Annotated in this window: 51 protein-coding genes, 1 pseudogene and 1 other annotated feature (1 of these 53 running past the window's edge); of the genes and pseudogenes, 40 read left to right on the top strand and 12 right to left on the bottom strand. The window is 43.6% G+C overall.

The window, feature by feature from the left end; all coding sequences use genetic code 11:
• Positions 1-28 carry the final stretch of a 5' nucleotidase, NT5C type gene (locus tag MH215_RS00260; RefSeq protein ID WP_239287003.1) on the top strand. It extends 539 nt beyond the left edge of the window, so 28 of the gene's 567 nt are visible here — the last part of the coding sequence; its start codon lies off the left edge, out of view; it ends in the stop codon at positions 26-28.
• Positions 29-163: 135 nt separating this feature from the next.
• Here the strand turns inward: MH215_RS00260 and MH215_RS00255 are convergent, their stop codons facing one another.
• Positions 164-1,036, bottom strand: coding sequence for an AraC family transcriptional regulator (locus MH215_RS00255; protein WP_239287002.1), 873 nt, complete (start codon positions 1,034-1,036; stop codon positions 164-166).
• 134 nt (positions 1,037-1,170) lie between these two features.
• Here MH215_RS00255 and MH215_RS00250 point away from each other — a divergent pair, with 134 nt between their 5' ends.
• The 7 genes from MH215_RS00250 to MH215_RS00220 all read left to right on the top strand — a co-directional run bounded on the left by MH215_RS00250 (position 1,171) and on the right by MH215_RS00220 (position 12,993).
• Positions 1,171-3,861 (top strand): glycoside hydrolase family 78 protein, encoded by a 2,691-nt coding sequence (locus tag MH215_RS00250; protein WP_239287001.1) that lies wholly within the window; start codon positions 1,171-1,173, stop codon positions 3,859-3,861.
• 177 nt (positions 3,862-4,038) lie between these two features.
• Positions 4,039-5,133: an acyltransferase gene (locus MH215_RS00245; protein ID WP_239287000.1), complete on the top strand. Its 1,095-nt coding sequence runs from the start codon at positions 4,039-4,041 to the stop codon at positions 5,131-5,133.
• Positions 5,134-5,320: 187 nt separating this feature from the next.
• On the top strand, positions 5,321-5,818 hold the full coding sequence (locus MH215_RS00240; RefSeq protein WP_239286999.1) for a hypothetical protein: 498 nt from the start codon (positions 5,321-5,323) through the stop codon (positions 5,816-5,818).
• A gap of 377 nt (positions 5,819-6,195) precedes the next feature.
• The gene (licT, locus tag MH215_RS00235) at positions 6,196-7,035 is read left to right on the top strand and encodes a BglG family transcription antiterminator LicT (protein WP_239288634.1); all 840 of its coding nucleotides are present in this window, start codon (positions 6,196-6,198) and stop codon (positions 7,033-7,035) included.
• A 170-nt stretch (positions 7,036-7,205) separates the two neighbouring features.
• Positions 7,206-9,146 carry a beta-glucoside-specific PTS transporter subunit IIABC gene (locus tag MH215_RS00230; RefSeq protein ID WP_239286998.1) on the top strand — a complete coding sequence of 647 codons (1,941 nt, stop codon included), beginning with the start codon at positions 7,206-7,208 and terminating at the stop codon, positions 9,144-9,146.
• A gap of 443 nt (positions 9,147-9,589) precedes the next feature.
• Complete coding sequence (locus MH215_RS00225) at positions 9,590-11,503, top strand: beta-glucoside-specific PTS transporter subunit IIABC (RefSeq protein ID WP_239286997.1); 1,914 nt, start codon at positions 9,590-9,592, stop codon at positions 11,501-11,503.
• A 47-nt stretch (positions 11,504-11,550) separates the two neighbouring features.
• The gene (locus MH215_RS00220) at positions 11,551-12,993 is read left to right on the top strand and encodes a 6-phospho-beta-glucosidase (protein ID WP_239286996.1); all 1,443 of its coding nucleotides are present in this window, start codon (positions 11,551-11,553) and stop codon (positions 12,991-12,993) included.
• Positions 12,994-13,104: 111 nt separating this feature from the next.
• Here the strand turns inward: MH215_RS00220 and MH215_RS00215 are convergent, their stop codons facing one another.
• Complete coding sequence (locus MH215_RS00215; protein WP_239286995.1) at positions 13,105-14,265, bottom strand: S8 family peptidase; 1,161 nt, start codon at positions 14,263-14,265, stop codon at positions 13,105-13,107.
• Positions 14,266-14,482: 217 nt separating this feature from the next.
• Between MH215_RS00215 and MH215_RS00210 the strand changes: the two genes are divergently transcribed.
• From MH215_RS00210 to MH215_RS00190, 5 genes are all read left to right on the top strand, one after another.
• Complete coding sequence (locus MH215_RS00210; protein ID WP_239286994.1) at positions 14,483-15,007, top strand: GNAT family N-acetyltransferase; 525 nt, start codon at positions 14,483-14,485, stop codon at positions 15,005-15,007.
• Positions 15,008-15,068: 61 nt separating this feature from the next.
• Entirely contained in the window at positions 15,069-15,521 is a 453-nt protein-coding gene (locus MH215_RS00205; protein WP_239286993.1) for an SMI1/KNR4 family protein, read from the top strand.
• 50 nt (positions 15,522-15,571) lie between these two features.
• A complete protein-coding gene (locus tag MH215_RS00200; protein WP_239286992.1) occupies positions 15,572-16,447 on the top strand; it encodes a Cof-type HAD-IIB family hydrolase in 876 nt (291 codons plus the stop codon).
• An 80-nt stretch (positions 16,448-16,527) separates the two neighbouring features.
• Positions 16,528-16,791 (top strand): hypothetical protein, encoded by a 264-nt coding sequence (locus MH215_RS00195; RefSeq protein WP_239286991.1) that lies wholly within the window; start codon positions 16,528-16,530, stop codon positions 16,789-16,791.
• A gap of 317 nt (positions 16,792-17,108) precedes the next feature.
• Complete coding sequence (locus MH215_RS00190) at positions 17,109-17,288, top strand: YjfB family protein (protein WP_239286990.1); 180 nt, start codon at positions 17,109-17,111, stop codon at positions 17,286-17,288.
• Positions 17,289-17,451: 163 nt separating this feature from the next.
• On the opposite strand, the gene MH215_RS00185 is transcribed toward MH215_RS00190, so the two are convergent.
• Both MH215_RS00185 and MH215_RS00180 read right to left on the bottom strand, forming a co-directional pair.
• A complete protein-coding gene (locus MH215_RS00185) occupies positions 17,452-18,087 on the bottom strand; it encodes a YwqG family protein (protein ID WP_239286989.1) in 636 nt (211 codons plus the stop codon).
• A gap of 71 nt (positions 18,088-18,158) precedes the next feature.
• A complete protein-coding gene (locus tag MH215_RS00180; protein WP_239286988.1) occupies positions 18,159-19,043 on the bottom strand; it encodes a hypothetical protein in 885 nt (294 codons plus the stop codon).
• A gap of 161 nt (positions 19,044-19,204) precedes the next feature.
• Between MH215_RS00180 and MH215_RS00175 the strand changes: the two genes are divergently transcribed.
• A complete protein-coding gene (locus MH215_RS00175) occupies positions 19,205-19,897 on the top strand; it encodes a pseudouridine synthase (protein ID WP_239286987.1) in 693 nt (230 codons plus the stop codon).
• Here the strand turns inward: MH215_RS00175 and MH215_RS00170 are convergent.
• Complete coding sequence (locus tag MH215_RS00170) at positions 19,889-20,830, bottom strand: DMT family transporter (RefSeq protein ID WP_239288625.1); 942 nt, start codon at positions 20,828-20,830, stop codon at positions 19,889-19,891. The two genes, MH215_RS00175 and MH215_RS00170, sit on opposite strands and share 9 nt — an antisense overlap.
• Entirely contained in the window at positions 20,830-21,678 is an 849-nt protein-coding gene (locus tag MH215_RS00165; protein ID WP_239286986.1) for an AraC family ligand binding domain-containing protein, read from the bottom strand. The genes MH215_RS00170 and MH215_RS00165 overlap by 1 nt, the downstream gene beginning before the upstream one ends.
• Positions 21,679-21,839: 161 nt before the next feature.
• Between MH215_RS00165 and MH215_RS00160 the strand changes: the two genes are divergently transcribed.
• From MH215_RS00160 to tyrS, 4 genes are all read left to right on the top strand, one after another.
• The gene (locus MH215_RS00160) at positions 21,840-22,148 is read left to right on the top strand and encodes a Dabb family protein (protein ID WP_239286985.1); all 309 of its coding nucleotides are present in this window, start codon (positions 21,840-21,842) and stop codon (positions 22,146-22,148) included.
• A 368-nt stretch (positions 22,149-22,516) separates the two neighbouring features.
• Entirely contained in the window at positions 22,517-23,986 is a 1,470-nt protein-coding gene (locus MH215_RS00155) for a protein adenylyltransferase SelO (RefSeq protein WP_239286984.1), read from the top strand.
• 214 nt (positions 23,987-24,200) lie between these two features.
• A complete protein-coding gene (locus MH215_RS00150) occupies positions 24,201-24,641 on the top strand; it encodes an Imm63 family immunity protein (protein WP_239286983.1) in 441 nt (146 codons plus the stop codon).
• 186 nt (positions 24,642-24,827) lie between these two features.
• Positions 24,828-25,048 (top strand) — a binding site (T-box leader).
• A 120-nt stretch (positions 25,049-25,168) separates the two neighbouring features.
• Positions 25,169-26,428: a tyrosine--tRNA ligase gene (gene tyrS / locus MH215_RS00145; RefSeq protein WP_056689891.1), complete on the top strand. Its 1,260-nt coding sequence runs from the start codon at positions 25,169-25,171 to the stop codon at positions 26,426-26,428.
• Positions 26,429-26,504: 76 nt separating this feature from the next.
• Here the strand turns inward: tyrS and MH215_RS00140 are convergent, their stop codons facing one another.
• From MH215_RS00140 to MH215_RS00125, 4 genes are all read right to left on the bottom strand, one after another.
• Positions 26,505-26,786, bottom strand: a complete 282-nt coding sequence (locus MH215_RS00140; RefSeq protein WP_056689894.1) for a YxcD family protein — start codon at positions 26,784-26,786, stop codon at positions 26,505-26,507.
• Between the two features lie 5 nt (positions 26,787-26,791).
• Positions 26,792-27,292: a hypothetical protein gene (locus MH215_RS00135; protein WP_239288623.1), complete on the bottom strand. Its 501-nt coding sequence runs from the start codon at positions 27,290-27,292 to the stop codon at positions 26,792-26,794.
• 102 nt (positions 27,293-27,394) lie between these two features.
• Entirely contained in the window at positions 27,395-27,961 is a 567-nt protein-coding gene (locus tag MH215_RS00130) for a PadR family transcriptional regulator (protein ID WP_056689898.1), read from the bottom strand.
• Between the two features lie 187 nt (positions 27,962-28,148).
• A complete protein-coding gene (locus MH215_RS00125) occupies positions 28,149-28,712 on the bottom strand; it encodes a beta-class carbonic anhydrase (protein ID WP_239286982.1) in 564 nt (187 codons plus the stop codon).
• A gap of 235 nt (positions 28,713-28,947) precedes the next feature.
• On the opposite strand from MH215_RS00125, the gene MH215_RS00120 reads away from it, so the two are divergent.
• From MH215_RS00120 to MH215_RS00025, 20 genes are all read left to right on the top strand, one after another.
• Positions 28,948-30,462 (top strand): carboxypeptidase M32, encoded by a 1,515-nt coding sequence (locus MH215_RS00120; RefSeq protein ID WP_239286981.1) that lies wholly within the window; start codon positions 28,948-28,950, stop codon positions 30,460-30,462.
• A gap of 145 nt (positions 30,463-30,607) precedes the next feature.
• Entirely contained in the window at positions 30,608-31,612 is a 1,005-nt protein-coding gene (locus MH215_RS00115) for an ABC transporter substrate-binding protein (RefSeq protein ID WP_239288621.1), read from the top strand.
• A gap of 30 nt (positions 31,613-31,642) precedes the next feature.
• Positions 31,643-32,437 carry an ABC transporter ATP-binding protein gene (locus tag MH215_RS00110; protein ID WP_056689908.1) on the top strand — a complete coding sequence of 265 codons (795 nt, stop codon included), beginning with the start codon at positions 31,643-31,645 and terminating at the stop codon, positions 32,435-32,437.
• Positions 32,438-32,475: 38 nt separating this feature from the next.
• A complete protein-coding gene (locus tag MH215_RS00105) occupies positions 32,476-33,273 on the top strand; it encodes an ABC transporter permease (RefSeq protein WP_056692418.1) in 798 nt (265 codons plus the stop codon).
• A 479-nt stretch (positions 33,274-33,752) separates the two neighbouring features.
• A complete protein-coding gene (locus MH215_RS00100; protein WP_239286980.1) occupies positions 33,753-34,730 on the top strand; it encodes an aromatic acid exporter family protein in 978 nt (325 codons plus the stop codon).
• Positions 34,731-34,805: 75 nt separating this feature from the next.
• Positions 34,806-35,366, top strand: a complete 561-nt coding sequence (locus MH215_RS00095; protein WP_056689913.1) for an outer spore coat protein CotE — start codon at positions 34,806-34,808, stop codon at positions 35,364-35,366.
• A gap of 377 nt (positions 35,367-35,743) precedes the next feature.
• Positions 35,744-37,000: a putative amidoligase domain-containing protein gene (locus MH215_RS00090; RefSeq protein ID WP_239286979.1), complete on the top strand. Its 1,257-nt coding sequence runs from the start codon at positions 35,744-35,746 to the stop codon at positions 36,998-37,000.
• Positions 37,001-37,230: 230 nt separating this feature from the next.
• On the top strand, positions 37,231-40,023 hold the full coding sequence (gene mutS / locus MH215_RS00085) for a DNA mismatch repair protein MutS (RefSeq protein ID WP_239286978.1): 2,793 nt from the start codon (positions 37,231-37,233) through the stop codon (positions 40,021-40,023).
• Positions 40,024-40,045: 22 nt separating this feature from the next.
• Positions 40,046-42,220 carry a DNA mismatch repair endonuclease MutL gene (gene mutL, locus MH215_RS00080; protein ID WP_239286977.1) on the top strand — a complete coding sequence of 725 codons (2,175 nt, stop codon included), beginning with the start codon at positions 40,046-40,048 and terminating at the stop codon, positions 42,218-42,220.
• A gap of 17 nt (positions 42,221-42,237) precedes the next feature.
• Positions 42,238-43,023, top strand: a complete 786-nt coding sequence (locus MH215_RS00075) for a class I SAM-dependent methyltransferase (protein WP_239286976.1) — start codon at positions 42,238-42,240, stop codon at positions 43,021-43,023.
• The gene (miaA, locus tag MH215_RS00070) at positions 43,004-43,954 is read left to right on the top strand and encodes a tRNA (adenosine(37)-N6)-dimethylallyltransferase MiaA (RefSeq protein ID WP_481857416.1); all 951 of its coding nucleotides are present in this window, start codon (positions 43,004-43,006) and stop codon (positions 43,952-43,954) included. Before MH215_RS00075 ends, miaA begins: the two co-directional genes overlap by 20 nt.
• Before the next feature lie 434 nt (positions 43,955-44,388).
• Positions 44,389-44,631, top strand: a complete 243-nt coding sequence (gene hfq / locus MH215_RS00065) for an RNA chaperone Hfq (protein WP_056689929.1) — start codon at positions 44,389-44,391, stop codon at positions 44,629-44,631.
• Positions 44,632-44,798: 167 nt separating this feature from the next.
• On the top strand, positions 44,799-47,507 hold the full coding sequence (locus MH215_RS00060) for a transglycosylase domain-containing protein (RefSeq protein WP_239286975.1): 2,709 nt from the start codon (positions 44,799-44,801) through the stop codon (positions 47,505-47,507).
• 284 nt (positions 47,508-47,791) lie between these two features.
• A complete protein-coding gene (locus MH215_RS00055) occupies positions 47,792-48,355 on the top strand; it encodes a ribonuclease FAU-1 family protein (protein ID WP_056689934.1) in 564 nt (187 codons plus the stop codon).
• Between the two features lie 179 nt (positions 48,356-48,534).
• Entirely contained in the window at positions 48,535-49,509 is a 975-nt protein-coding gene (locus tag MH215_RS00050; protein WP_056689936.1) for an AAA family ATPase, read from the top strand.
• Between the two features lie 155 nt (positions 49,510-49,664).
• The gene (gene hflX, locus MH215_RS00045; protein ID WP_239286974.1) at positions 49,665-50,951 is read left to right on the top strand and encodes a GTPase HflX; all 1,287 of its coding nucleotides are present in this window, start codon (positions 49,665-49,667) and stop codon (positions 50,949-50,951) included.
• A gap of 84 nt (positions 50,952-51,035) precedes the next feature.
• The gene (locus MH215_RS00040) at positions 51,036-52,289 is read left to right on the top strand and encodes a methionine gamma-lyase family protein (protein ID WP_239286973.1); all 1,254 of its coding nucleotides are present in this window, start codon (positions 51,036-51,038) and stop codon (positions 52,287-52,289) included.
• 82 nt (positions 52,290-52,371) lie between these two features.
• Positions 52,372-52,785: a MerR family transcriptional regulator gene (locus tag MH215_RS00035; protein ID WP_056689944.1), complete on the top strand. Its 414-nt coding sequence runs from the start codon at positions 52,372-52,374 to the stop codon at positions 52,783-52,785.
• A 128-nt stretch (positions 52,786-52,913) separates the two neighbouring features.
• Positions 52,914-54,242, top strand: coding sequence for a type I glutamate--ammonia ligase (glnA, locus tag MH215_RS00030; RefSeq protein WP_090916813.1), 1,329 nt, complete (start codon positions 52,914-52,916; stop codon positions 54,240-54,242).
• A gap of 339 nt (positions 54,243-54,581) precedes the next feature.
• Positions 54,582-54,866, top strand: a complete 285-nt coding sequence (locus MH215_RS00025; protein WP_239286972.1) for a hypothetical protein — start codon at positions 54,582-54,584, stop codon at positions 54,864-54,866.
• A 122-nt stretch (positions 54,867-54,988) separates the two neighbouring features.
• On the opposite strand, the gene MH215_RS00020 is transcribed toward MH215_RS00025, so the two are convergent.
• Positions 54,989-55,594 (bottom strand): TetR/AcrR family transcriptional regulator, encoded by a 606-nt coding sequence (locus MH215_RS00020; protein WP_239286971.1) that lies wholly within the window; start codon positions 55,592-55,594, stop codon positions 54,989-54,991.
• A 168-nt stretch (positions 55,595-55,762) separates the two neighbouring features.
• Between MH215_RS00020 and MH215_RS00015 the strand changes: the two genes are divergently transcribed.
• Positions 55,763-57,244, top strand: coding sequence for an MDR family MFS transporter (locus MH215_RS00015; RefSeq protein ID WP_239286970.1), 1,482 nt, complete (start codon positions 55,763-55,765; stop codon positions 57,242-57,244).
• A 101-nt stretch (positions 57,245-57,345) separates the two neighbouring features.
• Positions 57,346-57,600 carry a hypothetical protein gene (locus MH215_RS00010; RefSeq protein WP_239288704.1) on the top strand — a complete coding sequence of 85 codons (255 nt, stop codon included), beginning with the start codon at positions 57,346-57,348 and terminating at the stop codon, positions 57,598-57,600.
• Here MH215_RS00010 and MH215_RS00005 read toward each other — a convergent pair.
• Positions 57,561-57,671, bottom strand: a pseudogene (locus MH215_RS00005) (IS30 family transposase); the annotation flags it as partial. The gene MH215_RS00010 and the pseudogene MH215_RS00005 sit on opposite strands and share 40 nt — an antisense overlap.

The following is a 57,671-nucleotide window of genomic DNA, read 5'->3' as shown; positions in this document are numbered from 1 at the left end:
TAGAATGCTTGAAACCGTAAACGCCTGATAAACCGTTCTATAAAAAGCTGTTTAAGAAGTCCACTTTTGGTAACGGTGAATGTTTGGCGACATCTCGTCTGCTTGATATGCAACATCGAATCTCATGAATTATGAACTCGCCCTGAGCGTCTTAAGCTCTTGGTTAGTCTGATGTATAGCTTTTGCGATACATATGCGGTGTTGTTCCCGTGATTCTTTTGAAGACGCCGTGAAAAGTATCTACATCCCTGTAGCCGACGAGTTCGGCGATCAGGCTGACATTATGTTGTGAACTCTTTAGGAGTTCACAACTTTTTTGTATACGCAGATGTTGAAGGTAAGAACCAAAAGTCTGGCCTGTGTGCTTCAGAAACAACCGTCCAAGGTGCTTCTCACTCCAACTGGATGTACGGACGAGATCACGTAGACGGATCCGTTCATGAATATGGTGATTCAGGTACATGAGGATGTGTTCAAAGTCATCTGTATTCGAATACGATTGCATATAATCCTGTTGGTATTGTCGATAAGTCGTCACAACCAGTTGGCTGACCAAAGTATATAACATCGTGGAAGAGCCAGTGTCTAGAAGAGATGATTCTTTATATAATCTAATCATAATTTCTTCGATCTGCTGAGTATGATCAACCACACGTACATAAGACATCTCATTGAGTTCTAGATGCTTGAGGTGATCGCATATCGCTTGCTCCTGAATGATTGTACTGAGCGTTGAGGTCAGTTCAGCATTAAACAGGCAGTTATATATAATAAGTGGTGTCACTGAGAGGTTTGGACTGGATGGCCGAAATACATGAGGAATACCAATTGGGATAACAAACAGCATACCCTTGTGCACTGGAATGACATCTTCTCCAATATGATGAAAGCCTTTTCCTTCCGCGACATAACAATACTCTACGAAGTCATGTGCATGGAACGGGGCATCAAAATTCTCCGAGCATCGATTCACATATAATTTAAGATTGTTGTTTAAAAAGGTTTCACTTTTAAATAGCTCAATCGCTGATTTCATATGTAACAACCTCAATTCATGACCGAATTACCGGGTGAATTTGTCCGAATCACCGGGTATGATCTCTCATAGGATCGATATAATTATAGCGTAAGACAGAATATGAAACCACGATGGAAAGGGATGTTTCTCTTATGTTGACGGTTCATCATCTTCGCTGTGAGTATAAAATAAATCCAATCGGTCTGGATGTGAGGTCGCCAAGATTAAGCTGGCATCTTCAATCAGATCAGCGAAACTGTGTTCAGGTCGCCTATCAGATTCAATTATATCTACAAGATTCGCATGAGCAGATCGTGTGGGACTCCGGTAAGGTGATCTCCAACCAATCCATACATGTTGAATTAGATGGCTGGCTCCCAGCGGCGCGAACAAGGTATGTTTACCGGATTAAAGCCTGGGATAACTTCGAGAACGAATCAGACTGGTCAGATAGCGCGTTCTTCGAGATGGGGCTAATGGATAGTTCGGATGCTTGGCGAGCAGCATGGATCTCGTCACCATCACCAGCAGAAGAGGAAAAGGATGAATCATGCCCGCGTCTACGCACGTCGTTTCAACTGAGTAAGCCTGTAACTAAAGCAAGAATTTACGTCACAGCCCTTGGGTTATATGAGCTTCACCTGAATAATAAACGTGTGGGAGAAGCGTATTTCACGCCGGGATGGACGAGTTATAGTAAGCGATTACAATATCAGACGTACGATATTACGGACTCTTTAGAGATTGGTGATAATACACTCGGCGCCTACTTAGGTGATGGGTGGTATAAAGGATATTTGGGATGGAAGAATGAACAACAATTTTATGGCAAAAGGACAGCCTTGTTACTTGAACTTCACATAGAGTATTCAGACGGATCAGAGGAGTATATCGTGACAAATGAACACTGGCAGTCATCTTCAAGTGCTATTCAGATGTCTGATATTTATATGGGTGAGACGTATGATGCTCGGCTGGAATCTGCTTGGACAGATCTTGATCCGTCTTCCTGGTCGCCGGTAGAAGTTCTGGATCATCCGAAAGATATCATCGTTGCTCAAGAAAATGTACCCGTTACACAAGTTGAGCATCTTCAACCTATAGCTATACTTACTACACCGCAGGGTGACCGTGTGCTTGATATGGGTCAGAACATGGTGGGATGGATGAAATTCACGATTCAAGGTGAGTCAGGTCGTGAAGTTGAATTGTTACATGCTGAAATATTGGACCATGACGGTAACTTCTACACGGATAATCTGAGGGCTGCCAAGCAGCGAATTCAATATACCCTAAAGGGAGGGGAGGCAGAGACGTATGAGCCCCATTTTACATTTCAGGGCTTCCGTTATGTGAAATTGATTGGTTTTCCAGAGCACATTAATCTGCAAGATTTTACAGGGGTTGTCCTTCATTCTAATATGGAGCAGACCGGTGAATTCAAGTGTTCTAGCCCACTTGTGAATCAACTACATCACAACATTTTGTGGGGGCAAAAAGGGAATTTCCTCGATGTGCCGACAGATTGTCCACAGCGTGACGAACGTCTTGGGTGGACGGGAGATGCGCAGATGTTTATCCGAACAGCGTCCTACCTCATGAACACGGCACCGTTTTTCACAAAGTGGCTTCGTGATCTAGGAGCAGACCAGCGTGAAGATGGCGGTATACCTTTTTTTGTGCCTAATCCGAGTAGTGATATTTTCTCCAATGAAATGCAAGATACAGGGCACTCATCTGCAGCTTGGGGTGATGCGGCAGTGATCTGTCCATGGATACTGTATGAAATGTACGGTGATAAACGACTGTTAGCTGAGCAATATGGAAGTATGAAACGTTGGGTTAGCTATATTTATCATCAAGGTGAGAAGCCTTATCTTTGGAATACGGGTTTCCACTTTGGAGATTGGCTGGCTCTCGATTCCAAACCAGATAGCTACATTGGAGCGACTGATTCAGATTATGTAGCCACAGCCTTTTATGCCTATTCTGTTTCTTTAACTAGAAAAGCAGCCTTGGCATTGGGACAGAATGAAGAAGCAGCGCATTATGGTGAACTGCATGATCATATTGTTAAGGCATTTCGTAAAGAATTCGTGACACCTTCGGGTCGTATTGCGGTACCGACTCAGACAGCTGTGGTGCTGGCATTGCACTTTGATCTATTGGAGGAATCGGGAAGAAAACGAGCGATTGAACAACTCGGCAAACTGATTGCTGAAGCGAATAATCATCTGACCACGGGATTTGTAGGCACGCCTTATCTGAATCCTGTACTTAGCGAGACAGGACAACATGAACTAGCTTACACATTATTATTTCATGAGGATTATCCATCCTGGTTATATCAGGTCACTCAAGGTGCCACTACGATCTGGGAGCACTGGGATGGGGTCAAGGATGATGGCCGGATGTGGAGTGCTGACATGAATTCATTCAATCACTATGCATACGGTTCTATTGGCGAGTGGTTGTATCGTTATGTGGCAGGTATACGTGCAGACGAGGAACGTCCTGGATTCCAAGCCATCCATATCGAACCACAACCAGGGCCAGGGCTAGATTGGGTAGAAGCTAGTGTGGAGACGATGTATGGCAAAGTGGTTTCCAGCTGGAAACGACAAGAACAGGGTGAGATACAGCTCCGTGTAGTTGTTCCAGTGAACACGACAGCAACAGTCGTGCTTCCCAATGCAGTATCTGATACAGTCCTGTTTGATGACGTAGCGCTGGATCAGGCTTCAGACGTAAATGAATTTCAATTAAAAGCAGATCAGCTCCAAGTGATGTTGGGATCAGGAAGTTATATATTTCAGTATAAAATGCAGTTAACGGAAGCATAACGATCAAGTATCATAAAATAAATGTTGAACGTTGTTATTTGTTGTTATAAAAAGTCGAAAAATGATATGTATAACCATTGTATTAGCCTCGCTCGCTGATTAGAATGAAGCATGGAATCTGGATTGCGGCCGGAACCTATCTTCTTTTATATCAGGCATAAGCGAGGTTTTTTATGTATGAACCAATCTGTTAATCGGCCCAAGCACATTGGCTATCTGGATTTCTATCGTGCCATTGATATTATTGCAGTAGTTGCGATTCATGCTACTTCTACAGCAGTTACGCATTATGCGAAGGATACTTTCCAGCAAGAGTTTTATTATTTTTGGAATCAATTTTTCCAATTTGCAGTACCGGCATTTCTATTTCTGTCATCGCTCGTTCTGTTCTACAATTATCATTCTAAGGCGAAAGAGCGTGGCTGGATTCCAGCTTTTTACAAGAAACGTTTGCTGTATATTTTTGTTCCTTATCTCGTATGGTCATTCATTTACTTTGTTGTGAAGCAGGTTATCGCAGGGAAACAACCTGTCGATCATCTGGAGCGGTTTGGCGAGCAATTGCTGACGGGGACGGCACATACACATCTGTACTTTTTTCTAATTATTATGCAATTTTATGTGGTCTTTCCTATATTGTTGTCTTTAACGAAGCATGCTGTCTTCACCAAATACTTGCTACTATTCTTCATTGCCGCACAGGCGGTATTTTATATGATTCATCTTCAAGTTCATTTTGAACGTTTGGGCAGTATGTTGCCAAGTTATTTCATCGTCATTGGATTTGGAGCTTGGATCGGTCTGAATTTCGAGAAAGCTCTTCGAATATTACATTCGTTTCGGTTTGTTGTACTGGCGGCACTCATTGCCGGAGGCGTCATTTCCATCTATGGTAGTTCATATGTGAAAATGATACTTAAAGACATGCCGTTTGTTACATATGCACTATTGTTTGTATTTCGTAACCTGTTTACGTTGTCGGCATGCTTATTGTTAATGCTGATCTGTGAACAATTAGGGACTCGTAAAACAAAACATTCAAACCCGCTCAAGGTCAGAGCAGTTTTGAATTCACTGGGGACTGTCGCCTTTGGTGTGTTTCTCATACATCCAATGGTATTGTTATTCTGGAGACGTGAGTTCACTACAATATTTGTCTCACATTTCAGTATCAGCATTATATTGTCATACCTTGCAGCTCTAGGACTATCATGGTTGCTTGCGCTTGGCATTCGAAAAGTGAACTGGGGATGGATATTGATCGGTCGCTAGATATTAAATATCATGCAAGCATAGATGAACGATAGAGATTTCAAGCTTCCTTTATTACGAGGATTGCTCGAAATCTCTTTTTTATTTCATTGGGAGCATGTATGATGGGTTAATGTTGTAATTTCAATATTTTGGAATTGGTGAGAGGGTTGCTCAATCAGATCCATCTGCACATAGGATTGCATATTTGGAAGATGGATTACAGATTAACATACCACCACTGTCTAACGATGATCAGTTACAAATTCATTTTAATGTAGCATGGGGGAGTGCTGAGGAAGATAACATTGGTCATTGGCTTGTTGTAGACCTTGCTTCCGGAGCAAATTTTGTTGAACTCAGGGGTTACGCTGAAGGGAAATTAATAAAGGGAGTGAGAAGTTTGTATATGCTTTTGGTACTTATTGTAGCATCAGTGCTTGCTGTGTTAGTTCCGTTTGGACCAATTCTGTTAATAGGCATAGCAGTAGCATTGGTGGCGGAGAACTACCGTCAAACGGTGAAAATGCGAGAGGATATTCTGGCGATTAAGAACCATCTGGGACTGATGAACAAAAAAGAAGCTGAACAGTATGAGATAGAACGTCAGAATAAAGATGTAAGTCAGTTAAGTCCTGATGAGATGAAAAGTATCAATCAGGAGATTGAAGCAGAGCTTGAGCAGAATCGCAAAAAGAACAAATGAGCGTTAGCTGTTATAGAGGGTGTTCAAAATCGCACTTATAGATGGACATGCAGCAGCTATATGGACAGTGAAAATAAAAATGTAACACCGTAAGCATGATCATGCTCATTCTGGCTATATTATGATTAAAGATCACTCCGACACGATGCTTTCTAATTTAAAGATCGGGTTCTGATCATCCATCATGACAATAATGATGCGTAAGCCCTAGAAGAGATAATAGAAGAATATTAACTTTTTGTTGCACTATGTAGAATTTTGTAATAATATGAGGGAAGCGCGTACAACATATCGGGTTGTAACTGTTGAATCAGGCAAAGCCGTATACCTTGAGAAAAGGGATTGGTTTGTCTTTTTCTGTATATTGGAGTGATAAAGTGAAAATCGAGAAGGTGCTGAACAATAATGCTGTAGTTGCAATGAATGACGAGCAGGAAGTTATTATCATTGGCCGGGGGATTGCTTACCAGAAGCGGGCGGGTGATATTGTTTCCGAGCAGCATATCGATAAGATATTTACTTTACAGAATGAAGATATTCAGGAAAACTTTAAGGCATTAATCTCAAGCATTCCTCTGGAATACATGAAAGTGTCGGAGGAAATCATCGCATATGCCAAATTAAAACTTGGTAAAAAATTGAATGAGAGCATTTATCTTCATCTCACAGATCATATCCACTTTGCCATTGAGCGGTATCGCAAGAACCTGCCTATTCGTAACGGATTAATCTGGGAAACTAAACAGTTGTACAAGGAAGAGTACGAAATTGGATTGGAAGCACTCAATATGATCTGTGATCAGTTTGGTGTAATTCTTCCCGAGGACGAAGCCGGTTTTATGGCACTGCACTTTGTAAATGCTGCGTTGAACGAAGAAATGCCGAATATCAAGAGTATGACGCAGGTGATGCAAGAAATTTTGACGATCATCAAGTATCATTTCAAGATTGATTTTGATGAGAACTCATTGACTTTTTATCGCTTTGTTACACACTTGAAATTTTTTGCCCAACGTTTGGTGAAGGGAAAACATTACAAGAGCAACAATGATGATGAATTGTTCCTGATGATTCAGAAAAAGTATCCTGCAGCGCATAAGTGTTCCGAGAAGATTAAGAAATTCATTGAAAGCAACTACACGTATCAACTGACTGACGAAGAAATCATGTACTTAACAATTCATATTGAGAGAGTTGTGAACGCAACTTCTGAATAATCCCATAGATCAGCTTGCAGGGTTGCAACCACAAGGGCAAAACCTGAACGATTGAATGCAGAACACTACCCCTATAAGGGAAATGTTTTGACATTCAGATGTTCAGGTTTTTTTTATTCTCTCCAATATACCTCGAATCCGTGTTTAATCAGAAAGGAAGAACATAATACATGAAACACGAGCAACTAGCCAAAGACATTCTAACTGGCGTTGGTGGCAAACAAAATATTAATAGTGTTGTACACTGCGCGACCAGACTACGATTCAAATTGAAAAATGACAATAATGCCCAAACGGACGAGCTCAAGAACCTCGACGGTGTTATCACAGTTATGCAAAGCGGAGGACAATATCAGGTCGTCGTAGGTAACGAAGTATCTGATGTCTACAAAGCATTGCTTCAAGTTGGGAATATGAGTGCTGATGAACCCGTGAGTGCAAGTGATGATGGTGAATTATCTGGCAAAAAGGAAAGCTTGCTTGGTCGTTTTATTGATTTGATCTCAGGTGTATTTACGCCAATTCTAGGTTTGCTTGCTGCAACAGGGATGATCAAAGGTTTCCTGTCGATGTTTACTTCACTCGAATGGATTGATCCTGCTTCCGGTACGTATCAATTGTTGAACGCGGCAGGTGACTGTCTGTTCTACTTCTTCCCAATCTTCTTGGGATACACAGCTATGAAAAAATTCGGTGGATCACCATTCCTTGGTATGGCATTTGGTGCATCACTGGTGTATCCGACGTTATCCGGTTTAAGTACTGGAGATCCATTGTATACGTTGTTTACAGGCACGTTGTTTGAATCACCGATTCATATTACGTTCTTAGGTATTCCGGTTATTTTGATGAGCTATTCTACATCCGTAATTCCAGTTATTATCGCTGCTTATTTTGGTTCCAAAGTAGAAGCGTTCTTCAAGAAAATTATTCCTTCTGTGGTGAGAACGTTCCTTACGCCATTCTTCACGATTCTCATCGTTGTACCCGTAACGTTCCTATTGATTGGTCCAATCGCTACTTGGGCAAGTCAGTTAATCGGCGCAGGTGTAACAGGTATCTATGACCTGAGTCCTTTGGTAACAGGTATTGTTGTTGGTGGATTGTGGCAAGTGTTGGTTATCTTCGGTCTTCACTGGGGAATTGTGCCGATCATGCTCCTTAATCTGTCCACATTAAAAGCAGACCCTATTTTGGCTATGATGTTTGCTGCTTCATTTGCACAAATTGGCGCGGTTCTTGGTGTCATGTTGAAAACGAAAAATACTAAACTTAAATCATTGGGTGTACCTGCCTTTGTATCAGGGATCTTCGGTGTAACCGAGCCGGCAATTTATGGTCTTACGTTACCACTGAAAAAACCATTTATTATGAGCTGTATTGCTTCAGCAGCAGCGGGTGGTATCGTTGGTTTCGCTGGCTCCAAACTATTTGTATTCGCTTCAGGGATTTTCGGTATTCCTGCTCTAATTAGCCCAACAGAAGGAATTAACTATGAATTCTGGATGGCTATGATTGCTACTGTAGTTGCCTTTGTACTAGCCTTTGTATTGGTATATGTTATTGGGTTCAAAGATCCTGCTAACCCAGAGGCTGCTAAACAGACTCCAGAGCCAGTAAAAGAAGAGAAGACTGCTCTTGAGCCTAATCCGAACAATCGTTACGAAATTTCCAGCCCAATGACAGGTGAAGTTGTTCCACTGCAACAAATTAATGATGCTACATTCGCGGGTGAACATATGGGTAAAGGGATTGCCGTTCGTCCAACAAGTGGTAGAGTAGTATCCCCTATTAATGGGGTGGTGCAGACGATTTACCGTACTAAACATGCGATTGGACTTGTGGATGATCAAGGTGTAGAGATTCTGATTCATATTGGTCAAGATACGGTACAGCTCAAAGGTCAGCATTTCACAGCACACGTGAAAGATGGAGACCGTGTGAGTGTAGGCGACCTGATTGTTGAATTCGATCTGCAAGCCATTGTTGAAGCAGGATATGAGATTGTCACGCCTATTATCGTAACGAACACAGCGGACTATCTTGATGTGGTAGGTACGACTGCTCAGAACGTGCAAGAGAAGGATAAATTGATCACAGTAATTGGTTAAATCTAGTTTATTGTGCAATCATTTATTGGAAAAAAGGATATAACTCAAAGACAACTTCGAACTATTCGAAGTTGTCTTTTTCTTTTCCAGATACCGGGAAATAAATATTAGAATTTTTTAAAAATAACTGTTGCAAATGTAGTTCAGATGTACTATTATGAATTCAAGAAGTAAGCGCATACATCAATCGGATTGTAACTGTTCAATCAGGCAATTCCGACCAACCTTGGTCAGTGAAGATTGATCGCAACTTACTTTAGTTATTAAGATAACTAAATACCAATGTGTACAGCCTTACAGGGTTGCAACCGTTAAGGGCAAAACCTGAATTGCTGAATAACACGACTTATTTCCGGATGATCCGGTACGTTGTGTATGTTCAGTAGTTCAGGTTTTCTTTGTTTCACAGGCATGGATGAGACACACTTAGAGGGGGAAATACAATGAGTAACTACGATCAATTGGCCAAGGATATTCTGTCACGTGTAGGGGGTCGGGAGAACGTAAATAGCGTATTCCATTGCGTAACAAGATTGCGGTTTAAACTGAAAAATGAAAGCGTAGCCAAAACGGAAGAACTTAAAAATCTGCCAGGTGTTATTACCGTAATGCAGAGTGGTGGACAATATCAAGTTGTCATCGGCAATGAAGTGCCGGATGTATATAAAGCTGTAGTCAAAGCAGGGAATTTCCCAAGTGAGGGGCAGTTTGAAGAGACAGAAGATAACTCCGGGAAGAAAGTTGGTTTGTTCAGCCGCTTTATCGATATGATCTCAGGTGTGTTTACTCCGTTGCTTGGTCTATTGGCAGCAACAGGGATGATTAAAGGTTTTAATGAAATGTTCATAGCTTTTGGCTGGATCACACAAGAATCTGGAACATATCAATTATTGAAAGCCACAGGAGATAGCTTATTCTACTTCTTCCCGATATTCTTGGGTTACACAGCAATTAAGAAATTTGGTGGTTCACCGTTCCTAGGGATGGCCATTGGTGGCTCACTCGTGTATCCTACGTTAGCTGGTTTGAAAGCAGGAGATCCACTATACACGTTATTCACGGGCACGCTGTTTGAATCACCAATCCACATTACATTCTTAGGTATGCCGGTTATCTTGATGGAGTATTCTTCATCCGTTATTCCGATCATTATTGCAACTTTTGTAGCTGTGAAAATCGAAAGATTCTTCAAAAACGTTATTCCAAAAGTAGTAAGCACGTTCCTAGTACCATTCTTCACCTTGCTCGTTATCGTACCAGCAACTTTCTTAGTTATCGGTCCTATCTCTACGTGGGCAGGTCAATTAATTGGTGCAGGAGCTACTAGTATTTACGAATTAAGTCCGATTGTCACAGGTTTAGTTATCGGTGGTTTATGGCAAGTGTTTGTATTGTTTGGTCTTCACTGGGGATTGGTTCCGGTTCTATTGCTTAACATCAGTACGTTAGGTGCAGACCCAGTTGTAGCAATGTCATTTGCAGCTTCATTTGCTCAAACGGGTGCTGTTCTTGCTGTATTGCTCAAAACTAAGAATACAAAATTAAAAACACTTAGTATTCCAGCATTTATTTCCGGGATCTTTGGTGTAACTGAACCTGCAATCTATGGCGTTACACTTCCATTGAAAAAGCCATTTATCATGAGCTGTATTGCTGGAGGTATCGGAGGGGCGTTACTTGGATATGCAGGATCGAAGTTCTACATGCTAGGAGGACTTGGCGTATTTGGTTACCCAGCCTTCATCAATAAAGAAGCAGGATTAGACTTTTCATTCTACATGGCAATCGTTGCAACATTGGTAGCATTCGTCCTTGGTTTCATCCTGACGTATGTTGTTGGTTTCAAAGATCCAGAAGAAAAAGTAGCTGCTCCAGCACCAGTACTTGATCCAAACCCAAACAGCAGATATGAAATCATGAGCCCGATGGCTGGTGAAGTCGTTCAACTGAAAGAAATCAATGATGTAACGTTTGCAGGAGAGCACATGGGTAAAGGAATTGCAATTCGACCAACAAGTGGTAGAGTCGTATCTCCAATTACAGGTGTGGTACAAACGGTATATCGAACTAAACATGCGATTGGTCTTGTAACCGACGATGGTGTAGAGATGCTCATTCATATCGGACAGGATACAGTGCAATTGAAAGGTCAACATTTCACCGCACATGTGAAAGATGGGGATCGCGTTAATGTAGGTGATCTGATTATGGAATTCGATCTACAAGCAATTAAAGATGCAGGATATGAGATCGTGACACCGATTATTATCACAAACACTTCAAGTTATCTGGATGTGGTAGGAACCAAAGAAGCTTCCGTTCACGAAAAAGATAAATTGATCACTGTATTAAATTAAGCGAAATTTAACAAGAAAATTTCAATAAGAAATGGGAGGGTTACTCAATGTATGAGAAGTTGACAACCTTCCCAGAGAATTTTCTCTGGGGAGGAGCAACAGCAGCGAACCAACTGGAAGGTGCTTATCTCGAAGATGGCAAGGGTTTGACTACTGTAGATTTGATACCAACCGGAGCCAATCGAATGAATATTGCGCTGGGTAATCTGAGTTCTTTTGTACCTCAAACTGGGGAGTTTTATCCTTCACATGAAGCGATTGATTTTTATCATCGTTACAAGGAAGATATCGCTTTATTTGCCGAAATGGGATTCAAGTGTCTCAGGCTCTCCATTGCCTGGGCAAGAATTTTCCCGAATGGGGATGAGGCCGAGCCGAACGAAGCAGGGTTACAGTTCTACGATAATGTATTTGATGAACTGTTGAAATATAACATCGAACCTGTTGTGACGATCTGCCATTTCGATGTGCCGGTTCATCTGGTCGAAACGTATGGTGGATGGACAAACCGTAAGATGGTCGGTTTCTTTGAGAAATATGCGAAGACGTTATTTAACCGGTATAAGAGTAAAGTGAAGTACTGGATGACTTTTAATGAAATTAATATGTTGTTGCATCTGCCATATATCGGTGCCGGAATTGTACTTAAGGAAGGTCAGGACAAAGAACAGCTGTTATATCAAGCAGCTCACCATGAATTGGTTGCAAGCGCACTCGCTGTTAAAGCTTGTCATGAGATTATTCCAGGTGCACAGATTGGCTGTATGCTCGCGGCAGGTATGGTGTATCCTTACACGTCCAACCCGGATGATGTATGGAAAGCGATGGAGTTAGATCGAGAATCCTTCTTCTTCATCGATGTGCAATCGAAGGGAGCATACCCAGGATATACGAAACGATTCTTCAGAGAACATAACATTCAGATTGAGATGCAACCGGAAGATGCAGATATTCTTCAACAAAACACGGTAGATTATATCGGGTTCAGCTATTACGCGAGCCGTTGTACAAGTGCTGATCCAGAAGTGCTGAAGAATTCAACCGAAGGTAACGTCTTTGGTTCTGTGAAGAACCCTTATCTTCAAGCTTCAGAGTGGGGATGGACGATTGATCCCAAAGGGCTTCGTATTACATGTAATCAGCTACACGACCGTTACGGCAAGCCACTCTTTATTGTCGAAAATGGACTCGGTGCCACGGATGTATTATCGGACAACGATACCGTAGAAGATGATTATCGGATTGAATATCTGAACAGCCACTTCGCAGAGATGGCAGAAGCCATTCAGGATGGCGTTGAAATTCTCGGTTATACAAGCTGGGGACCAATTGACTTGGTCAGCGCAGGTACTGGCGAAATGAAGAAGCGTTACGGATACATTTATGTCGATCGGAACAATGATGGTTCCGGTACACTGCGAAGAGTGAAAAAGAAAAGCTTCCATTGGTACAAAGAGGTTATTGCTAATAATGGCGCACAATATTTCTAATGTAATCTTCTGGTGATATCTAAAATAAACAAAGAGCAATCTCGTTATAACGGGATTGTTCTTTGTTTATATAGCTTAAATATGACCGTTAACTTCTACAAACGTAGTGAATTAAGGTACCTGAAGGCTCTGGTAGGCGTTCAACCGTCCATACTGCCAGTAAACGCCTGAACCCGATACAGGATCGGAGGCGAAGCAGAGTGCATCGCGTATCTGTGCGTTTGTTTTACCTTTGGCAGCGAGTAGGGCAGCTACTCCGGCTACGTGCGGAGCCGCCATTGATGTTCCGCTAAGATAAGCATAAGAGCTACCCAAATATGTGGATAAGATGGTGTCACCCGGTGCAGCCATATCGACCCAGGGGCCATAGTTGGAGAAGTTAGATTTTAGATCAGAAGGGTCGGTCGAAGCAACCGCAATGACGTTAGGATAGGATGCAGGCACGATTGGATATGAAGTGTTGTCATTGCCTGCTGCAGCGATAATAACGGCACCTCGATCCCAAGCATACTGTACGGCAGCTTGAAGGAATGCTTCACCCATCGGACCACCCAAACTTAGATTGATCACTTGAACACCATTGTTGGCTGCAAAGACAAGCCCGTTACCGACATTGCCCATCGTTCCTTGTCCGTTGTTATCCAGTACGCGAAGTGGAACGATGGAGGCTAGTGGTGCAACGCCAGCAATCCCGACACCATTATTGGTGATGGATGCAGCAATACCAGCTACGTGGGTACCATGACCGTTGCCATCTTCGGGAATATTATCATAGTCAACATAGTCGTAACCGGGGAGAAGCTTGGTGGCAAGTTCAGGGTGATTCAGTTGTACGCCTGTATCGATGATGGCGATTTTGATCGTGCTGTTGCTCTGGCTTACATCCCAGGCAGCAGGAGCATTGATTTTTGGCAGATTGTACTGGTAAGGGAAGAAAGGGTCGTTAGGCGTGAAAGAGGCGTTAACGTAATAGTTGGGTTCGGCATGCTCAATCAGTTCATGATCCTTGTAATGTTTGAGCATACGATGCATGTTTTTGCGAGATTCCAGGCGGTACCAGCCCATATCTTCATACGTCTCAGCAACGTTACATCTACCTTTTCGGTGAAGTGTATGCATCTCGTCGGGGGTTGTCCCCTCTCTAAATTTGACTAAGAGCTGCTTGGGAGCGTGAGGATGAAACTTACCTTCTGCCATATGATCCACATAACGATAAACGAACCAGTTTATCATCATAATCGATACTGCACTGATGCTGATCCATAACCACATGGACGATGCCCCCTCTAATTTGGATTGTGATACGACTTATCGTATGCAGAGTCTATTAGATGGCGTGGGTGCTCTATCAATTTGGTTAGATGTGCAGATAGATTGATAGGATGACGGGAATTCGGTAAGATGGATGGAAGAGCAGATCGGCACGAACAGCATTAAGAGAAGTGCCAGCAATGAGCTCCAAATACAGAGATAAGGAACGTGGAATGTTTTGACACAATTTCTGAATAAACCGACAGTAGCGCCTGTTCAGGTGCACCAGATTCAGGAAGCCATTGATTTTGCCATGCGAGTACGTCGTGAAGTGTTTACAATGTTGGATCACACGAGATTACCTCTAGATTTTGAGCAATTCAGTGCACATTATATGGAGTCCAAAGATGCTATTTTCTTGGTAGCTACGGTGGGTGAAGGTCAGATCGTTGGTTCGATCGGAATGCTGCCATATGATGATCGGATTGAAGCGATACAGGGGCGATATCCCCAGGAGTCCGCAGCCGAGATCGTAAAATGTTATGTCGATCCTGCATATCGCAGATATGGTATTGGTTCGATGATGTTGCAAGCTTTGGAACACAGGGTGAGTGACATGAGGTACACAACGCTGTACTTACATACACATCGCTTTTTGCCTGGTGCTGTAGATTTCTGGAATCGTCAAGGGTTTACCATTATTACGGAACAGAACGATGACTGGCAGACTGTACATATGGATAAGCCAGCAGGCAAGATCTGAAGGCCTTAACGTTTACGTAATTTCTTTAATAACCTAATATCACGAGTTGGGGGAGTTATTTATGTATACGAGTCTAATTGAGAAACTGGAGCATACCCAAGTTTTACGTTGGTTTCCGAATCGTCAGGTTCAAGAGAGCTGGATTGTTGAAGTTGAACAGGAGCTTGGTTTTACATTACCACCTTCCTATCGCTGGTGGCTGCTGAATTATGGTGTAGCTCTCCTAAGTGGGACAGGAATTCTTACGATATCTCCTCCCGAACACCGAGAATACGCCGATACGGATATTTTGTATATGTATCGTCTTGCTGATGAAGATGCGAAGCGAGAAGGGAAAGTGGAGCTTTTTGTCCCGGATGAGGATGAAATATATTATTTCGATGTTCGAACAGCAGATGAAAGTGGGGAATACAAGGTAATGAGGCTTGACTATTTAAATGGAGAACCTGAAGTGTATGCAGATTCTTTTGCTGCATTTTTGGAGAGGTTAATCGACGAACGAACGCCAAGGTAACTCATTATCGTATTAATAGACTATAGACTCACACAATGAGGGATAACGAGATGAAGAGAACGAAGCAGAACACAGTGAAACCTAAAATGGTGTTTATTGATATTGATGGTACATCGGTAAATGACGAAGGGAACATTCCTTTATCAGCGCGACAGGCTTGTCAACAGGCACGCGAGAATGGGCATTTGCTCTATCTTTGTACAGGTCGTTCCAAGGCTGAGGTCTATGATGCGATCTGGGAAGTAGGGTTTGATGGCTTGATTGGTGCAGGCGGTGGCTATGTGGAATTTGGCGAACAGGTGTTATATCACAAAAAAGCTACAGTCGAAGCTGTACGTCAGATGGTTGATTTTTTCAACGAACATGACATTGATTTCTTTCTGGAATCAAACTCCGCACTGTATGGCAGCCGTAATTTGCAAGCTCACCTCGAGCGCCGCATATATGGCGATATAGACAATGATCCATCAGCCCGAGCCAAAAAAGAGCAGCAGCCTCATCCATTTATTGCAGGGATCACCTATGGTGACACAGATCTATATAAGCAGGACGTCAACAAGGTTTGTTTTCTGGAGAGTCTTTCAGTACCGTTTGAACGCATTAAACAGGAGTTTGATGGAAAGTTTGGAGTCATTCAATGCACCGTGCCGATCTTTGGTGAAGGCAGTGGAGAACTCACGATACTGGGTGTGCACAAGGCTTCAGCGATCGCTGATCTGATTGAACATGTAGGGATAAGCCGAGAAGACACCATTGCGATTGGTGATGGAATGAATGATGTTGAGATGTTAGAATTCTGTCACGTAGGTGTTGCGATGGGCAATGCGAAGCCTGGATTAAAAGCGATTGCAGATGACGTCACGGGAACGGTCGAAGAGGACGGATTATACCATTTTTTTGTGAAGTACGGATTAATTGAGGAATAGCTCCTGCGTAGTGAGTGTGTAGAGGACAAAGACAGTTGGAGTCTCTATGCACTCGTGTATGGTGAAAGGACGGTTGATGAATGTCGGATCTGATGAAAATGGAATTCGAAATTACGGCCTTTGGATTAGAAGGTCATGAGGGGTATTCCGAGTCCTATCGCCAAAATGAGATTGTTCGCACTAAACTGGTATCCAGAGACACCACTTTAGGAGAAGTCGAAGAGGTCATTAAGGAACTGATGGCAGAGATCCGTCAGGAGTTCAATCAGCCACCAGAATACGTTAATGCCAAAGTCGTTCTAAGGGTGAAAAGCGAGAATGGAGAATTGAAGTATCTAGGGTGAATTCATTAATTGGACATCATCCGAACAATTGCAACTAATGCGCCAACCATTGCTCCTACAATGATAATACTAGCTATCGTGAATATGAGCGTAAACTTTTTGCCATTCATATATATCCCTCCCTGTTGTGATTTTAACTTATTTTGATCATTAGAGATGAATTTTAGTTATTAAAACTATAGCACGAAGAACAGATCTAGGAACAGTGAAAACATAATAAAGAACAACATAACCGATTCATTTCTTCATCATTTCGACACCACTGTCCGATATATATGATGTACGTTCAAAAGCCTAAAGACGAAAGGAGTGGGAATATGGATATTGCAGCATTGTCTGTAGTCATGAGTCAAGCATCGGTTAAACAATCCGCAGGCTTGCAAGTGATGTCGATGTCTAAAGATATGGTGCAACAGCAAGGTCAGCAGATGACTGAGATGTTGAAATCAGCAGCTCCACATCCCAATCTGGGAGGAACATTGGATATCTCCGTATAAACGATACTCCAGTGTATGGTTTACTCCATTTATCAACCTGCAGCAAGCAAGCCCAAACAGCTCCAATTCGTGTGAATTGAGGCCGTTTGGGTTGTTTTTCATTTTAATTATAAGATTAAACGGTAAATTTGAGTATTAAATCTAGCGAGTTTTCAGACACGATTTAAGCAGTCTGAACAAAGAAAATTCCTGCTAGTGGAGCTTCGGTTGACGAGTTATCTTTGCGCAACAACAAGTAGCCATTGGCATCGGTAAGACCTAATATATCTTGATAAGGTGCAGGGAAATCACCCGAATAAATCTGACATACGATACCGTATTGGTCTAATAGATGTATAATTCCGTGCAACCCATTCGGTGGACTAGCGGTGAGAAATGAGAATGCAGGAAAATCATGCTCGCCTAGTTCAACTTCCGAGAAAGTGACTCCGCACAACGGTATGCATGAATTAGGGCTGGCGGACATTATAGAGGAGTGGGTTACTGAGACATATGTATAGCCTCCCAATATGTTTTCATTCCACTCCAGCTCATCACCTGTATATGTTACTTGATCTAGAAAATAATCCGTTGCCGAATAGGTGGAGAATACCGAGATGAACGTATCTGCTGGCAAAGAGGCAGTAGGTACATGCTTGGCAAGTTGATTACAATCGATCGAAAAGAGATGAATTAAAGGGTCACCCTCTGGATTAAGGGGCCACTCTTGGACGTATGCTTTGTCACCGCCAATCCATATTCCTGAATCTTCATTGGCATGATTGAGTTCAAATGTCATTTTTGTGACTTGGTTCATCATCAAGCTCCTTAATTGTGAGTACTGTGGCTTCAATGTCTTGCTTGCAGTGGAAAGTGAATATATCGGTTGGCTTAAGATTTATCTTGGATGGCATATCCGAAGAGCTGCTTCGCATGATTCCAATCGACACCGAGTTTTCCTCTCCAGCCTGCCCATGGCATTTCCATGTCTGAACGGCCGCTGGTATTGTTTAATTGTAACCCCGCAAGGTGAAGATCTTCGACATTTGTCCAATGGTTTGGACTGAGACTCAGCTTCTGATTGGGTAGAATCCCTACCATGGCGAGAGATTGCAGTATGCCACGCCGGATTCCAGGTGTACCTTTGATTAACTTATTCGAGGTGAGACGCTTCTCATATTTGCCCGGAGATTCATCATCGGTTGCCTCATCTAGGCTGATTAGCAGTTGGTTAAAAATGGTGATATCGTCTGCTGTTGGTGTAATCGGTGTATTCTTCAGCAGGTGTATGATTTCATACAGATCCACATAAGCACCACGGCTAGTGCCTCCATAATAATTCCCCAAGTGGATCGCGTAACGAATCCAGGCGATGTTCTCCCAGCCCTTGTCGCTGTGGCTAAACCCGCAGACTTTGCACATGAGAAACTTCTCAGCTTCTTCGTATGTATGAGGAGTGGTATGAATCATCATATGGTAGCTTGCAAGTGCCGAAATGCCCCTCGGATAACTGCCACCTACTCCCGCAATAAAAGCATCGGTAATTGTGCGCCAGGAGAGGCTCTCATTTTGTTGTAGAGCAATCAGCTTGTCTATGATTACATCATGTTCAATCTGTACGATGTCATTCACAATCCAATGATGAACTTGTAATAGTTCTTGTTCTGCAGCAGTCAGTGTATCAACCTGGTACAATGTAACTTCACGTTCGCGGTCGTACACTCCATTAGAGTAATGATATAATTTCTTCAAAGTCCTAAGTAACTTCTTGTCCATAAAATCTCCTCTCAATGAATATTAGGTTAGCGTGCTTATCCATAAGGATGGATTGTATTGTTTCTCTAAATTATATAAGGATAAGACATGAATGGAAATCAGTACAAGGTACTAAAAGAGGTTCTCAAAAAGTCCGTTTCAATTACAAAGGATGGTGGAACATGAGAATTAACAAATACATCAGTGAGACGGGTTACTGCTCACGCAGAGAAACCGATCGCTTGATTGCTGCTGGACGCATCACGATCAATGGAGAAGTCTGTGTAAAGGGTGCTGATGTAGAGACAGGTGATATTGTGCTCATCGATGGACTAGAAATACCTAGGGAAGAACGTGAACGTGTATACATAGCACTGAATAAGCCTATTGGCATTGTATGTACAGCTGCCGATAGCGTTGCGGGCAATATCATTGACTATGTTAATTATCCCTCACGAATTTTTGCTGTCGGTAGACTCGACAAAGCCTCAGAGGGCTTAATTTTATTAACCAATGATGGAGATATCGTTAACAAAATGATGCGCGCTGAGCATAATCACGAGAAGGAGTATATCGTAACCGTCGATGAGCCTCTAACTGAAGAGTTTATCCATGCGATGTCGGCGGGTGTTGAGATTCTAAATGTCGTTACCAAGCCTTGCGAGGTGTATCGTCAGGATGAATTTGTTTTTCGCATCATATTGACACAAGGGCTTAACTTACAGATCCGACGCATGTGCAAAGCACTAGGGTACAGAGTTATGAAGCTGGAACGGGTACGCATTATGAATATTACGTTGGATCATCTGGAAAGAGGGAAATGGAGATATCTGGAACCAGCAGAACTGGACAAACTTCTTTCCCTGTTACAATGATCGATTAGTGGATTTCACAGCTTCACTACTTGAAATGTCCACATGACCTGTACCTCTTTTTTCGGATAAGTAAGATCCAAGCAAGGTTAGCACAACCCCCAGGATGGTGACCCAAGTCATCGCTTCGTCCAGAATGAGTGCAGATGCAACGACTGTAATTACTGGCACAAGATAAATATATATGCTCGTTTTCACGGCACCAAGTATCCGTACAGCTCGGTTCCAAGTGACAAAGCAGAGTGCAGAGGCTCCTATACCCAGAAACAGGATGTTGGCAAGATTGTTCATGTCGGCGAACCGCATGAGCCTAAGATCAAAATCAAACATAAACAAGGTTGGCAGCATGAATACCAAGCCATAGAAGAAGACTTTGCGTGTTGCACCGATGGTATGATAGGGTAAAGCGCCGATTTTGCGCATGAGAACGGAATAGACTGCCCAGACCATAGGGGCGAGAAAGGCGAGAACATCTCCAATCGGATTCAGCTTCAGCACAAAACTACCATTCAGGCTAATGAGTATGATGCCAGATAGTGCAATTGCGAACCCTAGCACAAAGGAGCGATTCAGACGCTCTCCATGAAGGAAAAAGTGTGCAAGTACAGCTGTGAAAAATGGAGCGATGCTCACAATGATCCCTACATTTGATGCAAGTGTGTATGTTAAGGCAATATTTTCGATGAGAAAATAAAGCGTTACCCCGCACAAACCTGCGGCTGCAAATAGCATTTCTTCTCTTAATGAGACCAAGGGTATACGCTTGGAATACAGCAGCAACAAAACAACATACCCGATGACGAAACGAAAGAACAATACCTCCACAGGAGTGAAATCGATCAGCAGGAGTTTGGTAGAGACAAATGTTGTTCCCCAGACCAGTATTGTAAATAGTGCAAGCATATGTCCAGTTGAAAGCTGACGTTCATGTGTCATCATATGCTATCTTTCGCAGCGCTGGCGCTAGCTTCATGATTAAAAATGCGTTTATACTGCCGAGGGGTGAGCCCAATCAGTTTTTTGAAAAAATTCGTAAAGTGGCTCTGGTCACTGAAGCCTGTCCGCATAGCAACTTCAATGGGGAGTGCGCCTTGTTCAAGTAGCTTCTTGGCATGACTAATGCGAATTGTTTCCAGGTAGCGATAGGGCGAAATGCCTTTTTGGGTTGTGAATAAGCGTAACAAATGATATTTGCTCAGACCTGTCATCTCGACAAACTGATCTAGCATAATCGGCTCCATATAATGAGTTTCCAAGTACTCGCAGACACGTCGGATTTCGGTGGTGAGATCCTGTGACGCTACTGGAGGCAGCGCAACTGCATGATCTTTTATCAATTGATCCAATAGCATTAACAAGGCTTCTTCCTTATGGAAATCGGATTGACCTTCCAAGATCATCAAATGTAATTCATGTAATGACGTGCAGAGTTCACTCTGATACAGCACTGGTTCTGTAAACCGAGGAAGGTAGTCATGTCCGGTAATTTCCTGCACATATTTTCTCATCACCTCAGGTTGGATGTTGATGCATCGATAGTCCAAAGTTCTACCATCTATCCCTTCACAGGCATGAGGATCCTGCGGATTGAAAATAATTACATCACCACTGTTCAGCATATATTCTTTGTTATTACAGGCGAGATAACGTTTGCCTTCCTCAATAAAACCAATGACGTAATAGTCATGAAAATGATTCGGGAATTTCTGCATAATACCTTCGAACTGATAGGCTTCCAATTGTAGATCTGTATCATAAACGACGGTTCGCACTTCACGTGTCATATGGTGCACCTTCCTTCTAGTAAGTTATTGATAGTATAAAGGGAGAAGAAGGAATTTTCTTGAATGATATTGCTGTTTGCATTACAATTTGAGCATCTTAGATTGTAAACGATTAACCACTAACATGCTATTCTTGAAGGCAGACAAAGGAGGAAAATAACGTGTTCGAACATTTGGTTATTTTCAAGTTTAACGATCAGACCACACTAGCTAAGCAACAGGAGTTTGTAGATCATTTGTTGGCGCTAAAGGAGAGGATTCCAGGGATTGTTGAATTGACAGCAGGTATTAACCAAACGGAAGAGACAGACCGAATTCAAGGTTATACGATTGGATTAAGAGTAACATTTGAAGATCAGCAGGCATTGCGCGCCTACGGACCACATCCTGATCATCAAGCATTCGTAGCATCCTTGAATGGATGGATTGAGAATGTTATCGTATCAGACTATCCGTTGCCCCTTAAATAATTGACGGGAAGTAAAAGTGAAATTAAAAGGGAAGATCAATTGAATCAGCTACAGCTAGTTTATGGTTTAGACTATGGATTAGCTGTTTTTGTATTGTCGTTTGATAAGTTGGAATCGTTCACTTATTGATAATTGTGATTGGACGATAGTCAGGTTCATCTTTATACTATTTATCAGAGTTAACAGCTCTGTATTTAAGGGATAAGCATGCAATATTGAACTAAATATGCTAAAGTTTCTACAAGAACATGAGTGTCATGTTCACTATCAATGAATTTTCATGCGACTACATAAATGAGCATTGCTTGAGTAGGCAACAATAGTACAACAAGAACCTTGTTTTCAAGGAAAAGGAGTGTAGTGATATCATGCCAACAGCAAAGCTTGCGACAGGCTGGAATTTTGATAATAGTTATGGACGATTGCCACAGACGTTTTATACGAAGCAGGGAGCGGGACCTGTGCAATCCCCTCACTTGATCATTTTTAATGATAAAGTTGCAAGGAAACTTGGTTTAAATACAGAAGAGCTGAACAGTGATGAAGGGGCGGCCATTTTTGCGGGTAACCTCATACCCGAAGGAGCCGAGCCTTTGGCTCAAGCGTATGCGGGTCATCAATTCGGAAATTTCAATATGCTGGGTGATGGACGTGCACTACTCCTAGGTGAACAGATTACTCCAGAAGGGGAACGCGTAGATATTCAATTAAAAGGATCTGGGAGAACGCCATATTCTCGCGGAGGGGATGGACGTGCGGCTGTTGGGCCGATGGCTCGTGAATATATTATTAGTGAAGCCATGCACGCCTTAGGCATTCCTACAACGCGAATTCTCGCTGTTGTTTCAACAGGAGAGGCCATCATTCGTGAAACGGAGCGGCCAGGAGCTATCCTGACCCGTGTGGCTTCCAGTCATCTACGTGTAGGTACATTCCAGTATGCAGCAAGGTGGGGAACCGTAGAGGAATTACGGGCTTTGGCGGATTACACGCTGGAGCGTCACTATTCGCACATTAAGCTAGATGAGCATCGCTACCGCTCTCTGCTTGAGGAAGTAATCAAACGCCAGGCATCGCTGGTGGCTCAGTGGCAACTGGTTGGTTTTATACATGGGGTCATGAACACGGATAATATGACCTTAAGCGGTGAAACGATCGATTATGGGCCATGTGCTTTTATGGATGTATACAAACCTGGGACTGTGTTCAGCTCAATAGATACTCAGGGACGCTATGCGTATGGCAATCAGCCTTACATTGCGGGATGGAACCTAACGCGCTTAGCGGAGTCGCTATTGCCGTTATTACATGAGGATGAGGATCAGGCTGTTCAAATTGCCCAAGATGTCATCTCCCAATACTCTGACTTGTATCATCAAGCGTGGTTGTCTGGCATGAGAGCCAAACTTGGATTGTTTAATGCGGAGTCTGAGGACGAAACATTGGTGAAGGATCTCTTGGAAACGCTGGAGCAGGCCGGAGCAGATTACACCAATACCTTCTTGGCTCTTACTTTCGATAAGACTCCTCATTCTAATCTCGCTGACCTTGCTCAATTCAAGGAGTGGCATACACGCTGGCAGGCAAGGTTGGAGAGACAGCCTCAATCTAGAGAAGAAGTACGACAGCAGATGAGCAATCATAATCCAGCGGTCATTCCACGGAATCATCGAGTGGAGGAAGCATTGGAGCATGCGGAAAATCACGGGGATCTCAGTTTGGTGGAGAAATTAGTTGAGGTGCTGTCGAATCCATTCGACCATTCGATTGAACGTTCAGAGTACACCGAAGTCCCTACCACATGTGACCCATCCTATCGGACATTCTGCGGTACTTAAACCTACATGATAATATGTAACCGTCGTACTATACCACTATACTTAGCGATTATTCGTAAAATTGAAAAAAATTAAGGCTGCCTAAGGGCAGCTTTTTTAATGGAATAGTGTAAGGATGAAGGTTAAAATATATATAGTGAATCAATGTCGAGGGCAAGCCTTGAATAGTGGAAGGCAATCCCGTATTAAATCGGCAACCTATAGGAGTGTGAATATGTCACAGTTGCTGAACAACCAAGAAATTGCAGATGCACTAACTGAATTACTCAAGCGCACATCTTTACCTCCGGATCAGTTAGCGCGTAATATTAATCGTTTATTTGAAGCATTTAAATGGGAGGGTGTGCCTTATGTAGAAGTGGGAAAAACCGCTTACATAGTTACAATCTATGAGCGGGGAATGCCTATGTTGAAGAAGCGATTGAAGCAAACAGACGAAGTTATATACTGGCTACTGGAGGATATTATTTTTACGATTGCGCATGTTGAACTTATGAAACGGCATGGAGTTGACAATGTACATACACATTTGAAGTATACGGAGGCTGTCTATGCAGAACTGAACTCGGATGTTAAGACAGCCTTCCAACAGATTGGCGGAGTCTATCTACATTGGCATGAAAGTGGCAAGAGGCGGGAGCTTGAACAGAGTTAAAGAGCATAACTTTTTATCTACGAGTGTAAAATATGGACGAACGCTGTTTTCGAAGTATCTATGCAAGAAAATTTTCTTGAGAATATTGCTGGTCAGTAACTATAGATTCGCAAAGCATGTAAGGTAGAAGTTACTTGGTCTTGCATTGGCTCAAAGGTTCCGCTATACTGGCTATAATCTAATACATGAACTACGATGATAGAGCGCAGTAGCGGCTTTGTCCCTGTTACAGAAAGTCAGGGGTTGATGGAACCTGATACATACAAGGGCTGCGAATTACACTCTGGAGTATCTTGGGTAATGCCAAGCGGGATGGCGAACGATATTTCGCCAAAAGCGGTACAGACAGGTTTGGTTTCAATGTCTGTGCAAGTTGGGTGGTACCACGGTTAAGAATCGTCCCTATGTCAACAGATGACAAGGAGGCGATTTTTTTGTGTCCAAAAAAGCTGCCCAGATGTGTTTCTTGCTGACTCACGTATCTCATGAGCTGAGGATTATGAAACTGGAGAAGGAGTTGTATTTTCGTGAATATTATTGATGAATTAGAATGGCGCGAAGCGATTAATCAACAGACGGATGAGGAAGGACTGCGTGAGCTAATTGGGTCGAAGTCGGTCTCCTTGTACTGTGGTGTCGATCCTACAGGAGACAGTATGCACATCGGGCATTTGATTCCTTTTATGATGCTCAAGCGTTTCCAGCAGGCAGGACATCGTCCAGTCATTTTGATTGGCGGGGCGACAGGTACGATTGGTGACCCAAGTGGACGTCAGTCCGAGCGTTCTTTGCAGACATTGGAGCAAGTTCAAGATAATGTGAATGCATTGACAGCTCAGTTGAAAAAACTTTTTGTGACCGAAGGCGACAATCAGGTACGCATGGTAAATAACTATGATTGGACACACCAGATCAATGTCATTGAATTTTTGCGTGACTACGGTAAGAACTTTAACCTGAATACGATGCTTGCGAAAGACGTCGTAGCGAGCAGACTTGAAGATGGAATTTCATTCACTGAATTCTCCTACCAGATTCTCCAATCACTCGATTACCTGCACCTGTACAAGAATGAAGACGTACAATTGCAGATCGGCGGCTCTGATCAATGGGGAAACATCACGAGTGGTCTTGATCTCATTCGTAAAAAAGAAGGCTCTGAGGCAAAAGCGTACGGTCTGACGATTCCGCTTATGCTCAAAGCAGACGGCACTAAATTCGGTAAATCAGCAGGTGGTTCAATCTGGCTGGATCCGAACAAAACGACACCATTTGAGTTCTACCAGTTCTGGGCGAACACGGATGATCGTGATGTCGTGAAATACTTGAAATACTTCACGTTCTTGAGTAAAGAGGAGATTGATGCCTTGGCACAAAAGGTGGAGACAGAGCCGCATAAACGTGAAGCACAAAAGGCACTCGCTGAAGAAATGACGAGATTCGTTCATGGTGAGGACATGCTGGAGCAGGCTAAACGGATTACAGCAGCCTTGTTCAGTGGAGATATTCGCTCCTTGACGGCAGATGAGATTGAGCAGGGCTTCAAAGAAATGCCTACCTTTGAAACGGAAGGCGAAGCCAAAAATATCGTTGACTGGTTGGTGGATCTTGGTTTAGAGCCATCGAAACGTCAAGCGCGCGAGGATATTACGAAAGGTGCCATCTCCATGAACGGTGAGAAAGTAACAGAGCTGGAATTTACCGTTTCTGCAGAGCATGCCATCGGTGGAAAGTTCATCATTATCCGTAAAGGGAAGAAGAACTACAGCCTGGTGAAATTGAAGTAAAAAGCGAAAGCAATACAAAACCGCCCCCCTTTGATTAGATCAAAGGAGGGCGGTTTTACTAGTGCTTCAAGCTCAATTAGTGTTGATTTACAATCGCTGTAATCTCTTCATCAAGATCCAGTCGTACATCCTCACGATAAGCTCGAATATTATATTCACTGTTGAGATAACGCAGAATCGCTTCAATCATGTTGGATTCAACCAAAAATTGACTTCGGCCTTGAATCCAAACTTCAGCGGAGTATCCTGTGTCTTCCTCCCAGCTCAATTCAACGTTAACATCAGTTGGTCGTACACCTTTACGTTCTGCCATGTGAAGGCAGATCGCATTCACGATTTCATCCATGCTCAGAACCATAGAGATTAGTACCGTCCGTTTCTGTTACGGTCATCATCACGATCATCACGGCGATTATAACGTCCGTCTGCCGCTGGTTTACGGTTCGTAAGTTTTCTGAAGAGTGTCATTGCAAGCATAACAATCAACATGATTGCAGCAACGTTTACGAGCAATCCGAGGATGTTACCCAGAGCTCCCATACCACCGAACAATCCACCGAACATCATACCAGCCAAACCACCAAGCATCATACCCTTCATGAAACCGCCGCCACCGCCGAAGAATCCACCACCACGGTTCGTTGCAGCTGCGCCTGTACCTGAGTTATTGCTGTTCGATTGACTTACATTGTTATTGGAATCCGATTTCTTAGGAGTATTGCTATAACTTTTCGTACCTGATTTAAAACCGCCGCCACGTCTTGCATCGGCTGAATCTGGGTTAACCACACCAACTGTTGCAAACAGTAATGTAAATGCCATGAATACCATCATAAGATGTTTAATACCGAATTTTTTCTTCATTGTAAAGATCGTAACCCCCCGATTAATGTTGTTGGATTTCTCCATAAAATACAGCCTTACTCAAGTAATACGGTTAACTCGCGGAAACGTTTCAAATTCTTTTTAATTTTCCGAAATGACTGGAATTGGATCCTGAATCGCTGCTTGACCATCTAGTAACTGAGTGACCCAATTACACCATTCAAGGCCGGTTTGAGCGTTCATTAAACCCTTCTGCACGAGAATATAGCTCCCGAACTCTCGACTTCCCACACGTAAATTATCCTGAGGGATGCGAGATTTCAAATCTTCAAAATATCGTATTCGCTCGTTAAACCAGTTTTTACGCTCATTGAGGATGCGTCTCATGCTTCCGTCCTCTGCAATACCGACACACAATATGCGAAGATTGAATTCATCGCGTGTAACGGGTGCAGTAACGGGTGTGATCATCCATCCAAGCAGTTTTTCAATACCTTTGTCCGTGACTGCGTACATTTTTTTGTCCGGTTTGTCAGACTGTTGCACCCAGCGGGAAGATAATAACTCATCGTTTTCCATCTTGGACAGGAGGGGATAGATCTGACTATGCTTAGCCTGCCAGTGAGGCTGAATCTTCAGCATCAGATCATAACCTGACGACTCCTCGCGGGTAAGCAGCCCGAGCAATCCGTAGGAAAGTATGTTCATGCACATGTCTCCTTAATATTAGGGCTGAGCCAGAGAAAACAATACAATTGTAATCTTTGACCGCTTTCATAAAAGTGTACACTGAAACTGTATGGTTTGACAACCTGACAGCTAAACTGCCTTAATTTAGACAAAAAAAGAGTGCGAACCTGGAAGGTTCGCACCCAAAAGCATATGAGAGAGATGTCTACACGCTATACCCATCAGCGACAAGGTCAAGTTTACCCGTATGTGGGTCAATCACCAAGCCGTGGACAGGTGCGTTAGGTGGAAGGAGTGGATGTTTCTTAATCACTTCCACAGTATGTTTTACCCCTTCTTCAACACTGTCAAACCCGCGCAGCCACTTGGTCAGACGGATGCCAGAGTTTTCAAGTGTAGTCAATACTTCCTCTGATACGCCGCGCTCCAGCATATGACCAATCATCGTTTCTGCATGTAGGGAAGCCATACCACATTCCTTATGACCAACAACCACAACTTCATCGGCTCCAAGCTCATAGAGAGCGACAAGCACACTACGCATAACACTACCAAAAGGTTGGGAAATGATCGCGCCTGCATTTTTGATGATCTTTACATCGCCATTTTTTAAATTCATGGCTTTGGGCAGCAATTCAACCAACCGGGTATCCATACAAGTGATGATGACCATTTTTTTGGTTGGAAACTTCCCAGCCGTATACTTTTCGTATTCTTTTGACTCGACAAATGTTTGGTTGTAATCCAGTATCTCTTGAATGTTATTCATATCCATTGCCTCCTGTGATTAAATACGATGAGCACGGCCAATTACATTACGTGTAGCTTGTCCTAACCTAAGCCGTATTGCTTCAATCATTTTTTATGATTACCGTCAGCATCTATCATTATGGCTCCATTTTAAAAGCATAATTCAATTTGCCTCTGTTAAAAGTTGATTATAGCCATTTCAAAAAGTATCATCAATAGGGGGAACTATTAAATTTTAAGAGGTGAGCGTAACAATGGATCAACAAACACTAGAACATCTGGAATCTTTTCGTCTTTTAGTTCGCAAAATCAAAAGTTATCATGAAGCCATTGGATTGCTTCACTGGGATTTGCGCACAGGTGCGCCTAAGAAAGGTGTTCCGACGCGATCCGAAACCCTAGGTATGTTGTCTACCGAAGCTTTCAAGCTGCAAACTTCTTCTGAAATGAAATCATACCTAGATACATTGACCCAGGCTGACGTATTGCAACAGCTTGAGGATCTTGATCGCCGCCAGGTGGAGGATTGCAAGAAGGAATACGATCGTAGTCAGTCCGTTCCTCCTGAAAAAGTTCAGGCCTACACTGTGCTGACGGCTAAATCAGAAACAGCATGGGAAGACGCTAAACATAACAGCGATTTTGCTGGATTTTCTCCATATCTGACTGACATTGTTAAACTCAAACAGGAGTTTATTGATTACTGGGGTGTCAAGGATACACGTTATGATACGTTGCTGGATATGTACGAGCCTGATCTTACAGTAGAGAAGGTCGATGCGGTGTTCGCTCGTCTTAAAGACCGCTTAGTTCCTTTACAGGAGAAGATCAATGCATCGGATCACAAACCTGACACTGCTTTCCTGAACCAGTTGTTTGATACAGAACAACAAGAGAAGTTCAGTCTATTTATTTTGGAACAGATGGGATATGACTTTGAAGCGGGTCGCTTGGACGAGAGTGTTCATCCATTTGCTACAGGTCTTAACCCAGGTGATGTACGGATCACTACGAACTATTTACAGGATGATGTGGCGAGTGCTGTCTTCAGTTCATTGCATGAAGGTGGACATGCCTTGTATGAACAAAATATTGATGACAGCCTGGCAGGCACACTACTTGCAGAAGGAACGTCGATGGGGATTCACGAATCTCAGTCACGCCTTTGGGAGAATATGATTGGCCGCAGCCGTCCGTTCTGGTCGCGCTATTACAAGGATCTGCAGCAACATTTCCCACAGCTTAGCGAAGTTGAGCTGGAGGATTTCTATCGCGCGATTAACCGTGTAGAGAGCTCGTTAATTCGGATTGACGCAGATGAGCTGACTTATAACCTACATATTATTATCCGGTATGAAATTGAGAAAATGCTGTTCAATGAAGGGCTTGCAGTGAAGGATCTACCGGAAACGTGGAATGAAAAGTACAAGGAGTATCTTGGTATTGCACCGCCGAATGATGGTGAAGGAGTGCTTCAGGATGTTCACTGGTCAGGTGGAGATTTCGGTTATTTTGCATCGTATTCTCTCGGCAACATGTATGCTGCACAAATTCTACATACGTTGCGTAAAGAGATGCCCGAATTTGATGCCCATATCGCAGAAGGCAATCTTATTCCAATCAAGGAATGGTTGACGGACAAAATTTATCGTTATGGTAGAACACGTACACCTTCTGAATTAATCATGGCAGTAACAGGAGAAGAATTGAATCCAGATTATTTGGCTGATTATTTGGAAGAGAAATACGCTGAAATATATAAGCTGTAATTTAGAGGCAATAACCATATTTAATCTGAAAGAGCGGGGCGAACGAGCCTCGCTCTTCTTTTGTGTGCAACTTCTTAACCTTTTGCTGGGCTTCTGCATATGGTTAGTAGAGAAACAATGTAAGCCCGAAAAGGAGGGGAATATGATGAAATACACGCCCTGGTTCATTCGAGCGATTGTAATTTTGCTCATTGTCATCGTTGCACTCACCAGCTGTAACCAAGAAAAAAAGGAGTCCAAAATTACAATAGGTGAGGTTACGCGCTCAGTCTTCTATGCACCAGAATATGTCGCTGTGGCTCAAGGTTTTTTTGAAGAACAAGGGCTTGAGGTGGATATTCAAACGACAGCTGGCGGTGATAAAACGATGGCGGCATTGCTTGCTGGCTCTGTTGACATCGCCTTGGTGGGAGCAGAAACGTCCATCTATGTGTATCAGCAGGGAGCTGAGGATCGAGTCATTAACTTTGCACAGCTTACCCAGACCGACGGAACGTTTCTCTTTGCTCGGAATACAGAGGATACCTTTGACTGGGATCAATTAAGACAGAGCATATTCTTGGGACAAAGAAAAGGCGGTATGCCGCAAATGGCAGGAGAGTTTGCATTAAGCAAACATGGAATCAATGCACATCAGGATCTCGAACTGATACAAAATGTGGATTTTGCTAATATCGCGTCTGCCTTTGCATCGGGTACGGGAGATTATGTGCAGCTGTTTGAACCACAGGCATCTATCTTTGAACAAGAGGGACGCGGAAAAGTCGTAGCATCATTCGGAACGGAGAGTGGGAAGCTGCCCTACACCGTGTTCATGACCAAACAAAGCTTTATTAATGATAATCAAGAAGTGGTCCAGAAGTTTACCAATGGGTTGCACAAAGCACAGCTGTGGGTTGATTCTCATACCGCAGAAGAGATTGCCGAGGTCATTCTTCCATTCTTCAAAGATATTGATCCAGCGATCCTGATCAGCAGTGTGAATCGGTACAAGGAACAAGGTACGTATGCGACTGATCCGATTATTGATGAGAATGAGTGGAACAATCTACTGGATGTGATGAGTGCGGCAGGCGAACTGAAGCAACGTGTTGATGCAGAAGTGATTGTGGATAATGCGTTTGCAGAACAAGCTGCGGCGTCGAAGTAAGAAGGTGTTCAGGAAAGGAAGTGATCGTTAATGCCTGAATCCGAAACGGTAATCCGATTGGAAGGGATCTCGCAAGTGTATGTTAGTGAACGTGAAGCTTCCTTGGTGATTGAAAATCTAAGCCTTCATGTGAATCAAGGAGAATTTGTCAGTTTAGTCGGCCCAAGTGGATGTGGCAAAACGACCTTACTGTCGATCATCGCGGGGCTACTTACGCCGACAGCAGGCGAGGTTAGCGTCAAAGGAAGACTGGTTGAAGGCCCGTCTTCCCAAGTCGGTTATATGCTGCAACAGGACTATCTGTTCCCCTGGAGAACTATTTTGGACAATGCACTGATTGGACTTGAGCTTACAGGCAGACTCGACGACCGAAGTCGAATTCGAACGCGTGAACTGCTGGCAGACATGGGGCTTGCGGGAACGGAGAATCAGTACCCTTCCGAATTGTCTGGTGGCATGCGGCAGAGAGTTGCTCTTATACGCACACTTGCGACTGACCCAGGATTATTGCTGTTGGATGAACCGTTCTCAGCGCTGGATTACCAGACCAAGCTGCAGTTGGAAGATCTGGTATCTGATATTTTGAAGGACTCAGGGAAGACGGCAGTGCTTGTAACCCATGATCTATCGGAAGCTATTGCTGTAAGTGATCGAATTATTGTGCTTGATCGCAATCCGGGTCGCATACGTAAGGAATTTGTTGTTCCAGCATCGATACGGGAGGCTCAGCCTTTTTTTGCTCGGGAGCAGGAAGGATTCAACGAACTTTTTCAAGCTTTATGGAGTGAGCTTGAACAGTCCGGAGGAGGTGAGAATATCGAGTGAATCAGGCAAAACGAAAGCAGGAAAACCGCGAGGTCTGGATGAAAGAGTTATATCAAAACCACATCCAGCAGGTAGCGAGATGGCGTCGTCAGGTGCTTGCGGTACAGTTATCCCTGCTGGTAGGTATGTTTCTCTTATGGGAACTTGCTGGAAGGATGCGTTGGATTGATGTATTGCTGTTTAGTTATCCGAGTAAAATATTCAGTCAAATCGGCAAGGATGTTGCGAGTGGGGAAATTTGGGTGCATGTTGGGGTTACTGTAGGGGAGACAGCAGTCGGTTTTTTGCTGGGGACACTCGTGGGAACATTACTTGCTGTCCTGATCTGGTGGTCTCCTTTTCTCTGCAAGGTGCTTGATCCGTATATGGTTGTGTTCAACAGTATGCCGAAGGTAGCGCTGGGTCCGATTTTTATTGTGATGTTTGGTGCTGGCTTTACAGCCATCGTAATGACGACGTTATCTATTACAGTCATTATTACGACGCTTGTCGTGTACAACAGTTTTAATGAGGTGGATCGCAATTATATTAAAGTGATTCGCACATTTGGTGGGGATCGCACTGAAATTTTTACCAAAGTTGTTCTGCCTGCGTCGTTTCCTGCCATCGTGTCTACGCTCAAAGTGAATGTTGGCATGGCATGGGTTGGTGTAATCGTAGGTGAATTTTTGGTTGCAAAACAGGGTCTAGGTTATCTGATTATCTATGGATTCCAGGTGTTTAATTTCACGTTAGTACTCTCCAGCTTATTAATTATTGCTGTTGTCGCCACTGGGATGTACCAACTGGTGGTATACGTTGAACGTAAATTAATTGCAGGCCGTAGATCATTATAGTGACGTTGAAAAAGATTTTTTGGACTTTGAAATGATATGTATACAATTTCACAAGAGGTGTCACGTTGCCCGAACAGACAAAATCAAGTACCATACAATTACGATATTCCGCGCAGTCCGGAATACAGATGACGATTGAAATAGAGAGCCTGATGGTTCCGTCGCATGGATTAGCCAGCGTCCTCTTGGGGGCGCATTGTTATGACCGGCATGCCTGTGCATGTCGGTTGATGTCGTTTGTCATTTCAATCATAACCGTATCATGCATCATTCCTTGTTTTTATTTTGGGAGATCAATGGATTGTTGCAAGTTGTGTAATACTAGCATTATCGTTTGTATCGTTATGTATGCCATCGGTGGGATCTGTTGTATCAGAGGATTGAACGCGTACCAGCGGACAAGCGTGCAAAGCGTTGAATTCCGGAGGGAGACGAGCTGGCTATGAATTTTTTTCAGCTTAGAGGAGATGGAATGTTAAATGGGCTTTAGGGTAATAAAAACCGCAATCGCAGCACTAATGGCTGTACTGATTGCGGACTGGTGCGGACTACCTGGTCCGACATCGGCAGGATTGCTTGCCATCCTAGGTGTGGATGTAACCAGAAAAAAAAGTATCCGCACAATATCAGCGCGTTTCTTCGCGTCAGTCGTGGGACTACTGTTCGCCAGTGTACTTTTTCATTTTCTCGGTTTTCATTATTGGGTGTTGGCGGTATACATATTAATTGCATTTCCGGTCATTGTTCGAGCCGGATTCAAAGAAGGCATTGTGACAGGGTCTGTCGTGGTGTTCCGTGTATTCAGCGGTGGAGAAATGGATGTACACATTATCTTGGTGCAAGTCGCGCTGCTATTAATTGGTCTGGGTTCTGCCATGATTGTTAATCTGGCTTATATGCCTGCTGCAGACCCACAGATGTTACGTGTTCGTAAAAGAATCGATGAACTGTTCTCAGTCATTTTCAAAGAATTTGCAGCTACACTTCGTAATCCGAATGAAGTATGGGCAGGTAAAGAGCTTATTGAAGCAGATAAAGCCGTTCTCGGTGGTATTGAAGCTGCGAAGCGCTCACTCGAAAATCAAGTGATCCATCCTAATGAGGAATGGAGCGTATACTTCTATATGCGGAAAACGCAGCTGGATTCGATCCAGCATATGATGCATCTAGTATCTCAGATATATCAGAAGATGCCTCATGCCGAGATGGTCTCAGAGCTGTTCGATCAGCTGAGTCAGGATGTGCTGACAGAGTCATACACTGGACGAACCGAAAAACTTCTTGCAGATGTGCAAGAAGAATTCAGACGTATGGAGCTGCCAGATACAAGGGAAGAATTCGAGATTCGTTCTGCAATTCTCCAGCTATGCCGCGAACTCGCGCTGTATCTTAAGATCGCGAAGAAGGACAAAGCGCCGTCACCGATTTCGGATCGTTCTCAATCTACAAATGAATAATAGAAAATAGTTGTCACCCTAGACGGATGCCCTGCATACACTTGTAGTGAATGATTGTATGGAGGAGGTTTAAAGATGTCATTGAGTCATAAACATCAATGTAGAGAGATCATCACGAAGGCGATCTGCGGCAAAGGTCGTAAGTTCTCTACCGTAACACATACCGTGACTCCGCCAAATGGTCCGACCAGTATTTTGGGGGCTTGGATTATCAACCACCAATATGAAGCCGTATCAGCGGGAGATGGGATTGAAGTTATTGGTACTTACGATATCAACATTTGGTATTCCTATGACAAAAACTCGCAGACGGATGTAGCCAAAGAAACGGTGTCGTATGTAGAACATGTGCCTCTGTCTTACCTGGATCCTAAGCACCGGGCTTCCACGGTAGAGGTATCTGCGGAATCAACGCAGGAACCAAGTTGTGTGGAAGCCACAGTATCAGCAGGTGGAGGCAGCGTAATTATCCGGGTGGAACGGGAATTCGCTGTTGAGCTAATCGCTGAAACTAAGGTTTGTGTGAAAGTTTGCACGGATGGTTGTGGAGATTATGAGGATAAGGACTACGACTACGGCAGCAGCGATGGAGATTATGATGATCTCGATCCCGATCTGCTGGACGATGAGCTGTAAGTTCATCGTGCCTGTTGTTCAACTTTAAGAGGTAGTTCAAAAAGTCCGCTTTTGATTACGAAGGATGCCTGGCGGCATCTCAGCTTCGAATATGGGGTTCAGCCGAAATGTCCGTTGCTCACGTAGCCTGATCTACGCTCCGCTACTCCATTTCTAGCTTCACCCCATCTTCTCGGTACTGAAAACCGACCTTTTGAACATTCGCTTTAAGGTATCATATGCGCCGGAAGCGGCAACGAAGAGGGCGTAAGCCCTCTTTTTTTTATTTTATTATGGATGGCAGAATGAGTCTGGCCATGTGAAGTAAATGTTGAATGAAAGTGTACTATTCGGCGCGATTGAAATTTTTATAAAACCAGTTGAAGGGAGGGTACAGGATGAATGTAATGGAGGAAGCGGAGGAGGCTGTAAGGCGATACCAAGGGATGCTCTCTGGTGAACGAATTAGGCGGCTGGAACAAGTAGGCGTTGAAGTAGCTTCGTCACAAGAAAAGCTTAGGCTTAAGTCTGGACTACGCGTTCGTTATGAGGTGGAGGTATGTTGTCTTCAGGCTATTAAAATCAAACGAAGAGATACAAGTGGTATGAACAGTACGCAGGAAAGTATGCTAGATCGTGATGCAACATCAACGCTGTTCAAACGGATCGAAAGATTAGCAGTCAAAACATTGTATACGCTTGGATTAGATCATGGCTCTGTAAGGCTCGAGGCCTCAGGTAAGACTGGTTGTGCGGTAATCTCGATTGATCCCCGTCCATGGAGAGGAATGACGGATCTGACAACGCTGTACCGTGCAGGTTGGAACGAGCTTCAGACAGCGCTGGATGAAGAACGTCGTCATCAGGTCGTTCCGGTGCTCGGGATGGATCCTGAATTCCTGCTTGTACAGATGCCAGAATCCAAAATCGTTCCTGCCTCCCGATTTCTAGAGCGCTCAGGGCTTGCTGGGTGTGATTCGGTGACAATCGGTGGTCGACGGATCTATCCTGTTGCTGAGCTGCGACCATCTCCAAGCGCAGAGCCACGTGAACTGCTGACCCATTTACTTCGAGCCTTTAATCTAGCCTCGCGCAGCATAACGGATCACTCGTTGATATGGCAGGCAGGAGGAATGCCACAGCGAGGTCTGCCACTTGGCGGGCATATCCACTTCAGCGGGGTTACGCTAAGCGGGCAGTTGTTACGCGCTTTGGATAATTACTTAGCGCTGCCACTTGCTTTTTTACAGGATCCTCGGGGAGATGGGCGGCGACCACGCTACGGAGTTCTTGGGGATTTTCGCGTAAAGTCCTATGGTGGATTTGAGTATCGCACACTTCCAAGCTTCTTGGTGTCTCCATTAGTTGCCAAAGGGGTCGTTGCGCTAGCCCGTCTCATCTCAGGTAACTTTTTGAATCTACGTCAGCGCCCCTTGGCACAAGCTCATGTTCACACGGCTTTTTACGAGGGAGACCGGGATGTGATGCAGAGGTATATTCCTACGCTTCTGGATGACCTGACAAGGCTATCCGGATACGAAAAGGTAGACCGATACGCAGCGCCCCTCATTCGTCAGTTGAGAGAAGGCAACACATGGGATGAGAGTCGTGATATACGCAAACTCTGGAATATTCGAGCAAGTCATGAAGAATGAATACTTTTTTGTTATAATAAGATTCGATCAGGTTTGGATATAGCTACGGAAGATAGGCAGGCAAGCAACCTGCAGGGAAATGGCGCAAGCCATAACACGAGGCGGAGGCATGATTAGGTGCTTTACCGCCTTATTGTTCCTTATAAAGGTCGTTCAAAAATGCACCAAAAGAACACGTTGTAAGGATCGATGCCACCCTGACAGTAAAAGCAAACGGATGGAGGATATTCATGGCTCAGTATACGCCAATGATTCAACAATACTTGCAAGTTAAAGCTGAAGCACAGGATGCTTTTCTTTTTTTTAGATTAGGTGATTTCTATGAAATGTTCTTCGATGATGCAGTTAATGCAGCTCGTGAGCTTGAAATAACATTAACCGCGCGAAATGGGGGTGCGGAAGATAAAATCCCGATGTGTGGTGTGCCTTATCATTCGGCTGACAATTACATACAGCGTTTGATTGAAAAAGGATATAAAGTAGCGATCTGTGAACAAATGGAAGATCCAACCGTAACAAAAGGAATGGTTCGCCGTGAGATTGTGCGTGTCATTACTCCTGGTACAGTTATGGAAGGTAAAACCCTCGGAGACAAATCGAATAACTATATGGTGTGTTTAACGGGAAATGCCAATACACTGGCTCTGGCGGCGTGTGACTTGTCCACAGGAGAGTTGTATGTCACATCTGTTCCGTACTCTGCAGAGTGGCTTAAGGACGAGATCGGTATCTATGAACCATCGGAATTTGTGGGGGATGCTGCCTTGCTCGATGTCGTTGCAGCCCAATCGTCACCGATCGGTCGTCCGGTGGTATATACGCCATGGGTGAAGAGCAAGGGAGATCTAGTGCGTCATCAATTCGGTGAGGCGGTATGGGCACGGCTGGAGCCAGAGCGTCAAGAATGTATTGCACGTCTCTTCTCTTATCTAAGTGAAACGCAGAAGCGTTCTCTTGGTCAGCTTACTCAAATCTCGACGTATGAGCCAGAGCATTACATGATCCTCGATCCGTTCACTAGACGTAATCTGGAGCTGGTTGAAACGGTAAGGGAACGGTCCAAAAAAGGTTCCTTGCTGTGGCTATTAGATCGAACGGAAACGTCGATGGGTGCACGTATGTTACGGAGATGGGTTGATAAGCCCTTGCTGCAAAAAGGCAAAATTAATGAGCGTCTTGAAGCGGTTGATACGCTATACAATCAGTTTATTTTACGTGAAGACCTTCGTGCGGAGCTTAAGGATATCTATGATCTAGAGCGTCTAGTGGGGCGAATTGCATTTGGCAATGCCAACGGACGAGATCTGAATGCACTGAAGCAATCGCTGTACAAAGTACCGCGCTTGCGCCAGCACTGTGCAGATTCACCGTCTGTTACTCTTCAACAAATTGCACAGGTGATGGACGATTGTGAGGATCTGCGTGATATCATCGGGCAAGCAATTGAGGATGAGCCACCCGTATCCGTACGAGACGGTGGATTAATTAGAGCAGGTTATCATGAACGGCTGGACGAGCTACGAGAAGCTTCTGTGAATGGCAAGCAATGGATTGCGGAATTGGAAGCGAGAGAGCGTGAGGCTACTGGCATTCGTTCTCTTAAGATCGGATATAACAAGGTATTTGGCTATTATATTGAGATTACCAAATCGAATCTGGCTGCTCTTCCAGAAGGACGTTATGAGCGGAAGCAGACCCTTGCTAATGCGGAGCGTTATATCACACCAGAATTGAAAGAGAAAGAAACCTTAATCCTCGAAGCACAGGATAAGATGGTTGATATTGAGTATGCTCTATTTACGGAACTTCGGGACAAGCTGAATTTAGAAATTGCCAGATTGCAGAAGCTAGCTGAACAGGTCGCAGAGATTGATGTGTATCAATCGTTCGCAGCGATCAGTGCTGAACGTAGTTTCGTTAAGCCTACAATCACGGATGGATACAATCTTGTTGTTGAGCAAGGACGACATCCGGTGGTTGAGGCTGTTATGCGAGATGGGGCGTTTATCGCCAACCAAACTGCAATGAAGAAGGATGAGGCTCGGATTCTGTTGATCACCGGCCCCAATATGGCTGGTAAGAGTACGTATATGAGACAGGTAGCACTCATATCAATTCTAGCGCAGATTGGTTGCTTCGTTCCTGCTGGACAGGCAGAAGTACCGATTATGGATCGGATTTTCACTCGAATTGGTGCTGCTGATGATCTGATCGGTGGTCAGAGTACGTTCATGGTGGAAATGGCTGATATTCAGGTTATGACCGAAAAAGCTACACCGCGGAGTTTGATTATTATTGACGAGTTGGGACGAGGCACATCCACGAGCGAAGGTATGGCCATTGCCCAATCCGTTATTGAATATGTACATGACGTGATTGGATGTAAGGCACTTGTGTCAACACACTTCCATGAACTTGCTCATCTGGAGGAGAGCTTAGACAAGCTGGCGAACTACTCCATGGCTGTTCAAGAAAGTGGCGACAAAGTCAATTTCCTGCGTAAACTCATTGCTGGTGCCGCAAGCAGCAGCTACGGAATCTATTGTGCACGTTTGGCAGGATTGCCGGATAGCATTATCGAGCGAGCCAATGGACTGCTGCATGGGTTTGAGCATGCTGCCGCCCAGGTGGCCGTAGGGAGTGAGACTGTAGTCAAGCTCATTGAGCGTGAGGTCTTCTCCAGGGAGGACACAGCACGGATCGATACTACTTCGATCATCCGTGAGGAAAACGTATCTTTGGAGCCAAACGAACCTATCGAGCAGTCTAATCAACGAGCTGAGCAGGAGATCAGAAAAGGCAATAAGGGGCAATCTAGTCATAAGTCTCCTGAGGTTGTACAACTGTCTATTTTCGGGGATGAAGAGCCGAGTACAGCTCAGGCTCCAGTCGTTCCGGAGATGGATCAATCGACGAAAGAATTCATTCACCATATGAAAGACATTGATGTGATGAATATGACGCCACTTCAGGCAATGCAAGTATTGAACGAGCTCAAATTAAAGGCGCAGCAGTTATCCTGAGAATACGGGAGGGGAGAAACCTGTGGCGAAAATACATGTACTGGATGAACATATTGCCAACCAGATAGCAGCAGGTGAGGTTGTTGAGCGCCCTGCATCCGTGGTAAAAGAGTTACTGGAAAATGCGGTGGATGCTGGAGCTACCAGAATTGAGGTTGCAGTAGAGGAAGGTGGACTTCTCAGCATCCGCGTCAAGGATAATGGCTCAGGCATAGAACCTGATGATCTAGAGACTGCCTTTTACCGTCATGCTACAAGCAAAATCACCCATGGGCGTGATCTATTTCAGATTACCAGCCTAGGGTTCCGCGGCGAGGCTTTACCAAGTATAGCGGCAGTTTCTAAGGTTGATGTACTGACAGCCAGTGGGGATGACGGTCGAGGACGTCGCATCATCATTGAGGGTGGTAAGCTTACTTCACATGAGGATGCGACATCACCACAAGGCACGGAATTTATTGTGAAGGAGTTATTTTATAACACACCGGCGCGATTAAAATATATGAAAACCATTCAGACTGAATTGGGGCATATTTCAGACGTGTTATATCGTATGGCGATGTCTCATCCTCATATCTCATTTACACTGCGGCACAATGCCAACGTGTTACTGCAAACGTTAGGTAATGGGGACCTGCTGCAGGTCGTTGCCGCTATTTATGGAACGAGTGCAGCCAAGGCAATGTTGCCGATTGAAGGAGAGAATCTAGACTATCGCGTGAGTGGATTAATCAGTCTGCCGGAGTGGACTCGTGCTAATCGTGGTGGGATGTCAACAATAGTGAATGGTCGCTTTATTCGAAATTATGGTCTCAATCAGGCGATTCTTAAGGCGTACCATACCTTACTACCCATTAATCGTTTCCCACTCGTCGTTATTCAACTTGAGATGCATCCATCACTAGTGGATGTGAACGTGCATCCAGCCAAGCTTGAGGTACGCTTCAGTAAAGAAGCCGAGTTATACGAATTTGTGGAAGCGACGGTGCGAGGTATATTACGACAGGAAGTTCTTATTCCCCAGGTCAAGAAGCAACAGATCAGACGTGGGGATGATAGCTCTTTTATTCAGGAACAGTTCCTTTTTCCAAGAGGGCCGGTTAAGGAATATGGAGACTCTGAAGGGCATAATGGGCAAGCAACCGCAGGAGATGCACCAGAAAACGAATTGAAGCATGGATCAGGAAAAGGATCGGAGATTATTTCAAAGCATATCTCGGGGTCAATCCTTCCTTCAGAAGAGGATGATCTAGATGCTCCTGCTGATGTTCAACCTGGCGAGGTTGCTGAACTTGTCAACCAGTTGGCACCATTGCCTGAGGCACCACCTGAACATGAAGCTTCATATGATCCATATGCTTCATTAAGTCCGAAACGTGCTGTGCTGGAGCAAGACAGCGAAAAGGACAAACGAGACAATGCTTCTAGTTCACAACCGTTACAAAATGATAAATTATCTGTGAATCAACATCGCTCTACAGATTATTCTGTTAGAGAATCACGTTCATCCTACAGTCCGAGTAACGCTGCAAAGGGAGAACGGAGCTGGAAGGGCTCCAGTCTGCCGGATACGGCGAAACTGGCCTCTGCGATTCAATCCAATGCGTCGATGCCTGCATTCCCCGATCTTAGTCTGATTGGGCAGCATCATGGCACGTATCTCATTGCGCAGAACGAAGATGGACTCTATCTGATCGATCAACACGCTGCACATGAACGAGTGAATTACGAGTATTATTATGAGAAATTTGGAAATCCAGCAACAGCTTCACAGGAGTTGTTGTTACCAATAACGCTGGAGTTTACGCCATCGGAGACGGAAAAGCTGAAAACAAGACTAGCCTGGTTTGAACAGGCAGGTGTTTATTTAGAGCACTTTGGCGGACAGACTTTTCGAGTGCGCTCGCATCCGTTTTGGTTTCCTAAAGGGGATGAAAAGGACATCATTGAGGAAATGTCTGAATGGGTACTTAGTGAGCGAAGCATTGATGTGGCTAAAATGAGAGAAGCTGCTTCAATTATGTGTTCGTGTAAGGCTTCCATTAAGGCGAATCAAAAGCTGACCAATCAGGAAGCGGAAGTCTTGATTCAGCGGTTGGGTTCGTGCAGGCAACCGTACACGTGTCCACATGGTAGACCGATTGTGGTTTCATTTTCAACCTATGATCTGGAAAAACTATTCAAACGGGTGATGTAATCATTTAGGAGGAAGTTATGTATATTACAACCGGTGACACGGAGGCCACTTCTCTCGTGGAACGGGCACGTAAGCTTGCACAATCAACAGGCGGAACATACGTGCCACGCAACAGAACATCGTTGACAAGAATGTTAGAACGGTACGGAGTCAATGAGATTCTTGTTGTACTGAAAGGTAGAGCGCGTTTATTTCGCAAGGACGCACCCCAACTGGAGTTTCATCCAAGTATGGGGTTTGTTCGTGCGAAGCGTGTGCTTAGAGGAGAGCCTGACCCTATGCTAGATGCAGGCTTAGTATGTGAAGGAGATACCATTCTAGATTGCACAGCAGGCTTAGGTACGGATGCGATGGTTTTCTCTGTTGCTGCTGGCAAAAGTGGACGTGTGATTGCATGCGAAAGCTCACCAGCCCTTTACGTATTGTTAATGGAAGGGATGTCTCATTATGAGAGTAATCAGCCTGCAGTAGATGAAGCATTCAGACGTATTGAGCTCCATCATGCCAATCATCTGGATTTACTGCGCTCGCTGCCTGACCGAAGCTGTGATACGATTTACTTTGATCCGATGTTTCGTGAGCCATTGATGGACTCCAGTGCCATCCAGCCTCTACGAGAGTATGCAAACGCAAATGCTTTAGCGGAAGAGAGTATTGTTGAAGCGAAGCGAGTGGCACGTAAGCGGATCGTTATGAAGGAAAAGCGCGGCAGCGTTGAGTTTACGAGGCTTGGATTTGAGGTACTGGATCGAGCTAATGCAAAAACACTGTACGGAGTGATTAATGTTGAAAGTGGAAGCTAAGCCGAAATTGCTTGTATTGGTTGGTCCAACAGCAGTAGGCAAAACAAGAATGAGCATTGAGCTTGCCAAAGCGTTTCATTGTGAGATTATTTCGGGAGATTCCATGCAGGTATATCGCGAAATGGATATTGGCACGGCTAAAATTACCCAAGACGAGATGCAGGGCATCCCTCATCATCTGATTGATATACATGAACCGGAGTATCCTTACTCCGTGGCAGAGTTTCAAGAGAGCGCTACACGATTAATTGGAGAAATTCAAGAACGTGGTAAACTCCCGTTTATTGTAGGTGGAACCGGACTATACGTCGAGTCGGTATGTTATGGATTTCAGTTCTCGGATAGCGGCTCCGACGAAGCGTTTCGCGAAGAGCAATTTCGTTATGCAGAGCAACATGGGCCTCAGGCGCTTCACGATAAACTAAGAGCAGTCGATCCTGTGAGTGCAGATCGTTTGCACATGAATGACCAGCGAAGAATCGTGCGGGCGTTGGAGATCCATCATTTAACGGGTGAGAAATGGTCAGATCAGCTTGCTGCTCAAAAGAAAGAGTCACCATACGATCTAAGCATCATTGGACTCACGATGGATCGTGCGAAGCTGTACAGCCGAGTAGAGGAACGAATCGACCTAATGATTGAGCAGGGCTTAGTCGATGAAGTGAAATCCTTGTTAGATCGTGGTGTTGCCAGAGGGCATATTTCCATGCAAGGGCTTGGCTACAAGGAAATTGCTGCATATCTACAAGGGGAAGTAAGTTGGGAAGCGGCTGTGGAATGGTTGAAAAGGGACACACGTCGATTCGCTAAACGTCAATTGTCCTGGTTCCGTCACATGAAAGATATCGAGTGGGTCGATGTGACAGATACTGAACATTTTGCAGGTAATCTTGAGCAAGTATCTGGATTAATTAGACAGAAATTCAGTTGAATTATAACAGAATACTTAGTATTACAACTTTTGTACCTCTCTCTTTTTAATAAAAAGAGGGAGGTTTTATTATTTTTATGATTATGAAGTTGATATGCTCTTGGGACATACTTAAGACTACTCATTGATGATCGAAGAAAGCGAGATTATAGTTCGCAGAATCAGCATGCAACAAATTTGAGAGAAGAACAGTGGGATCGAGAAGAAAAGCGTTAACAAACGAAGGATTTGTCCCTCTTTTGTAAAACTGGCAAGCGGTGTATAATGGATAAGTCTTCTAGTTATTCATGTGCTGATGAGAAGGTGCAAAATAGCAGACAAGGGGTTTTTGTGGATTATATGAAACTGTTCATGATATAATAGCACGAAAGCTACTCAGCGATATTGAATATTACTTAATCACGAATTCAAATGAACCAATGGGGGTACGGCTAATGAACAAGTCCATCAACATCCAAGATACGTTCTTGAACCAACTGCGGAAAGAAAACATTCCTGCTACGGTCTATCTGACCAACGGCTTCCAAATCCGCGGAACGATCAAGGCATTTGACAATTTTACGATCGTCATTGACAGCGACGGACGCCAGCAAATGGTCTACAAGCACGCCATCTCCACGTTCACGCCGCAACGCAGCGTATCGCTGATGCAGCAAGACAACAACGGCGAAGCTTAAAAAATTACGAAACCTTTTTATCAACCATTTCGTCTACATGTATAGGAATTGAAGCAGAGCAACCTGAATAAGGGTTGTTCTTTTCATTCCGGGCAAAATAAGTTTAATATAAGCTTAGCCAACAGACGAATAGAAATTACGCAACCGAAAGGGAGTCAGGAGGTAACATGCCAAACGATCCGTTGTCGAGGTCTAATAATCGCAATAGCAATAATAAGTCAACCAAAAAAGCGAAACCAAAGACCTCTAAAAAGAAAAAAATTACGGGTAAACGCGTTGGATGGACACTGTTTTTCACAATGGCAATCGCCATTTTCTGTGCACTAGGTGGGTATTTGTTCATTATGGTGAGTGGGCAGAAATTGCTCGACGCCAATATGGACAAAACTACGATTAATGAAACGTCCAAGGTGTATGACCGCAATGGTCAACTCATGGGCGAATTGTCCATCAAGAAATTAGAACCGGTGGATAGTGATGCTATTCCGAAATTATTGAAAGAAGCCTTTGTTGCGACAGAAGATAAACGGTTTTATGAACATCAAGGTGTAGATATCTGGTCGATCGGACGTGCCGCGGTAAAAGATGTTATGGCTCGTTCAATGGTTGAGGGCGGAAGTACGCTGACCCAACAATTGGCCAAAAACATGTTTTTGTCTCGTGACAAAACATTCTTCCGGAAAGCAACGGAAGTATCCATCGCAATGGCGCTGGAGCGCAAATATACAAAAGACGAAATTTTGACGATGTATCTGAACCGAATTTTCTTCGGTCATCAGCGTTATGGAATTCAAGCAGCATCCGAATTTTATTTTGGTGTGAAGAAGCTGGATGAACTAGAATTGTGGCAAATTGCAACGCTGGCTGCGATGCCTAAAGGGCCTTCAGCGTACAATCCACTGAGTAACCCTAACGATTCCAAAGCGCGTCGTGCTGTTGTTCTGCAGCTCATGTATGAGCAAGGTTACATCAGTAAAGCTGAGATGGACAAAGCGAAGGCAGTCGATTACGACTATACGCCACCAGAGAAAGAGAAGAAGTATCAGCCATTCATCGACTACGTTCTTCGTGAAGCAGAGCGAGTAACTGGCAAAACAGAAGATGATCTCAATATTGGTGGATACAAAATTTACACAACGATGGACGCTCAGGCTCAAACTGCAATGGAAACAGCCTTTGCAGATGATAGCTTATTTGAAGAAAGCAAGGATGATCAGAAGGTTCAAGGCTCGATGGTTATTATGAACCATGAAAATGGCAGTCTTGTTGCACTACTAGGTGGACGGGATTATCAGACTAAGGGTTATAGCCGGGTAACACAGAGCCGCAGGCAGCCAGGTTCAGCCTTTAAACCGATCGTTTCCTATGCACCAGCGCTAGAGACAGGCGATTATAATGCTAACTCAGCTCTAAGTAATGCGAAGCAATGCTTCGGTAATTACTGTCCGAATAACCTACACGGATATTCTTCGACGATTAGTATGACGGATGCAATTACTAAATCAGAGAACATTCCGGCTGTATGGCTGTTGGACAAAATTGGTGTGAACACGGGCATAAACTTTGCCAAAAGTGTTGGTATTCAAATGGCAGATGACGATAAGAACCTTGCGATCGCACTAGGTGGTCTGAGCAAAGGTACGAATACACTGGAAATGGCTCAGGCATATAGCGCCTTTGCAAATCTGGGTGAGTACCAACAGGCTTATTCAATTAAAGAGGTCGTAGACAGCACGGATAAACCGATCTACAAGCATGATAAATCAGACACAACTCGTGTCATGAGTGAACAGAATGCGTATCAATTGACTCAAATGCTGCAAAATGTAGTTAATGATGGTACTGGACGTTCTGCACGCTTAGATCGACCGGTAGCAGGTAAAACAGGTACTGTTCAAAGTGGAATCGCGGGCAATAGTGCGAACCGTGACGTATGGTTTGTTGGATATACGCCAGAATGGACGGCCGCCGTATGGATGGGTTACGACAACCCTGATGCGACGCACATGCTCAAGAACAGTAGTAAACTTTCAGCTGCTTTCTTCGCTAAAGTTATGAGTGATGCGTTAAAAGGTGTACCGGTTAAGGAGTTCAAGGCGCCGGAAGGCGGACAGACACCTATTCCGGAGCCAGAACCGGAACAACCGCAACTGTCGGTGAGTGGTTTGAGCGGATCGTATGATCCTACATCACAAATTGTTTCACTCAACTGGACAGGAACAGGGGATGAGAATACACAGTATCGGATCTACCGGAAGGAAACATCTGAAGCACAGTTTACACATCTTATTGATTCCATTGGAGCAACCAGTACGCAGGATCTAAGTGCTCTTCCGGGACTAACCTACGAGTACTATGTGACTGCTTATGATTTGGCTACAGGTGTTGAAACTGCTCCTACCAATACCATTTCTCTCATGATTGAAGCGCAGGAAGCGATACCAGATGAAACTGAGCCAGATCCGGATCCAGGATTGGATCCAGGCACAGAGCAACCAGGAGTAGACAATCCGGATGATGGATCAAATGGAAACGTTAATCCTGGGGACAACAATGGTAACGGTAATCAGAATGGTAACAACGGAAACAATGGAAATGGTAACAACGGAAACAATGGAAATGGTAACAACGGTAATAACGGTAATAACGGAAATAATGGCAATGGAAATGGTGGATCGGAGCAAGGCGGCGGTCAACCAGGAGATGGAGGTACTCCTCCGGATCAAGGCACAACTGACCCTGGTAACACTGGTGATGATTCTACAGGTGGGACCGTTACGTCGCCAGGTGAAGTAGTGAGTCCTGATCCTGGTAGTGACGGTACAAACCAACAGCCTGATGCGCCAGCTAGTACTCAATCAGGAACTGATGGATAGTTCGATACGCTGATTCCAATCTTCCATGCATAAGAATCTGCTTCCCGATTAACTCGGGAGGTAGGTTCTTTTTTTTATTTTCTTTCAAATGAAAGGTAACGATTATGGTGGGTGAAAGCTTAATTTTGAGTGTATAACTCAAATATGGTAAGCTGTAACTATTCGTAATACGCCTGCGCAAAGCCGAATAAGAGCCGGTTGCTCGAAGCTCGGTGATGGGGTGTATGCATTGTTCACCAATAATAGAGCAGGTCACGACCTGTGGTCGGCAAAGAGGGGTTCGTATGAAACGGAAATTCGGGGATCGCGCAAACTGGCGCCGGATTACGAACCGACAATTTACATGCCGGTTTGTTCAATCCAAAATATTTACAGGATACATTACGTTGTATACGATACAGGATCTGAAAGAACCTCTGTGGAAAACCTATGGGGGAAGCACATTTTGTATCGCAGATAAAGGTTATTCTTGGTTACAGTATTATCCCAAAGGAGAGCACTTTGTCGTCACAGCGATGTTTGATGATCAGGAGCGTATCGTAGAATGGTATATTGACACGTGCCGCAGTCAAGGCATAACGGATCAAGGCGTACCGTGGTTTGATGATTTATACTTGGATGTTGTCGTATTAAAGGACGGAGAGGTATTTTTGCTGGACGAGGATGAGCTCGAAGATGCATTGTCTCGTAAGCACATTACAACCGGAGACTACGACTTGGCAAACAAGACTGCTAAGGAATTGCTTCACGCAATTGATGCGCATGTATTTCCGTATTTTCAATTGTCATTGAAGCACCGACAAACGTTGTTCGAAAATGGAGAGTTTAGAAAGAACGTTCAGATTTAATGTTTTACAATGCTTTAACAATGAAAGATCAGGGCGTGGTTTCATTTTGAATGGAGCCATGCCTCTTTCGTATGCTTTTGGCAATGAAAATAAGTGTATAATCTTCCGTCAGATAACTTGGAATTGGTTGCATGAGGTAATCGAGTAATCGCATATACTGTCTTAACGAGGTGATTACTGTGGACGAGAGCGCCAGAAAAATAACTGTAAACGATTCTCGCATTAATATTGTTTTCAAAAGCCAAGATCTCTTAGAGCTCACATCCGAGCAAGCGGAAGACATGGCATTAATCAGTAATCATTATGAATCGGCAGCGGATATATTTCGTGATATGCGAGAAATGATTGGGTTAGAAAAAGTTAAAGATCTGATTTACGAAATCTACGCGCTGATTCAGGTGAAGAAATTTCGGGATGAGCAGGGATTGAAAAGTAGCAAGCAGGTTTATCATATGATTTTTAAAGGCAATCCAGGAACGGGTAAAACTACAGTTGCGCGAATCATTTCTAAGATGTTGAATCGGATGGGCGTTTTAAGTAAAGGACATCTTGTTGAGGTAGAACGAGCAGATTTAGTTGGTGAATATATTGGGCATACTGCATTAAAAACAAGAGAATTAGTGAAAAAAGCTATGGGTGGCATTCTATTTATAGATGAGGCATACAGTCTTGCCCGTGGCGGGGAGAAGGATTTTGGAAAAGAGGCCATTGATTGTCTTGTTAAGGTGATGGAAGATAAAAGTGAGGATCTAATTATTATTCTCGCGGGGTATCCGAATGAAATGGGAGATTTTTTAGAAATTAACACGGGTCTGCCTTCAAGATTCCCTATACAAATTAGCTTCGATGATTATTCTACAGATGAATTGATGCTGATTGCGATGAAGATGGCTACGGAGAAGGACTACAATATTACGTCTGATGCCATGATCAAATTAAAAGAACTGATTCAATATGAAAAAGACATTCGTAATCATTTTAGCAACGCCAGATATGTTAGGAATGTGATTGAAAAGGCGATTAGGCATCAAGCGGTTAGACTCATGGGCAGACCCGGTAACATTTCCAAACAAAATCTGATGGATCTATTAGCGAGAGATATCTCCTCCAAAACGATGGAAACGAGCCTGAACAATCATATTATTTTCCAATAATACTGCCTAGAATATTTGAAGTTTCTGCTAAAGTAAGCGATAATATAATTTTGGATCAGCCGACCGGTTCAACCGGTTCGGCTTAAAGTATGCGATGCCAAAACGTCCTGTGAAAGTGGGACGAGTTGATGTGGATATAAGGAGTGAGTTGACTAATGACAAGTGGAACACATGATACAGATCAAGTTAAAAAAGACCGCGCTATATTGGTTAGTTTGATTACAGATGAAGTTAAACGATCTGGAATTAATCCGGAGTATTCCTTGGAAGAGCTTGTAAAGCTCGCTGAGACGGCTGGAGTAGAAGTATTAAGTGTGCTCTCTCAAAATCGGGAGACACGGGATACAAAATGGTTCATTGGTAAAGGAAAAGTGGAAGAGCTTCGTGCAGCAGCAGAGGAACTAGGAGCTACCACGGCAATTTTTGACCAGGAGTTGTCTGGGGCTCAGGTTCGTAACCTGGAAGAAGCGTTGGATCTCAAAATTATTGACCGTACACAATTGATTCTAGACATATTCGCCCAACGTGCCAATACACGTGAAGGTATCATTCAAGTTGAATTGGCACAGTTAAGTTATCTGTTACCTCGCTTGTCGGGTCACGGTAAAAACTTATCACGGCTTGGCGGTGGAATCGGGACACGGGGACCAGGTGAGAGCAAGCTCGAGACGGATCGCCGTCATATCCGTGGTCGTATAGATGATCTTAAACGTCATCTGGAAGAAGTAACAAGGCACCGTAAATTGCACCGTGAGCGCCGTAAGAAAACAGGTATCGTGCAAGTTGCTCTTGTTGGCTATACCAATGCAGGAAAATCCACGTTGCTCAAACAATTAACTTCGGCAGATGTATATATTCAAGATCAATTGTTTGCTACCTTAGATCCGACATCTCGTACAATGGAACTACCAAGTGGCAAAGAGATTGTACTTACCGATACGGTTGGATTTATCCAAAACCTTCCGCATGATCTGATTGCAGCGTTCCGTGCAACGTTGGAAGAGGTCAATGAAGCGGATCTCATTCTTCACGTTGTTGATGCTTCCTCGGCAATGCGTGATGATCAGATGAGAACGGTAGCCACTATCCTACAACAGCTTGGTTCAGGAGACAAGCCACAACTGGTTCTGTACAATAAAAAAGATGCATGTACACCTGAGCAACTAGAAATGTTACCTCTGGATAAGGACCACATCAAAGTGAGTGCGCTGGACGAAGCAGATCTTCTGAAAATACGTGAACGTATCCAAGAAGAATTGACAGGTGAAACCAAAAAGTTCCGTATTCCTGCGGAACGTGGCGATCTTACCTCGGTGTTATATAAAGTCGGAGATGTAGTAGAAACTACATTTGAAGAGAATGATGTTATTTATCAAGTGGAATTGCAGACAGGTGAATATGAGAAATACGGATATTTACTCGAAGACTTCATTGAATCGTAATATTCGTGACATGTTCATGTGATAAGTTGACACAATATATGCGATTAAAAGTCAGATTCGAGCAATGAAGGGGAATGAAGTACGATGGCAAGTTTTGATTCAACAATTGTTGAACTTCAACAACAAGTGGAAATTCAGATCGAGCAACAATTGAAAAAGATAGATCAAATTACGGATCATAATCAATGGAAAGTGATTGATGCTTTTCAGCGTAGAAAAGTAAGTGATTTTCACTTCGCAGGTTCTACAGGCTATGCTTATAATGATCGTGGCCGTGAAGTGTTGGACGAGGTATATGCGGACGTATTCGGCGCAGAGGCTGCGTTGGTACGTCCTCATTTTGCGTCAGGTACACACACCATTGCGACAGCTCTATTTGGAGTATTACGACCAGGAGACGAGTTATTGTACATCACAGGTAAGCCTTATGATACATTGCACAAAGTTATTGGTAAGCCAGGTGATGGCACGGGCTCTCTTCAAGACTTTGGAATTGGATATCAAGAGACGGCATTACTTGACGATGGTCGTGTCGATTGGGAAGCAGTAGAGAAGTGCATTACACCAGCGACTAAAGTGATCGGCATCCAACGTTCGCGTGGCTATGACTGGCGCTCTTCCTTCTGCATCGACGAGATCGCAGAGATGGTAGCAAGAGTGAAAGCGATCAAGGCAGATGTTATTGTATTTGTCGATAACTGTTACGGTGAATTCACGGAACAACTTGAACCAACCCAAGTGGGTGTAGACCTTATGGCAGGTTCGCTGATCAAGAACCCTGGGGGAGGAATTGCTGAGACTGGTGGATACATATGTGGAAAAGAGGAATATGTTAGACTTGCAGCATATCGTCTCACCGCACCTGGCATTGGTGGTGAAGTCGGTGCCATGTTGGGAACGACTCGGGCAATCTATCAGGGACTTTACATGGCGCCTACTATTGTTGGACAAGCCATTAAAGGCAGTACCTTTGCAGCAGCAATGTTTGCAGCATCTGGTTTTGTGACTAAGCCGGCATGGAATGAACCGCGTACGGATCTGATTCAGGCAGTACAATTCAGTTCTGCAGAGCATTTAATTGCTTTTGTACAAGGGATTCAGCGCGCTGCAGCAGTAGATAGTCATGTGGTGCCGGAACCATGGGATATGCCAGGATATGAACATCCTGTCATTATGGCGGCAGGTACATTTATTCAAGGCGGAAGCTTGGAATTATCGGCGGATGCACCGATTCGTGAGCCTTTTATTGGCTATATGCAAGGTGGATTAACATACTCCCACGTTAAATATGGCGTTTTAATGGCATTACAAGCGATGAAAGATCGCAAATTATTGTGAGTTTATCTAACACGTCATTGACACTTGGTAACATCTAAATGTACAATAAGGTCAAGAATAGATGACTGGAAGGTTGATGAACATGGGTGACGAAATTCGCAGAAATATGGCCTTATTCCCGATAGGTATCGTAATGAAACTGACGGATCTGTCCGCACGGCAGATTCGTTATTATGAGCAGCACAGCTTGATTGTTCCTGCGAGAACATCAGGTAATCAGCGTTTATTCTCATTCAATGACGTTGAGCGTTTGCTCGAAATCAAGGCTCTGATTGAAAAAGGCGTGAACATTGCAGGTATCAAGCAAGTGATGAATCCAGTATCTAAAGAATCCGAAGAAGCGACTGTAATTACACCCGATACGGAAGTGAAGCGCAGAGAGTTATCGGATACACAACTGCATCGTTTGTTGAAACAACAATTGGTGTCAGGTAAGAGACCTGGACAAGTATCTCTCATTCAGGGAGAGCTTTCCCGTTTTTTTAATAAAAAGTAAGTTCATATAACCGGGAGGGTGAGAGGAATTCATTCAATTGGCAAGCATGACGCCTTGACCCGTGGAACTTTCTAATGTACAAATATAACAAGCAAGCCAAATACGCAGATAAGAAAGGGAGAGGAATCATGAGTTATACAAAAGAAGACATTCTCCGCATCTCCAAAGAAGAAAACGTACGATTCGTTCGATTGCAATTCACCGACTTGCTGGGGGCGATCAAAAACGTTGAGATTCCTGTAAGCCAGTTGACGAAGGCTTTGGATAACAAAATGATGTTTGATGGTTCTTCCATCGAAGGTTATGTTCGTATCGAAGAATCCGACATGTACCTCTATCCGGATCTTGACTCTTGGCTTATTTTCCCATGGGTATCCGACAATCGCGTTGCGCGTTTAATCTGTGACGTATATCTGCCAGATGGGAACCCATTCCCAGGTGATCCACGTGGCATCTTGAAACGAAACCTGAAGGAAGCCGAAGAAATGGGATTCACTTCCTTCAACGTTGGTCCTGAACCAGAATTCTTCTTGTTCAAGACGGATGAAAAAGGAAACCCAACGAACGAACTGAATGACCAAGGTGGGTATTTCGACCTTGCGCCAACAGATCTTGGCGAAAACTGTCGTCGCGACATCGTAATTACACTTGAAGAAATGGGCTTTGAGATCGAAGCATCTCACCACGAGGTAGCGCCAGGTCAACACGAGATCGACTTCAAATATGCGGATGCATTGAAAGCGGCAGACCAGATTCAAACGTTCAAACTCGTTGTTAAAACGATTGCGCGTCAGCATGGATTACATGCTACATTTATGCCAAAACCATTGTTCGGTATGAACGGTTCCGGTATGCACTGTAACCAATCCTTGTTCCGAGGCAATGAAAACGCATTTGTTGACGAGTCGGACGAACTGGGCTTGAGCAAAACTGCACGTCATTTCATGGCTGGAACTCTGAAGCATGCTCGTGCGTTTGCAGCAATCACTAACCCGACTGTGAACTCCTACAAACGTCTTGTACCAGGTTACGAAGCACCATGTTACGTAGCATGGTCTGCAAGTAACCGTAGTCCAATGATCCGTATTCCAGCTTCACGTGGTCTGAGTACACGTGTTGAAGTTCGTAACCCGGATCCGGCAGCTAACCCTTACCTGGCTTTGGCTGTGTTATTGAAAGCAGGTCTGGACGGCATCAAACGTGAGCTTTCCTTACCAGCTCCAATTGACCGTAACATTTACATCATGTCAGAAGAAGAGCGCGTGGAAGAAGGTATTCCTAGCTTGCCAGCTGACCTGAAAGAAGCATTGAATGAATTGATCCGCAGCGAAGTCATCTGTGACGCTCTTGGCGACCACGCCCTGGCTCACTTTTACGAGCTGAAAGAAATTGAGTGGGACATGTACCGCACACAAGTCCACCAATGGGAACGCGATCAATATATCACATTGTACTAATCCCTGAATCCCTTACGCCACATGGCGTGAGGGGTTTTCTTTTTTTGTGGGGAAAAGTTTTTTTTGTGGAGTGAAAGCCAGTGTCCCCCGAATATCCCCTCGAATGCCCACAAACTTCTGATCTTAGAGCGAACCATAATGAGTCAAACCGTGAAAATAATCGAATAGACTACTAAAAATCGATAGATTAGAGATAAGTTAGAACTTAGAGCTAATACAGAGATCAAGTATAGTGATTATGTATTTAAGAGAGTTAGTGTATCAAATGTTACATAAATAATTGTAAAAATATAGTATTATTGTATTTGTGATACATAAAAAATACTAGGAGATGATCTTGTGGCTTTGAAAAAAATATTAACTGCTTCTGTTTTGTCTCTTTCCCTCTTGGCAATCTCTGTACCAGTAATGGCAAGTCAAGCCTCTGATATTACCATTATGAATAAACAAAAGAATGTGACGATATATCAAGATTTTCCTTCGTCTGCTGACATTCCGGCGACCAAATTTTGTTCTGATGCAGATGGTTATTACGGGATGCTCAGAAGAACTAATATTGTTCAAGTTAGCCCATCACATGTGAGAGCCTACTATTCAGGAACTGTTGTACAAGATCTGGGGTAAAAGGGATAACCCGCTAACCTAAATGGTTTGCGGGTTATTGTTTATACTATGTGTTAATTAACATGCCTGGTCAAACGACTGGGTATTTTGTTGTTGCTGAATTTGTCTTTATGTAAGACAAGTTAATCTTTGAACTCCAAACTAGCCGACCCGAGTCTGGAAATATTGGAAAATAAAATAGCCATTTCGTTCGGGGACAAATCAAAGTCCCGTTGTATCCAAAGCTGTAACGAACCAATATATGCTGAAGCTAAATAGGAGAATAAATACAGTTGTTTCACAGGAATGTCAGTTGGTTTGAGATGACGATGCTTCATTAAGTAAGTGGATTGAAATTGAATTTTTATAAGATCGGACATTTGCTTCGCGAATCCAGTTGAATCAACTGAACCCATGAAAATTCGAAAGAAACGTTCGTGTAGCTGGACAAATTCAAAGGGACGGATAAATCCGACAGGTGGATTAACAAATGGCTCTCGTCCTCCGTTATGATATCCGAGTTTCTTAATGATACTGTGGTATTCCTCTAAAATTTCATTCTTAAGTTGTTCCAGAAAATCGTTCATGTCCTGATATTGCACATAAAATGTACCCCTATTTAATCTTGCTCGATCAGTAAGCTCTTTAACCGTAATATTCTCCAGTGGTTTATGAGATGCCATATCAAACAGCGCTTCCCTTAGAATTTCGCGCGTGCGTAAACTTCGACGATCCATTTTTGCGTTCATGAATTCCTCCTGCAATACAAAAAAATCAGTGTTTATTAATCACAATGATGCTGAGTGTTGATTATTGAACATATCGACAGTTGATGGTCATTACAAATGATTACTATGACATTATAATGGCTCAAGACAAAAATATTCAACACGATGTTCAATATGGGGGTAGGAAACATGAATAAAGCGATACCTAATAAAGAGAACAGAGCACTTATCCTTGCTCTCCTGGCTATCATTCCAGGCATGATGATGGTTATGATCAATAGCACAGCTATGAATGTGGCTATTCCGAGTTTAAGTGAGGGATTTAATGTACCCTTTGAAACCCTTCAATGGGTCATTACTGGATACATGCTCGCAATGTCAGTGACTATTCCATTGGCCGGTTGGTTTTCGGATAGATTTGGTTCGGGTAGAGCTTTTCTTTATACTGTTATTTTGTTTATTTTAGGGTCGTTATTATGTGCTATGGCTCAGGATATTAATCAATTAATTTTCTACAGAATTGTCCAAGGTCTGGGGGGAGGTATGATCCAACCTATGGGTATGGCAATGATCTTTCGTTTGGCGCCAGTAGATCGAAAAGGCCAAGTGATGGGGATGTTAGGTATACCCATGTTAATAGCGCCTGCCTCAGGGCCTATACTTTCCGGATGGTTGCTTGAATTTATTAGTTGGCACTGGATCTTCTGGATTAACCTTCCGATAGGCATCATCACGATTGGGCTCATCTTGTGTTTTCTATTAAAAGAAGATACGGTACAAAAGATAGAAACAAACAACAAAAGGCTAGATGTTGGGGGACTATTCTTAGCCCCACTATCATTTGTATTACTGGCGTTAAGCATCAATTTGAATTTGGATACCTGGGCTGTGTGGGGAATGGGATTGATCGGTGTTTTCCTGTTAGTGTGGCTGTGGTTACATGAAACGAGACATCCTAATCCTTTGCTAGAGCTTCGTGCTTTCCGAGAAACACGTTTCCGTAGAGGAATGATTGTGAGTTGGATACAATACATCGCACTGAATGGTTCCATTGTGTTCATTCCTCAATATTTACAACACTTCAAGGGGTATAGCCCTCTTGATGCTGGAATTGCAATGAGCATGTTGGCAGTAACTTCAGGTCTTCTCATGCCAGTCGGAGGAAGATTATTCGACCGTGTTGGGATTCGACCGCTCACAAGCTCGGGATTAGGAATCATAGGGGTGTCACTAATTATACTTTCGCAAGTTTCTGCTGAGGCAAATGGTTTGTACATTGGAAGCATCATTGGTTTACTTGGCATTGGAATGGGGCTGTGTATGATGTCGTTGAATACGTATATTTTGCAGTCGGCTCCATCTGAATCCGTCAGTCGTGTAACACCATTAACATCAGCCAGCGCTAACCTTGTCATTCCTCTCTCGATTGCTGGATTAGGGCAATTTCTTACCCTCCGATCAAGAATGTCAGGTATAGAAAGCTCAGGGCAACTCATCACAGAAACGATGACTGCATACTCAGACACATTTTTGTTAGCCTCAATTGTTGCGATAGGTGGATCACTCTTCAGTCTCCTACTTAAGTCAGACCCTAAAAAACGATACTCGGATTTTATCTTGTCGCCATCTGGCGACTTTTTTATGTTTTATTTGCAATTGCCTCTTTTATAATGAATCTATATCGTAATATTTAATAAAGTTTACTCAAAGTATTCTGTAGGTTATATTTTTATATGTCATAATAAATATAACTATATGTCTTGGGGGATATCATGAAATTTATTTTACCATTAGTGTTAGTCATTGTAGTTGTAATAGGTATCATAGTAGGTCTACAATCATCTACTTCCGATAAAAAATCAAATCGTGACGAGCCATTCAATACAAATTCACATATCCTGCATATCATTAAGAATGAGGCTCTTGCAGGCACTTCATCCATCAAGCTGATTAATATCCCAGCAGAATTTAATTATGTGACGAATTGTCAAGCCAAGTGCGACAGTTCCTTTGAAAAAGATTCGTGAGCGGTTTTCCATCCCAAACATTTACGGGGTCTGTTATTGATTAAATCGAGTGAACGGGCAAGCTCGTCATC

It is taken from the genome of Paenibacillus sp. ACRSA, from assembly GCF_022346845.1.
In the GTDB taxonomy this organism is placed as follows: Bacteria; Bacillota; Bacilli; order Paenibacillales; family Paenibacillaceae; genus Paenibacillus.
The sequence above is the reverse complement of the archived record's forward strand: the minus strand, read 5'-3'. Positions and strand labels throughout refer to the sequence as shown.

Bases quoted from the DNA above. Each gene is read 5' to 3' on its own strand.
- MH215_RS00255 (WP_239287002.1), bottom strand. From the start codon at position 1,036: ATGAAATCAGCGATTGAGCTATTTAAAAGTGAAACCTTTTTAAACAAC.
- MH215_RS00250 (WP_239287001.1), top strand. From the start codon at position 1,171: ATGTTGACGGTTCATCATCTTCGCTGTGAGTATAAAATAAATCCAATC.
- MH215_RS00245 (WP_239287000.1), top strand. From the start codon at position 4,039: ATGAACCAATCTGTTAATCGGCCCAAGCACATTGGCTATCTGGATTTC.
- MH215_RS00230 (WP_239286998.1), top strand. From the start codon at position 7,206: ATGAAACACGAGCAACTAGCCAAAGACATTCTAACTGGCGTTGGTGGC.
- MH215_RS00225 (WP_239286997.1), top strand. From the start codon at position 9,590: ATGAGTAACTACGATCAATTGGCCAAGGATATTCTGTCACGTGTAGGG.
- MH215_RS00220 (WP_239286996.1), top strand. From the start codon at position 11,551: ATGTATGAGAAGTTGACAACCTTCCCAGAGAATTTTCTCTGGGGAGGA.
- MH215_RS00215 (WP_239286995.1), bottom strand. From the start codon at position 14,265: ATGTGGTTATGGATCAGCATCAGTGCAGTATCGATTATGATGATAAAC.
- MH215_RS00205 (WP_239286993.1), top strand. From the start codon at position 15,069: ATGTATACGAGTCTAATTGAGAAACTGGAGCATACCCAAGTTTTACGT.
- MH215_RS00200 (WP_239286992.1), top strand. From the start codon at position 15,572: ATGAAGAGAACGAAGCAGAACACAGTGAAACCTAAAATGGTGTTTATT.
- MH215_RS00195 (WP_239286991.1), top strand. From the start codon at position 16,528: ATGTCGGATCTGATGAAAATGGAATTCGAAATTACGGCCTTTGGATTA.
- MH215_RS00190 (WP_239286990.1), top strand. From the start codon at position 17,109: ATGGATATTGCAGCATTGTCTGTAGTCATGAGTCAAGCATCGGTTAAA.
- MH215_RS00185 (WP_239286989.1), bottom strand. From the start codon at position 18,087: ATGATGAACCAAGTCACAAAAATGACATTTGAACTCAATCATGCCAAT.
- MH215_RS00180 (WP_239286988.1), bottom strand. From the start codon at position 19,043: ATGGACAAGAAGTTACTTAGGACTTTGAAGAAATTATATCATTACTCT.
- MH215_RS00175 (WP_239286987.1), top strand. From the start codon at position 19,205: ATGAGAATTAACAAATACATCAGTGAGACGGGTTACTGCTCACGCAGA.
- MH215_RS00170 (WP_239288625.1), bottom strand. From the start codon at position 20,830: ATGACACATGAACGTCAGCTTTCAACTGGACATATGCTTGCACTATTT.
- MH215_RS00165 (WP_239286986.1), bottom strand. From the start codon at position 21,678: ATGACACGTGAAGTGCGAACCGTCGTTTATGATACAGATCTACAATTG.
- MH215_RS00155 (WP_239286984.1), top strand. From the start codon at position 22,517: ATGCCAACAGCAAAGCTTGCGACAGGCTGGAATTTTGATAATAGTTAT.
- MH215_RS00150 (WP_239286983.1), top strand. From the start codon at position 24,201: ATGTCACAGTTGCTGAACAACCAAGAAATTGCAGATGCACTAACTGAA.
- MH215_RS00140 (WP_056689894.1), bottom strand. From the start codon at position 26,786: ATGGTTCTGAGCATGGATGAAATCGTGAATGCGATCTGCCTTCACATG.
- MH215_RS00135 (WP_239288623.1), bottom strand. From the start codon at position 27,292: ATGAAGAAAAAATTCGGTATTAAACATCTTATGATGGTATTCATGGCA.
- MH215_RS00130 (WP_056689898.1), bottom strand. From the start codon at position 27,961: ATGAACATACTTTCCTACGGATTGCTCGGGCTGCTTACCCGCGAGGAG.
- MH215_RS00125 (WP_239286982.1), bottom strand. From the start codon at position 28,712: ATGAATAACATTCAAGAGATACTGGATTACAACCAAACATTTGTCGAG.
- MH215_RS00120 (WP_239286981.1), top strand. From the start codon at position 28,948: ATGGATCAACAAACACTAGAACATCTGGAATCTTTTCGTCTTTTAGTT.
- MH215_RS00115 (WP_239288621.1), top strand. From the start codon at position 30,608: ATGAAATACACGCCCTGGTTCATTCGAGCGATTGTAATTTTGCTCATT.
- MH215_RS00110 (WP_056689908.1), top strand. From the start codon at position 31,643: ATGCCTGAATCCGAAACGGTAATCCGATTGGAAGGGATCTCGCAAGTG.
- MH215_RS00105 (WP_056692418.1), top strand. From the start codon at position 32,476: ATGAAAGAGTTATATCAAAACCACATCCAGCAGGTAGCGAGATGGCGT.
- MH215_RS00100 (WP_239286980.1), top strand. From the start codon at position 33,753: ATGGGCTTTAGGGTAATAAAAACCGCAATCGCAGCACTAATGGCTGTA.
- MH215_RS00095 (WP_056689913.1), top strand. From the start codon at position 34,806: ATGTCATTGAGTCATAAACATCAATGTAGAGAGATCATCACGAAGGCG.
- MH215_RS00090 (WP_239286979.1), top strand. From the start codon at position 35,744: ATGAATGTAATGGAGGAAGCGGAGGAGGCTGTAAGGCGATACCAAGGG.
- mutS (WP_239286978.1), top strand. From the start codon at position 37,231: ATGGCTCAGTATACGCCAATGATTCAACAATACTTGCAAGTTAAAGCT.
- MH215_RS00075 (WP_239286976.1), top strand. From the start codon at position 42,238: ATGTATATTACAACCGGTGACACGGAGGCCACTTCTCTCGTGGAACGG.
- miaA (WP_481857416.1), top strand. From the start codon at position 43,004: ATGTTGAAAGTGGAAGCTAAGCCGAAATTGCTTGTATTGGTTGGTCCA.
- hfq (WP_056689929.1), top strand. From the start codon at position 44,389: ATGAACAAGTCCATCAACATCCAAGATACGTTCTTGAACCAACTGCGG.
- MH215_RS00060 (WP_239286975.1), top strand. From the start codon at position 44,799: ATGCCAAACGATCCGTTGTCGAGGTCTAATAATCGCAATAGCAATAAT.
- MH215_RS00055 (WP_056689934.1), top strand. From the start codon at position 47,792: ATGAAACGGAAATTCGGGGATCGCGCAAACTGGCGCCGGATTACGAAC.
- hflX (WP_239286974.1), top strand. From the start codon at position 49,665: ATGACAAGTGGAACACATGATACAGATCAAGTTAAAAAAGACCGCGCT.
- MH215_RS00040 (WP_239286973.1), top strand. From the start codon at position 51,036: ATGGCAAGTTTTGATTCAACAATTGTTGAACTTCAACAACAAGTGGAA.
- MH215_RS00035 (WP_056689944.1), top strand. From the start codon at position 52,372: ATGGGTGACGAAATTCGCAGAAATATGGCCTTATTCCCGATAGGTATC.
- glnA (WP_090916813.1), top strand. From the start codon at position 52,914: ATGAGTTATACAAAAGAAGACATTCTCCGCATCTCCAAAGAAGAAAAC.
- MH215_RS00020 (WP_239286971.1), bottom strand. From the start codon at position 55,594: ATGAACGCAAAAATGGATCGTCGAAGTTTACGCACGCGCGAAATTCTA.
- MH215_RS00015 (WP_239286970.1), top strand. From the start codon at position 55,763: ATGAATAAAGCGATACCTAATAAAGAGAACAGAGCACTTATCCTTGCT.
- MH215_RS00010 (WP_239288704.1), top strand. From the start codon at position 57,346: ATGAAATTTATTTTACCATTAGTGTTAGTCATTGTAGTTGTAATAGGT.